At 37.9% G+C, this 57671-nt stretch carries 54 protein-coding genes and 4 tRNA genes (1 of these 58 running past the window's edge); 15 read left to right on the plus strand and 43 right to left on the minus strand.

Annotation, left to right across the window (positions count from 1 at the left end):
- The first annotated feature begins 168 nt into the window (after nt 1-168).
- From FW754_RS12790 to FW754_RS12800, 3 genes are read left to right on the plus strand one after another with little or no spacing between them, the layout of a single operon-like run.
- Nucleotides 169-678 (plus strand): YfiR family protein, encoded by a 510-nt coding sequence (locus FW754_RS12790; protein ID WP_419346457.1) that lies wholly within the window; start codon nt 169-171, stop codon nt 676-678.
- A 6-nt stretch (nt 679-684) separates the two neighbouring features.
- The gene (locus tag FW754_RS12795) at nt 685-1902 is read left to right on the plus strand and encodes a sensor domain-containing diguanylate cyclase (protein ID WP_409510923.1); all 1218 of its coding nucleotides are present in this window, start codon (nt 685-687) and stop codon (nt 1900-1902) included.
- Nucleotides 1903-1922: 20 nt separating this feature from the next.
- Nucleotides 1923-2402 (plus strand): OmpA family protein, encoded by a 480-nt coding sequence (locus FW754_RS12800; RefSeq protein ID WP_446324853.1) that lies wholly within the window; start codon nt 1923-1925, stop codon nt 2400-2402.
- A gap of 209 nt (nt 2403-2611) precedes the next feature.
- On the opposite strand, the gene FW754_RS12805 is transcribed toward FW754_RS12800, so the two are convergent.
- The 8 genes from FW754_RS12805 to secA all read right to left on the minus strand — a co-directional run bounded on the left by FW754_RS12805 (nt 2612) and on the right by secA (nt 9071).
- A tRNA-Pro gene (locus FW754_RS12805) sits at nt 2612-2688 on the minus strand.
- Between the two features lie 22 nt (nt 2689-2710).
- Nucleotides 2711-2786: transfer RNA gene (locus FW754_RS12810), tRNA-His, on the minus strand.
- A 41-nt stretch (nt 2787-2827) separates the two neighbouring features.
- Nucleotides 2828-2904, minus strand: a tRNA-Arg gene (locus FW754_RS12815).
- A 44-nt stretch (nt 2905-2948) separates the two neighbouring features.
- Nucleotides 2949-3025: transfer RNA gene (locus FW754_RS12820), tRNA-Pro, on the minus strand.
- A gap of 155 nt (nt 3026-3180) precedes the next feature.
- Nucleotides 3181-4248, minus strand: coding sequence for a quinolinate synthase NadA (nadA, locus tag FW754_RS12825; protein ID WP_446324854.1), 1068 nt, complete (start codon nt 4246-4248; stop codon nt 3181-3183).
- 136 nt (nt 4249-4384) lie between these two features.
- Nucleotides 4385-5605 carry a bifunctional glutamate N-acetyltransferase/amino-acid acetyltransferase ArgJ gene (gene argJ, locus FW754_RS12830; protein ID WP_446324855.1) on the minus strand — a complete coding sequence of 407 codons (1221 nt, stop codon included), beginning with the start codon at nt 5603-5605 and terminating at the stop codon, nt 4385-4387.
- Between the two features lie 192 nt (nt 5606-5797).
- The gene (locus tag FW754_RS12835) at nt 5798-6169 is read right to left on the minus strand and encodes a hypothetical protein (RefSeq protein ID WP_409510919.1); all 372 of its coding nucleotides are present in this window, start codon (nt 6167-6169) and stop codon (nt 5798-5800) included.
- 163 nt (nt 6170-6332) lie between these two features.
- Nucleotides 6333-9071, minus strand: a complete 2739-nt coding sequence (gene secA / locus FW754_RS12840; RefSeq protein WP_409510918.1) for a preprotein translocase subunit SecA — start codon at nt 9069-9071, stop codon at nt 6333-6335.
- Between the two features lie 337 nt (nt 9072-9408).
- Between secA and FW754_RS12845 the strand changes: the two genes are divergently transcribed.
- The 3 genes from FW754_RS12845 to FW754_RS12855 all read left to right on the plus strand — a co-directional run bounded on the left by FW754_RS12845 (nt 9409) and on the right by FW754_RS12855 (nt 11772).
- The gene (locus FW754_RS12845) at nt 9409-10053 is read left to right on the plus strand and encodes a peroxiredoxin (protein WP_446324856.1); all 645 of its coding nucleotides are present in this window, start codon (nt 9409-9411) and stop codon (nt 10051-10053) included.
- Nucleotides 10054-10277: 224 nt separating this feature from the next.
- A complete protein-coding gene (locus FW754_RS12850; protein WP_446324857.1) occupies nt 10278-11093 on the plus strand; it encodes an MBL fold metallo-hydrolase in 816 nt (271 codons plus the stop codon).
- Nucleotides 11094-11247: 154 nt separating this feature from the next.
- Nucleotides 11248-11772, plus strand: coding sequence for a dual specificity protein phosphatase family protein (locus FW754_RS12855; RefSeq protein ID WP_446324900.1), 525 nt, complete (start codon nt 11248-11250; stop codon nt 11770-11772).
- A 23-nt stretch (nt 11773-11795) separates the two neighbouring features.
- On the opposite strand, the gene FW754_RS12860 is transcribed toward FW754_RS12855, so the two are convergent.
- The 4 genes from FW754_RS12860 to trpA are packed head-to-tail and all read right to left on the minus strand — an operon-like array spanning nt 11796 to nt 15788.
- Entirely contained in the window at nt 11796-12803 is a 1008-nt protein-coding gene (locus FW754_RS12860) for an SPOR domain-containing protein (protein ID WP_446324858.1), read from the minus strand.
- A complete protein-coding gene (folC, locus tag FW754_RS12865; protein ID WP_446324859.1) occupies nt 12794-14095 on the minus strand; it encodes a bifunctional tetrahydrofolate synthase/dihydrofolate synthase in 1302 nt (433 codons plus the stop codon). The genes FW754_RS12860 and folC overlap by 10 nt, the downstream gene beginning before the upstream one ends.
- Nucleotides 14092-14988 (minus strand): acetyl-CoA carboxylase, carboxyltransferase subunit beta, encoded by an 897-nt coding sequence (gene accD / locus FW754_RS12870; RefSeq protein WP_409510913.1) that lies wholly within the window; start codon nt 14986-14988, stop codon nt 14092-14094. Before accD ends, folC begins: the two co-directional genes overlap by 4 nt.
- Nucleotides 14985-15788 carry a tryptophan synthase subunit alpha gene (trpA, locus tag FW754_RS12875; protein WP_409510912.1) on the minus strand — a complete coding sequence of 268 codons (804 nt, stop codon included), beginning with the start codon at nt 15786-15788 and terminating at the stop codon, nt 14985-14987. Before trpA ends, accD begins: the two co-directional genes overlap by 4 nt.
- A gap of 372 nt (nt 15789-16160) precedes the next feature.
- Here trpA and FW754_RS12880 point away from each other — a divergent pair, with 372 nt between their 5' ends.
- Complete coding sequence (locus FW754_RS12880; protein WP_446324860.1) at nt 16161-17498, plus strand: Na+/H+ antiporter NhaC family protein; 1338 nt, start codon at nt 16161-16163, stop codon at nt 17496-17498.
- Nucleotides 17499-17584: 86 nt separating this feature from the next.
- On the opposite strand, the gene FW754_RS12885 is transcribed toward FW754_RS12880, so the two are convergent.
- Nucleotides 17585-18628, minus strand: coding sequence for an AraC family transcriptional regulator ligand-binding domain-containing protein (locus FW754_RS12885; protein ID WP_446324861.1), 1044 nt, complete (start codon nt 18626-18628; stop codon nt 17585-17587).
- Between the two features lie 145 nt (nt 18629-18773).
- Between FW754_RS12885 and FW754_RS12890 the strand changes: the two genes are divergently transcribed.
- Complete coding sequence (locus FW754_RS12890) at nt 18774-19655, plus strand: metal-dependent hydrolase (RefSeq protein ID WP_446324862.1); 882 nt, start codon at nt 18774-18776, stop codon at nt 19653-19655.
- Between the two features lie 55 nt (nt 19656-19710).
- Nucleotides 19711-20586, plus strand: a complete 876-nt coding sequence (locus FW754_RS12895; protein WP_419346440.1) for a metal-dependent hydrolase — start codon at nt 19711-19713, stop codon at nt 20584-20586.
- 139 nt (nt 20587-20725) lie between these two features.
- Here FW754_RS12895 and FW754_RS12900 read toward each other — a convergent pair whose 3' ends face one another.
- Both FW754_RS12900 and FW754_RS12905 read right to left on the minus strand, forming a co-directional pair.
- On the minus strand, nt 20726-21721 hold the full coding sequence (locus FW754_RS12900) for a DUF2804 domain-containing protein (RefSeq protein WP_409510907.1): 996 nt from the start codon (nt 21719-21721) through the stop codon (nt 20726-20728).
- A gap of 283 nt (nt 21722-22004) precedes the next feature.
- Complete coding sequence (locus FW754_RS12905) at nt 22005-23123, minus strand: CaiB/BaiF CoA transferase family protein (RefSeq protein ID WP_419346436.1); 1119 nt, start codon at nt 23121-23123, stop codon at nt 22005-22007.
- Nucleotides 23124-23333: 210 nt separating this feature from the next.
- Here FW754_RS12905 and FW754_RS12910 point away from each other — a divergent pair, with 210 nt between their 5' ends.
- A complete protein-coding gene (locus FW754_RS12910) occupies nt 23334-24344 on the plus strand; it encodes an AraC family transcriptional regulator (protein WP_409510905.1) in 1011 nt (336 codons plus the stop codon).
- Between the two features lie 165 nt (nt 24345-24509).
- Here the strand turns inward: FW754_RS12910 and ftn are convergent, their stop codons facing one another.
- Nucleotides 24510-24974, minus strand: coding sequence for a heteropolymeric bacterioferritin subunit Ftn (ftn, locus tag FW754_RS12915; RefSeq protein ID WP_409510904.1), 465 nt, complete (start codon nt 24972-24974; stop codon nt 24510-24512).
- A 407-nt stretch (nt 24975-25381) separates the two neighbouring features.
- Between ftn and FW754_RS12920 the strand changes: the two genes are divergently transcribed.
- Complete coding sequence (locus tag FW754_RS12920; protein WP_409510903.1) at nt 25382-26455, plus strand: SDR family oxidoreductase; 1074 nt, start codon at nt 25382-25384, stop codon at nt 26453-26455.
- A gap of 92 nt (nt 26456-26547) precedes the next feature.
- On the opposite strand, the gene ligA is transcribed toward FW754_RS12920, so the two are convergent.
- The 5 genes from ligA to FW754_RS12945 all read right to left on the minus strand — a co-directional run bounded on the left by ligA (nt 26548) and on the right by FW754_RS12945 (nt 34908).
- On the minus strand, nt 26548-28575 hold the full coding sequence (gene ligA, locus FW754_RS12925; protein ID WP_419346433.1) for an NAD-dependent DNA ligase LigA: 2028 nt from the start codon (nt 28573-28575) through the stop codon (nt 26548-26550).
- 103 nt (nt 28576-28678) lie between these two features.
- Complete coding sequence (locus FW754_RS12930; protein ID WP_446324863.1) at nt 28679-29749, minus strand: cell division protein ZipA C-terminal FtsZ-binding domain-containing protein; 1071 nt, start codon at nt 29747-29749, stop codon at nt 28679-28681.
- A gap of 1 nt (nt 29750) precedes the next feature.
- The gene (smc, locus tag FW754_RS12935) at nt 29751-33203 is read right to left on the minus strand and encodes a chromosome segregation protein SMC (RefSeq protein WP_446324864.1); all 3453 of its coding nucleotides are present in this window, start codon (nt 33201-33203) and stop codon (nt 29751-29753) included.
- Nucleotides 33204-33230: 27 nt separating this feature from the next.
- Nucleotides 33231-33926 (minus strand): GntR family transcriptional regulator, encoded by a 696-nt coding sequence (locus tag FW754_RS12940; RefSeq protein WP_409510899.1) that lies wholly within the window; start codon nt 33924-33926, stop codon nt 33231-33233.
- A gap of 172 nt (nt 33927-34098) precedes the next feature.
- Complete coding sequence (locus tag FW754_RS12945) at nt 34099-34908, minus strand: sulfite exporter TauE/SafE family protein (protein ID WP_446324865.1); 810 nt, start codon at nt 34906-34908, stop codon at nt 34099-34101.
- A 29-nt stretch (nt 34909-34937) separates the two neighbouring features.
- On the opposite strand from FW754_RS12945, the gene FW754_RS12950 reads away from it, so the two are divergent.
- The gene (locus tag FW754_RS12950) at nt 34938-35693 is read left to right on the plus strand and encodes a biotin--[acetyl-CoA-carboxylase] ligase (protein WP_446324866.1); all 756 of its coding nucleotides are present in this window, start codon (nt 34938-34940) and stop codon (nt 35691-35693) included.
- Between the two features lie 37 nt (nt 35694-35730).
- A complete protein-coding gene (locus tag FW754_RS12955) occupies nt 35731-36477 on the plus strand; it encodes a type III pantothenate kinase (RefSeq protein ID WP_409510896.1) in 747 nt (248 codons plus the stop codon).
- Between the two features lie 127 nt (nt 36478-36604).
- Here the strand turns inward: FW754_RS12955 and FW754_RS12960 are convergent, their stop codons facing one another.
- Both FW754_RS12960 and ffh read right to left on the minus strand, forming a co-directional pair.
- Nucleotides 36605-37192, minus strand: coding sequence for an RBBP9/YdeN family alpha/beta hydrolase (locus FW754_RS12960; RefSeq protein WP_409510895.1), 588 nt, complete (start codon nt 37190-37192; stop codon nt 36605-36607).
- Between the two features lie 129 nt (nt 37193-37321).
- A complete protein-coding gene (gene ffh / locus FW754_RS12965; RefSeq protein WP_409510894.1) occupies nt 37322-38731 on the minus strand; it encodes a signal recognition particle protein in 1410 nt (469 codons plus the stop codon).
- A gap of 142 nt (nt 38732-38873) precedes the next feature.
- On the opposite strand from ffh, the gene FW754_RS12970 reads away from it, so the two are divergent.
- Both FW754_RS12970 and FW754_RS12975 read left to right on the plus strand, forming a co-directional pair.
- A complete protein-coding gene (locus tag FW754_RS12970) occupies nt 38874-39683 on the plus strand; it encodes a cytochrome C assembly family protein (protein WP_409510893.1) in 810 nt (269 codons plus the stop codon).
- A gap of 533 nt (nt 39684-40216) precedes the next feature.
- Nucleotides 40217-41149, plus strand: a complete 933-nt coding sequence (locus tag FW754_RS12975; protein ID WP_446324867.1) for a tRNA dihydrouridine synthase — start codon at nt 40217-40219, stop codon at nt 41147-41149.
- 71 nt (nt 41150-41220) lie between these two features.
- On the opposite strand, the gene FW754_RS12980 is transcribed toward FW754_RS12975, so the two are convergent.
- The 20 genes from FW754_RS12980 to acnD all read right to left on the minus strand — a co-directional run.
- The gene (locus FW754_RS12980) at nt 41221-42300 is read right to left on the minus strand and encodes a DUF1176 domain-containing protein (protein WP_446324868.1); all 1080 of its coding nucleotides are present in this window, start codon (nt 42298-42300) and stop codon (nt 41221-41223) included.
- A gap of 58 nt (nt 42301-42358) precedes the next feature.
- Entirely contained in the window at nt 42359-42763 is a 405-nt protein-coding gene (locus FW754_RS12985) for an NUDIX hydrolase (RefSeq protein ID WP_419346423.1), read from the minus strand.
- Between the two features lie 12 nt (nt 42764-42775).
- Nucleotides 42776-43951, minus strand: a complete 1176-nt coding sequence (locus FW754_RS12990; RefSeq protein ID WP_446324869.1) for a low temperature requirement protein A — start codon at nt 43949-43951, stop codon at nt 42776-42778.
- A 228-nt stretch (nt 43952-44179) separates the two neighbouring features.
- A complete protein-coding gene (locus FW754_RS12995; protein ID WP_409510887.1) occupies nt 44180-44653 on the minus strand; it encodes a YybH family protein in 474 nt (157 codons plus the stop codon).
- Nucleotides 44654-44916: 263 nt separating this feature from the next.
- Complete coding sequence (locus FW754_RS13000; protein ID WP_409510886.1) at nt 44917-45258, minus strand: YegP family protein; 342 nt, start codon at nt 45256-45258, stop codon at nt 44917-44919.
- Between the two features lie 213 nt (nt 45259-45471).
- Nucleotides 45472-46143: a hypothetical protein gene (locus tag FW754_RS13005; RefSeq protein ID WP_446324870.1), complete on the minus strand. Its 672-nt coding sequence runs from the start codon at nt 46141-46143 to the stop codon at nt 45472-45474.
- 119 nt (nt 46144-46262) lie between these two features.
- A complete protein-coding gene (locus FW754_RS13010; RefSeq protein WP_409510884.1) occupies nt 46263-46607 on the minus strand; it encodes a zinc ribbon domain-containing protein YjdM in 345 nt (114 codons plus the stop codon).
- Nucleotides 46608-46708: 101 nt separating this feature from the next.
- Nucleotides 46709-47068 carry a DUF488 domain-containing protein gene (locus FW754_RS13015; protein WP_419346414.1) on the minus strand — a complete coding sequence of 120 codons (360 nt, stop codon included), beginning with the start codon at nt 47066-47068 and terminating at the stop codon, nt 46709-46711.
- A 154-nt stretch (nt 47069-47222) separates the two neighbouring features.
- Nucleotides 47223-47597, minus strand: coding sequence for a ribonuclease E inhibitor RraB (locus FW754_RS13020; protein ID WP_409510882.1), 375 nt, complete (start codon nt 47595-47597; stop codon nt 47223-47225).
- A gap of 132 nt (nt 47598-47729) precedes the next feature.
- Nucleotides 47730-48395, minus strand: coding sequence for a pseudouridine synthase (locus FW754_RS13025; RefSeq protein ID WP_409510881.1), 666 nt, complete (start codon nt 48393-48395; stop codon nt 47730-47732).
- 109 nt (nt 48396-48504) lie between these two features.
- Nucleotides 48505-49347: a GGDEF domain-containing protein gene (locus FW754_RS13030; RefSeq protein WP_446324871.1), complete on the minus strand. Its 843-nt coding sequence runs from the start codon at nt 49345-49347 to the stop codon at nt 48505-48507.
- Between the two features lie 806 nt (nt 49348-50153).
- A complete protein-coding gene (locus FW754_RS13035; RefSeq protein WP_409510879.1) occupies nt 50154-50618 on the minus strand; it encodes a hypothetical protein in 465 nt (154 codons plus the stop codon).
- A 937-nt stretch (nt 50619-51555) separates the two neighbouring features.
- Nucleotides 51556-52017, minus strand: coding sequence for a hypothetical protein (locus FW754_RS13040; RefSeq protein WP_446324872.1), 462 nt, complete (start codon nt 52015-52017; stop codon nt 51556-51558).
- Nucleotides 52018-52373: 356 nt separating this feature from the next.
- Entirely contained in the window at nt 52374-52583 is a 210-nt protein-coding gene (locus tag FW754_RS13045) for a hypothetical protein (protein WP_446324873.1), read from the minus strand.
- A 116-nt stretch (nt 52584-52699) separates the two neighbouring features.
- Nucleotides 52700-53278, minus strand: coding sequence for a DUF4126 domain-containing protein (locus FW754_RS13050; RefSeq protein WP_446324901.1), 579 nt, complete (start codon nt 53276-53278; stop codon nt 52700-52702).
- 109 nt (nt 53279-53387) lie between these two features.
- On the minus strand, nt 53388-53741 hold the full coding sequence (locus FW754_RS13055) for a zinc ribbon-containing protein (RefSeq protein WP_446324902.1): 354 nt from the start codon (nt 53739-53741) through the stop codon (nt 53388-53390).
- A gap of 446 nt (nt 53742-54187) precedes the next feature.
- Nucleotides 54188-54607, minus strand: a complete 420-nt coding sequence (gene vapC / locus FW754_RS13060; RefSeq protein WP_446324874.1) for a type II toxin-antitoxin system tRNA(fMet)-specific endonuclease VapC — start codon at nt 54605-54607, stop codon at nt 54188-54190.
- The gene (locus FW754_RS13065) at nt 54607-54837 is read right to left on the minus strand and encodes an antitoxin (protein ID WP_446324875.1); all 231 of its coding nucleotides are present in this window, start codon (nt 54835-54837) and stop codon (nt 54607-54609) included. The genes vapC and FW754_RS13065 overlap by 1 nt, the downstream gene beginning before the upstream one ends.
- Nucleotides 54838-54922: 85 nt before the next feature.
- A complete protein-coding gene (locus FW754_RS13070; protein WP_446324876.1) occupies nt 54923-55834 on the minus strand; it encodes an AbiTii domain-containing protein in 912 nt (303 codons plus the stop codon).
- A gap of 81 nt (nt 55835-55915) precedes the next feature.
- Nucleotides 55916-57671, minus strand: partial view of a Fe/S-dependent 2-methylisocitrate dehydratase AcnD gene (acnD, locus tag FW754_RS13075; protein WP_446324877.1) — the 3' portion only. Its footprint extends 863 nt past the window's final position; only the last 1756 of its 2619 coding nucleotides appear in the window; its start codon lies beyond the right edge, outside the window — the gene reads right to left on this strand; it ends in the stop codon at nt 55916-55918.

Here is a 57671-nt window from a genome sequence, read left to right on the forward strand (position 1 = left end):
ATGCAACCCTTTTTTTGATTTTATTTATAAATATTATTTATTCGTTCATTAATCAATCCATTTCAATTGTTTTTTGTATTTTTCTTCATGATTTTTCCCTATTTATATATTTTGGAGATTTCATTAAATTAGTTCATAATCGCTTTATTAATGACGACTCTTAATTAAATGAAGAAAATGATTGTCAAACTTCAACGACTTCTATCTATAGGAATTTTGCTTTTTATAGCCTCATTCCCATCAATCACGTCTGCACAAAATATTTCAGAAACAACTCTATCTATACTCAGCTATGTCCGCTGGAAAACCGATTCACCTATAATTTGCATTATAGATAATGACGAAATTAACAAAGAATTAACAACACTAGCTCAACAGAATAATTATAAATTTCACATCAACACAATTTCATCAGCTCAACTCAAACGTGTGCATTGCGATGCGGTATTTTTTAGCAATACAACTGCAGCAACCGAACAACAGCTCATCAATAGCGCCATAAATAAAAATTTACTTTCTTTTAGTTCAAGTAATCCCGAGTGTGAAATTGGCAGCGCATTTTGCCTATACACATCAAAAGGGGGAAGGACATTGTTTAAGTTAAACTTAGACAGTTTATCTCGCAGTAAAATACATGTGGATCCACGTGTTTTACTTTTAGCTCGAAATGCGGAGTAAATTATCGTGATCAGTAAATTTTACCGCTCAACTTCTTTACAAACATTATTCCGTAAATCTCAGTTTACTATTTTTGCAATTACGTTTTTAATTTGTACATTTACGCTCGCAAGTATCTCTGTCTTTACTGTCGAATCTTATGCCAAACAAAATTTAATTTTAGTCAGTAAAACTGCTGTAGATCGAATTCAACCCAGCCTAGTTTTTAAAGATCAGGCGTCGATGAATCAGATTATTAACGACTATACCCTTCAGCATTCAATTCGCTTAATCCAAGTTTTTGATGAAAAAGGTAATCAAATCGCTGAAAGCAAAAAAAATATTGAGCATTATTCATATTTACAAAGCTTGTTTGATCAATTCTTTTTACGCGATGCGATTACAATGAATGTTCAACATCATGACAAAAATGTCGGTAAAGTCGTCTTATACGGTAGCTCCAATGTCATTATGATGTTTATTTTTAAGGTGTTTTTTGGTTTATGTATTGGTATGTTATTTATGATTCTTGCCCTATGGTGGTCGGTAAATTCAACATATCGTCATATTATGGAATCTATTACCCCTATTATTAATATTGCTCGTCTTTTAAGTAGCCAAAAGGCCTATAATTTACGCTTTCCAAGTAATGATATTAAAGAGTTCAATCATGTAAATACCGTATTTAATCAACTTTTAGATGAAATTCAAACATGGCACACGCATCTTCAAAATGAAAATAGCGAATTATCTTATCAAGTGCTGCACGATCATCTAACCGAATTACCTAATCGTAACTTTTTTTACCAAATACTTTGCAACATTTATAATGATGATCAAAAACGCCATTCATCCGCTTTAGTGTTTATTGATAATAATAATTTTAAAGCGATCAATGACCAATATGGACATCTGGTTGGCGATGAGGTATTAAAAGAAATGGCGCAACGTCTACGCAGCAACATCCGTCAAGAAGATTTTGTAGCTCGATTGGGTGGTGATGAATTTGCGATCATTCTACATTCAATGTATAAAACAGAACACCTTATCTCAGTAGCAGAGAATTTACTCAAATGCTGCGAAGAACCATTACATTATAAAGGGCAGGATATTCATTTTAGTTTTAGCTTAGGTATATCCTTTTCAAATCAAGCAAATACACCTGAAGATTTGATTTCACAAGCCGATCAAGCCATGTATAAAGCAAAATCAGTCAAACACAATTGGTTCATTTATCATTCTTAACTTTAGGATTTCCATACGTTATGCTCAGTAAAATATTTAAACTCTCATGTCTTGCCATACTCTCCATTTCACTTACAGCATGTTTAAGTTTTGGACCTTTAAGCCATAAACAAATTAAAGTATTAAAAAAAGAAGGTTTTACGCAAACCAATGAAGGCTGGAGCTTAGGCTTACCTGAACGCCTACTCTTTGATTTTAATGATTCAACCATTAAAGCCAATCACGTTACCGAAATTGAACGACTCGCACTGCAATTGCACAAATATAAACTCGATAAAGTAAAAATTGCAGGTCATACCGATAATGTAGGTAATCCTGAATACAACTTAAAACTCTCAGAACAACGTGCACAAAGCGTGGCTGATATTTTTCAAAAAAGTGGTTTTAGTCAACAAAATATGACTATTTTAGGACGTGGCTCAAGCCAACCTGTAGAAGACAACAATACAGAAGAGCATCGCGCAGCCAACAGACGTGTTGCAGTAATTATTATTCCGTAAAATGTACACAAATGATTAAAATTAAAAGACTCCTAATCAGGGTCTTTTTTTATGCAAGATCTTTGGAAAATAAATTTTATAAAAAAAGAAAGTAACCCGTGTGCTAGCAAGATGAATGATTAAAGACTACATTCAAAATAAAACACAAATTTCAGGCATAAAAAAACCGCACTTAAGCGGATAATTTACATTTAAGCTTTTGCTTAAAATGGTCGGAGCAGTAGGATTCGAACCTACGACCCCCTGGTCCCAAACCAGGTGCGCTACCAAGCTGCGCCATGCTCCGAATTTCTTACTTATTCAGTAAGTGGGGTGGATGAAGGGGCTCGAACCCTCGACAACCGGAATCACAATCCGGGGCTCTACCAACTGAGCTACAACCACCATAACAACATTTTAAGATTCAATAATATCAAACGACCAAATGGTGCGCCTGACAGGGCTCGAACCTGTGACCATCCGCTTAGAAGGCGGATGCTCTATCCAACTGAGCTACAGGCGCATTACCTACGATCAAAGATCATTGGAGATCTCGCCTTGAAGAATTGGTCGGAGCAGTAGGATTCGAACCTACGACCCCCTGGTCCCAAACCAGGTGCGCTACCAAGCTGCGCCATGCTCCGATTCATCTCAGCTTTCGTACCGTTCGAAGTATCGTTCGGTACGGTGTGCATTCTAGGCGTGGCGCTCGAATACGTCAACACCTATCTTCAAAAAAAGTTAAAAAAACACTTCATATGTATATTTATCAAGCATTTCAGCGTTTTTTTATACAATTTTAACGTTTTAATGATGCGCTAAAGTCCAACATACGATCCAAGGGTAGCTTTGCACGCTCTGCCAATGCAGGATCAACGAATATTTCTTGATCAGCCTTGCGTAAAACATCCAAGATTCCATCTAATTCATTCATTGCCATCCATGGACAATGTGCACAAGAACGACATGTTGCCCCTTCTCCCGCTGTCGGTGCTTCAATAAGTGTTTTATGTGGTACAGCTTGTTGCATTTTGTAGAAAATACCTCGGTCTGTTGCCACAATCATCGTTTGATGCGGTAGAGTCTGTGCTGCTTTAATCAACTGTGAGGTACTCCCCACAGCGTCAGCGACATCTACAACTGATTCAGGTGACTCTGGATGTACCAAAACAGCTGCATCAGGGTACAAGGCTTTCATGTTGTCAATGCCACGTGCACGGAACTCTTCATGAACAATACATGAACCATCCCAAAGTAACATTTCTGCGCCTGTTTTCTTTTGAATATAGCGCCCTAAATGCTGATCTGGTGCCCAAATAATTTTTTCACCCAAGCTGTCTAAATGCTCAATAATTTCGACCGCACAACTTGAAGTTACCACCCAATCTGCGCGTGCTTTAACAGCCGCTGATGTATTGGCATAGACCACTACCGTATAATCAGGATGAGCATCGCAGAATGCCTTAAACTCATCGATAGGACAGCCCAAGTCCAATGAGCATGTTGCCTCTAAAGTTGGCATTAATACTTTCTTTTCAGGCGATAAAATTTTTGAAGTTTCCCCCATAAACTTTACACCTGCCACTACAAGCGTCTGTGCAGCATGATCACGTCCAAAACGAGCCATTTCGAGTGAGTCTGATACACACCCTCCTGTTGCCTCTGCAAGCTCCTGTACATCAGGGTCACAATAGTAGTGTGCAACCAGTACCGCATTTTGTTTTTCAAGCTCTGCTTTAATCTCAGCAAACTTCTGCTGTTTTAGCTCAGGACTTAAACTGTTGTCCCTTGGCTCCCCTAAACGATCCAAATGTGCTGTGACAATTGATTTTGCTTCATTGGCAATTAAATTGGTCGCATCATTCATACGAGGTCTTCTCTTTCCGTTATCACAAGCGTCATGCCTGCGTTGTACAATTGGTGAAGTTATTGTAGATAATTCCACCACCAAAATTCATTCCATTATAAAAAAGCCTCATGAGTGAGGCTTTTTACATTTTGCATTAAGAGCGGTAATCTGCATTGATTTTGACATAATCATAGGATAGATCACAGGTATATACCGTATCTTTTGCCTGCCCTCGCCCAAGATCAACATGAATGGTGATTTCAGACTGTGACATGACGCGTGCACCCGCTTCTTCGGTATAATCTGTTGCTGCACCACCATCACGGCAAATTTGAACATCATCAAGCCAAACTTGAATTTTTTCAACATCAAGATCTTTCACACCAGCATAACCAATGGCTGCAAGAATACGCCCCCAATTTGGATCAGAGGCAAAAAATGCTGTTTTAACCAATGGTGAATGCGCAATGCTATAGGCAATATCGCAACATTCTTGCGTATCTGCACCACCTTCAACAGCAACAGTCATAAATTTGGTTGCACCTTCACCATCACGTACAATCAATTGCGCCAAACGCTTCATAACTCGAATAAGTACATCAAGCAATATGACATAACGTGGATCGGCTTCGGAGGTCATCTCAATACCACCTGCCTGACCTGTTGCTGCAAAAATACATGAGTCGTTTGTTGATGTATCACCATCAATTGTAATACGGTTAAATGATACATTTACGGCTGTGTTAAGCAATTGCTGAACCAATTCACGGCTGACTGGTGCATCGGTTGCAACAAAGCCCAACATGGTCGCCATATTTGGACGAATCATGCCTGCACCTTTGGATATTCCTGTCATGGTATACGTTACACCATCAAGTTCAAACTGCTCTGATGCACCTTTAGGCGTAGTATCTGTAGTCATAATGCCTGTTGCAGCATCGACCCAAGCATTGTCTTTCACGCTATCTAAGGCAGGTTGCAACCCACCCAAAAGACGTTCCATTGGTAATTGCTCGCCAATTACACCTGTAGAAAATGGTAAAATTTCAAAAGGCTCAACCTGTGCAATTTCTGCTAACTTAAAACATGTTGCTTTGGCATTTTCCATACCAAGCTGACCTGTTCCTGCATTGGCATTGCCTGTATTGATTATGAGATAGCGTGGGTTGCCCATTTCTAAATGTTTTTTAGACACATGCACAGGTGCTGCACAAAATGCATTCTGAGTAAAAACACCTGCAACATTAGTGCCTTGTGAAAATTCAAAAATAACGAGGTCACGTCGGTTTGGATAGCGTACATACGCCTCAGCAGAACCAATTTTTACACCTTGCACCACATGCATTTGTGGCATCGACACGTCACCAACAGCCATTTGAGAATGTCCAGAATCAGAATAAAAATACAGCTTATTAGAAAAGTATTAAAAAATCGAGCAATAAGCCCTGATCATTCATATTTACTATGACTTTCATCTTTTTATCTACAAAAACAAAAAGTCTAATGCTAAAAAACCAGCCGTCAGGCTGGTTTCTATATTTTCGATGATTCAAAAATCACAACAGATTTACTGTTGAGGCTGTGCCTGAGCAACAACAGGGCTACCATCAAGCAAAGCCAATTTGACTTTTTCTTGACTCGACACAGACAAAGCAGGATTCGATGCCACCACACGATTTACGGTTGCTGGTGTTACAGGTGCAATCGCAGCGGTTTTTAAGATGATCGGACGACCATTGGTATTTCCTAAAGTATAACGGATACCTGTGCGTGGACTAATGACTGTCGTTGAGTCATTTTTCACTTCAGCTTGCGCTGTCATCACACCTGCCGCAGCTTGAACTTTTTCTACTGTCGTCGTTTGTGGAACAGTATCTGCAAAAGCAAAAGCAGGCAACGTCAACGTTGTTGCAAAAATCGTTTTTAATAATATTTTCATTGTGTTCCCAAATATTTTTCAATCAGAAGTAAATAACATTAACCAATCAAATCTGCAATGCTTATTCACATGTTGTAAAAATTAAAATTCATAGCTTAGCGTTCAGATGAAAAAACAGAGCCTAAGCTCTGTTTTAATGTCTCTGCGCAAATCTAGCCTAAAGTTAAATTTTACCGTGGCACTGTTTATATTTTAAACCTGACCCACATGGACATGGCGCATTTCGACTTTCAGGTACTTCAAATGTCTGTGCTGAAAAATCTGTCGCGTTAATTGTTGGATTACCATCAATAACAGCATTTACTTCATCACCAAAGTCCATTTCTGCACCAAAGTTCAAGCGCATTGCTTCCGCTTGCGCTTGTTGTTGTGCCAACTGTTGAGCTTCCATTTCTGCAAGCTCTTCAGGTGTAGGAACGTGAATACGTGAAATATCCATCACCACATCAGACTTAATCACACCAAGCATATTTACAAAAAGATTAAATGCTTCTTTTTTGTATTCTTGCTCAGGATTTTTCTGAGCATAGCCACGCAAATGAATCCCTTGACGCAAATAGTCCATTGCAGCCAAATGGTCTTTCCAATGACGATCAAGCGCACCTAACATAAAGTGACGTTCAAGTGTCGCAGCAGACTCAGCACCCATTTGCTCACGGCGCGAACGGTAACGGGCAATAATTTCATCCGTAATACGACGAACTAATGCTTCCTCATCAAGACGACGATCTTCTTCAAGCCATTGAGCAACAGGTAAATCTATACTTAAATCTTCGCGTAGTGCTGCTTCAAGCCCTTGAATATCCCACTGATCGTGAATTGACTCAGGTGGAATAAAGTTCTCAATTAAACCTTTTGCGACTTCTTGATGCATCTCTTCAATATAATCTTGAAGTGAGCTTTCTTCTAAAATTTCATCTCGTTGTGAGTAAATAATTTTACGTTGTTCATTATTTACATCATCGTATTTCAATAGGTTTTTACGGATATCGAAGTTACGTGCTTCTACTTTACGTTGTGCATTTTCAATTGAACGTGACACCATTTTGTGTTCAATAGCTTCATCTTCTTGCAAGCCCATTGCACGCATCATACCAACAACACGGTCACCTGCGAAAATACGCATTAAGTCATCTTCAAGTGACAAGAAGAAACGTGAAACACCAGGGTCACCTTGACGACCCGAACGACCACGTAATTGGTTATCAATACGGCGTGATTCATGGCGTTCTGAACCAATGATATGTAAACCACCAGAACTGAGTACCATTTCATTGTTCTTTTCCCATTCTGCACGTAGACGAGCTTCATCTTCAGCAGTTGGGTTTTCAATTTTTGCGAGTAATGCTTTCCAGTTACCACCGAGCAGAATGTCTGTACCACGACCTGCCATGTTGGTTGCAATAGTCACTGCTTTTGGCGCACCAGCTTGAGCAATAATATCGGCTTCACGCTCATGCTGTTTAGCGTTGAGAACTTCGTGTGCAATACCCGCTTCAAGTAATTTATCTGATAAAATTTCAGAGGCTTCAATGGTCGCTGTACCAATCAAAATTGGTGCAACACCTTCTTCGTGAATTTTTTGGATTTCTTTGATTATCGCGCTGTATTTACCATTACGATTCAAATAAATTAAGTCATTTTGATCAACACGCACCATTGGACGATGTGTCGGAATCAATACGACATCTAGACCATAAATTTCCTTCATTTCAGCAGCTTCTGTATCTGCTGTACCTGTCATACCTGACAGTTTTTTATAAAGACGGAAATAGTTCTGAAATGTCGTAGTTGCCATGGTTTGGTTTTCAGGCTGAATTTCAAGCCCTTCTTTAGCCTCAACCGCTTGGTGTAAACCTTCTGACCAACGACGACCTGGCATGGTACGGCCAGTATTTTCATCGACAATAACCACTTCGCCATCATCAACAATATAATGTACGTTACGTTGATACAAATAATGTCCACGAATTGCCGCAGTCACATGATGTACTAAGTTTAAATTGCCCGATGAATATAGACTTTCGCCTTCTGCCAACAAGCCCATTTGAATAAGTTCTTGTTCAACAGCTTCAAAGCCTGCCTCAGTTATTTCTACTGAACGTTGTTTTTCATCAATCCAAAAATGTCCACCATCGGCAACTTTTTCTTCTTTCTGTGGATGTAATTTTGGTGGAATGCTGTTGAATGCTTCATATAACTGTGATGAATCTTCACTTTGACCTGAAATAATCAGCGGAGTACGTGCTTCATCAATCAAGATCGAATCGACCTCATCGATAATCGCATAGATTAAACCACGCTGTTTTTTCTCAGCCATTGAGAAAACCATGTTGTCACGTAGGTAGTCAAAACCAAATTCGTTATTGGTACCGTACGTAATGTCTGAACGATACGCTTCTGATTTTTCAAAAGGTGCCTGCATGGAATAAATTACACCAACAGTCAAACCTAAAAACTCATAAAGAGGACGGTTTAACTCAGCATCACGCTGTGCCAAGTAATCATTCACGGTAATTACGTGAACGCCTTGACCGCTGATTGCATTGAGATATACAGCCAAAGTACCCATGAGGGTTTTACCTTCACCTGTACGCATTTCGGCAATTTTACCTTCATGCAAGGTAATACCACCAATCAACTGTACGTCATAATGGCGCATACCCATGACACGCTTACCTGCCTCACGACAGACTGCAAATGCTTCAGGTAATAATTTATCGAGGCTATCGCCCTTATTGTATCTTTGTTTGAATTCTTCAGTTTTCGCAGATAAGTCTGCATCACTTAAGGCTGATACCGTCGGCTCGAGCGCATTAATTTTCTCGACAATTTTACGCATCCGTTTAAGTTCGCGCTCGTTTTTAGTACCGAAGATTCCTCCGATCAGACTTGCCAACATATAAACTCTCTAAAACTTGCTGAATAAATAATTTTTTCTCAGACGATATTATGGTGCTTGAAATTTGAAGTACAAGGGTTTTGCACAAAACCGAGTAAAAAAAATCTTTATATCAACATTCACATCATAAATCTAAGGCAAATTAATGTAGCAAATTTAATCTACACATAACATAGCTGAAGTTAATGAAAAGCTTAAAAAATTAATGACTGATCATTTCAATATATCAATAAAACGTATAACCAAAGAAAAAAACACTATTTTTAAATATAAAAAAACTACGCCATATTCAATGCATAAACCATCAATATCAATTTTAAATTTTAAGGTAGCTCACATGACACTACGACTTGGCGATACAGCACCAGACTTTGAACGACAATCGAGTCAAGGCAACATTCATTTTTATGAATATTTAGGTGATAGTTGGGGCGTTCTTTTTTCACACCCTGCTGACTATACGCCTGTATGTACAACAGAACTTGGTTATACCGCGAAACTGCATGATGAATTTCAAAAACGTGGCGTTAAGGCAATTGCTTTGTCAGTTGATGATGTTGAATCACATAAAGGTTGGATTGAAGACATCAATAGAACTCAAAATACAACGGTGAATTTTCCTATTCTTGCTGACAAAGATCGTAAAGTCTCGACTTTGTATGACTTTATTCATCCCAATGCGAGTGAAACTTTAACAGTCCGTTCTTTAGTAATTATTGATCCAAACAAAAAAGTTCGTCTCATCATTACTTATCCTGCATCAACAGGACGTAATTTTCATGAAATTTTACGCGTCATTGACTCGCTACAACTTACTGACCATTACAAAGTTGCCACACCTGCCAATTGGCAAGAAGGTGAGGATGTCGTCATTGTACCTTCTTTAAAAGATGAAGATGAAATCAAGCAACGTTTTCCCCAAGGTTACACAGCAGTCACACCTTACTTAAGACTGACTCCGCAACCTAATAAAACAAGCTAAATCGAAGAATTAATAAAAAATAATCTCAAGTAAAAACAATAAAAGTAAAAGATTACCTTCTCCAATGCCCATCTTCGGATGGGTTCTTTTTGATGACTTAGCCATCAATCGTGAATGTCATCGGGTGTTACTCAAAACCTTCACAAAAACAATCACAAAAAGCTTAGGTGACTTGTTTATTTCAGGTTATAAAACCATCAAGACATTTTAAGAATAAATCACTTATGATCTACAGCGTACACCATTTGCACTGCGGTACTATGTGTCCAACCTGTGCCCCTCTCTTTGGGCAAAAGGGTTTAAAAGCTAAAATCATTTGTCATTGCTTACTCATTGAAACTGATCAAGGCTTAGTATTGGTTGATACAGGCTATGGTATTCAAGACTACTTAAACCCGAAACAACGCTTAGGCAATACTGTTACACGAATGGGCGCCATTCAATTTGATTTCAATCTCACTGCAATTGCACAAATTCAACAACTCGGTTTTCAACCGACTGATGTCAGACATATTTTTGTCAGTCATTTAGACTTTGATCATGCAGGCGGTATATCTGATTTCCCCCATGCAATCGTGCATATTCTGTCGACTGAATATAATGCAGCACATTCATTTCATTGGAAAAATAAACTGCGTTATCGGCAAGAACAATTTAAACAACATCGGCATTGGAATTTTATTGAGCGGATGGCCACAAATGCTTGGTTCAATTTCAGCAATGTACAAGGATTAAGTCTCTTTAAAGATGAAATTTTACTTATTCCTCTTTTAGGACATACAGCAGGACATTGTGGTATTGCCATTAAACAGCAGAACAATTGGTTATTATTCTGTGGTGATGCCTATTACACACACTTGGAACTTGATCCAAAACATAGACTACCTGCTTTAGAAATTACGGAGCGATTATTCGCTTATGATAATTTACAACGCATACAAACGCTAAAATCCATTCAATCACTTGCGAGTACGCATCCTGAAATTGAAATTATCTGCGCTCATGATCCCGTTGAGCTTTATCGCTATATACAATCTTAATTTTTAAATGAAGTCATTTTTCATCATGTAATAAATAAAGGCAATAAGGCTTTATATGTCAAATCTAACTCACCCTAATCGTCAGACAGCAAGAATCTTTAAGTTCCCAATACTCAGTGCAACTGTACTCAGTATCTCACTGCTCAGTGGTTGTATGACCACAGATGCATTACCTGCAGACAAACGCCCAACCCAATGGGGAAATTTACTCAACACAAAAAGTAATTTTTATAAAATCAGTGAGATGGTTTATCGTAGTGAACAACCAAATGCAGAACTCATTCCATTACTCAAAGAAAATAAAATTGATATCGTGATTAATTTACGTAATCGAAATAAAGATAAAACGGTATTGGCAAACCAACCTTTTCAACAAGTACATATTCCTATCAATACATGGGCAATTGACCGTAATGACTTACTCGCTGTCATGCAGACCATACAAAAAGCTGAACAAAATAATCAGAAAGTTTTAGTGCATTGCTATCATGGCTCAGACCGTACAGGTGCAAGTATTGCGATGTATCGAATTATTTTTCAAAATTGGTCAACAGACGATGCTTTAAATGAAATGAAACATGGTGGTTATGGTTTTCATCCCATTTGGGGCAATATTGAAGCATTATTTACCCCCGAAAATATAAAATGGATCCGTGAGCAACTCGCGAATCCATCTTAAATTGAACACGTTATATAAATATATTAACGTTTATCTAAAGGCGTCCATTCATTAATCCATGCAGATTTCATCCCTAAGCTTTCATCTGCATTGATCTTCTTCCGTGTTACATCTGCTGCATCACGGTCTTTAGACGGTCCTACCATAATACGAATACCTTTGGACGTTTTGCTTTGCGTAACTTTATAACCTTTTGCACGTAACTTTGAAGCTACGGCATCTGCATTGTCTTCATTGGCAGCAAGAGCAACTTGAACCATCCACTGCTTATGACCACGGTCACCATCTTCCAATAGCTTACGGGCTTTCTCAGCTTCCGCTTTCTTTTTTGCTGCTTCTTGCTCTTTACGCTTTATTTCGTCAGCCGCTTTTTTATCTGTTTCCGCTTTCTTACGATCAGCTTCTACTTTTTTCATTGCTTCAGCCTTTTTATCGGCATCTGCTTTTTTCTTAGCATCTTCCTGAGCCTTACGTTTCTTTTCCTCTGCAGCTTTATTTTCTGCTTCAGTCGCTTGACGCTTCTGCTCATTCAACTTTTTTTCAGTATCGGCCTTTTTCTGTGCCTCTAATTTTTTTTGATCAACTATTTTTTGTTGTGCTTTGGTTTTATCATCTTGAGTCATTTCAGGTGGTAAATCTGTACCCTCACGAACAGCCGTAGCATTACGACGTGCATTCATTGCTGCATATTCTTCCGCTGCTTTACGCGCCGCATCTGCTTCTGCTTGCTGTTGCATACGTAAAAATTCTGCTGCTTTAGCTTCTTGCTCTGCAACTGCACGCTCACGTGAACGTTTCTGCTCTTCAAGCAAACGCTTTTCAGTTGCGACATCTACAGTTAAAGGTTGCAACTGAACAGCTTCACCCACAGGTGCAACTTGATTTGTTTTCTGAGTCTGTCCTGTTGGTACTGTCTGTGTTTGTTTCTGGTGAATCTCTTCTTGACCTTTTAAAAGCAATGCTGCCAATAAAACGCCACCACCCAATAAAACAACACCACCCATCCAGCGTTGTTTGTTATTCATTGACATTCTTCCAGATACTCCCAGACCGCTTCCAAAGTATGAAACGAACCGCACACCAGTATCAGCTGATTATTTTTTGTCTCTTCAATGGCTGACTGAAATGCTGCTTGTACATTATTAAATTGTTGAACTGCTTCACCGACCAACGCTGTTTCTAATTGTTGCAATGGCGCGGCTCGAGGCACAGTCATTGGCGCAATTTTCCACATTTTGACGGTGTTTTTCAATGACTCTACAACAGATTGAATATCTTTATCTGCCAACATTGAAAAAACTGCAATCACTTCTGTGTACTGTTTATTGTATTCTAAGAATTTTCGCAATTGCTTTAACAAAAAATCTACACCATGCGGATTATGTCCGGCATCAAAAATCACTGTTTTATTTTGAATTTGACGAACTTCAAACCGCCCTTGTAGCTTCGCATTTACAATGCCTTGTGCAATCGCTTGTTGAGAAATATTTAATCCACTGACCAAAATTGCTGCGACTGCGGTCGAAATGTTTTCAAGTGCGAGTGTGCCTAGAGGCAATTTGAGTGTTGTACCTGAGCTTGCAAAATTCCAAGTTTGACCGTCTTCCGAATCTTTATAAAAATAATCACGGTGAATGGCATACAGTGTTGCTTGGCTCTCATCCGCTTTGTTTTGAATAGCTTGCGGAATATCTTGCTGACCACCAAAAATCACTGGAATATTTGAACGAATAATTCCTGCTTTTTCAAATGCAATTTTTTCAATGGTGTCACCGAGCCAATCGGTATGATCAAGCCCAATATTGGTAATCACAGCAACATCTGGATCAATTACATTGACCACATCTAAGCGACCGCCTAGACCGACTTCAAGCACCCAAACATCACATTGCTGCTGTTTAAAAATAACAAAAGCAGCCAAAGTGGTTGCTTCAAAAAAAGACAAGGTTAAATTACAGAAACGGCGTGCTTGATCAACTTGAACGAAGGCATCAATCAGCGTTTGATCGCTAACTTCTTTACCTAGTAATTTGACACGCTCATTGAACCGATAAATATGTGGTGATTGATACAGCCCAACATTCAGACCTTGTGCATTTAAAATAGCCGCCAAGGTAGTCGTAGTTGAGCCTTTACCATTGGTGCCCGCAACCGTAATGACTTTAGCATTCGGGCGCATAACACCGAGTTGTTCAGCCACGGGAATGACGCGCTCTAAACCTAAATCGATTCCCGTAACGTGAACATGACCCCAATAATTGAGCCATGTTTGTAAATCATCAATATTTGATGGTGTATTGCTTAATGGTGCAGTGTCATTCAAGGCAAATTCATCAGTTTCGCTACAATACGAGATACAGTATCACGTAATGCGTGACGATGGACAATTTGATCGATTACACCATGATCAAGCAAGAATTCTGCACGTTGGAATGGTTCTTCCAATTTTTCACGTACTGTTTGCTCAATCACGCGCTTACCAGCAAAACCAATCATAGCTTTAGGTTCTGCAAAATGTACATCACCCAACATTGCCAATGATGCCGTTACGCCACCATAAACAGGATTGGTGAGTACTACGATATACGGTAAACGTGCATCTTTCATTTTTTGAATCACGGCCGATGTACGCGCCATCTGCATCAAAGACAACATGCCTTCTTGCATACGTGCACCACCTGAAGCTGCAAAACAGATGAGTGGTTGTTTTGTTGCAATGGCTTTTTCTGCTGCTTGTACAAAACGATCACCGACAACTGTACCCATTGAACCCGCCATAAAGTCGAATTCAAATGCACAAGCAACCATCGGAATATTTTTTAACTGACCTTGCATCACAATCAATGCTTCAGTTTCACCAGTTTTATCCTGCGCTTCTTTTATACGCGATGGATACGGTTTACTGTCCACAAATTGCAATGGATCTTTTACAACAAACTCTTGACCTAGCTCAGCCGTCACATTGTCAAAGAACCAATTTAAGCGGTCACGTGCTTTCATTTTTAAATGTTCATCACATGATGGACAAACATAGGCATTAAATGACATTGCTGTGCGTGTAACGAGTGCATGGCACTCAGGGCATTCAATCGTTGGTTCAGTAAACGTAGCTTTAACGGTTTGCTGTTGATTTGGCGCTAAAATGCCAGGAATCGAACGATCTGTCCATGGCGTTGATGGACTGAGAGTTTTCCCTGTTTTCACTTCTTGATTCATACTAACTCATCGAGCGCTGCTCGAAGCTCCTTGACTTTGTTCACCGCTAGCTCAACGGCTTGCTCGGGTGCCAGGTTGGCAAATGGCTTAACAAACGCACTTCCGACAATCACGGCATCAGCAACCGCACCCACTGCTTTTGCAGAGGCTGCATCGTTAATACCAAAACCCACACCAACAGGAATATCAGTAAAAGTTTTGATTTTCTCAATACGTGCTGCCACTTCAGCGGTATCCAATGTTGCTGCACCTGTAACGCCTTTTAACGAAACATAGTAAATAAAACCTGATGCCTGTTTAACCACATGTGCAATACGCTCATCTGTCGATGTTGGTGCAAGCAAGAAGATTTGATTCATATCATATTTTTGCAATACAACATCTAAATCTTTTGCTTCTTCGGGGGGTAAATCCACAAGAAGAACACCATCGACACCACAGTCATGGGCATATGCCACAAACTTTTCATAACCAATTACTTCAATAGGGTTTAAATAGCCCATTAAAACAACTGGTGTTGTGGTGTCTTTTTCACGAAAGGCTTTGACCATATTCAAAGCATCGAAGGTATTGGTGCCAGCAGCCAATGCACGCTCTGCGGCAAGTGCAATCACGGGGCCATCAGCCATTGGATCTGAAAATGGCAATCCCAATTCGAGTACATCCACACCCGCTTCCACCATCTGATGTAACAATGGAACGGTTACATGAGGTTGTGGGTCACCCGCCATCACATAAGAAACCAAAGCTTTACGCTGTTGAGATTTAAGCTGTGCAAATCGGGTGGCTAAACGTGACATGGCAGTGTACTTTCCTTGAATTGTTAAAACTTGAGGAGTTAATGTAAAAATACAAGTCGTTGCATTTTAAATGTTAATTGTAACGCTATTTTTTACACAAAGAATAGTCTGTCACAGTAGCACAATACAAAGCCGTATTTATACATAAATAAGACCACAACCCAATGACATTATTTAGCGCTATTTCAGTGCTAAGGACAATGATCAAAGCTTCCTATTTTCAGCTAAGCTAAAACTTTAAAAATAATCATCATTTTTGTTTTAAATCAAATAAATAACTAAAAAAACATGACTCATGAGCTGAATCAAGCGATTTTAAGAAATAGCAAAAGCTGTTTATACTGTATGAGTTTTCTTTTAATTTTTTTATTTATGTCCACTCTCCCACACCATCAGGTACAAGCTCGTGCAATTGCACTTTTACCATTGATGGTTTTTTTGACTGTCTTTTTAGGTAGCGGTATTTACCATACCATCATTGGTACTGAGTTTGCTTTTTATCAATTAAAAGCACCCGTGGCGATTCTTCCTGCCTTACTTTTAGCAGTACTGTTACACCGCAAGAAACTCAACCATGCGATTGATCAATTTTTAGAAGGTGCAAGTCACCCCAATTTAATTTTGATGTTTATGGTATTTATGTTCGCTGGCGCTTTTGCGAGTGTTTCAAGTGCCATTGGTAGTGTCGATGCAACAGTTCAGTTTGGCTTATCCATTATTCCACCAACCTTTGTCTTGCCAATGCTGTTTATCATTTCAGCATTTATTGCCACTGCGATGGGAACCTCAATGGGTACTATTGCTGCTTGTGCACCCATTGCTTTTGGATTTTCACAAGCAACCGATTTAACCGCAATTTATACCATTGGTGCAGTGGTGAGTGGTGCAATGTTTGGCGATAACTTGTCGATGATTTCAGACACCACAATTGCTGCAACTCGTAGTTTAAATGTTGAACTCCGAGATAAATTTAGAGTCAACATTTGGATTGCCTTACCTGCTGCAATCATCACGATATTGATCTACGTATTTTCAAGCCATTCATCACAACACATTGAATATAAAGCTTATAACATTTGGTTAATTTTGCCTTATGTTGCGGTTTTTTTCTTAGCATTTACACGGTTGCATGTACTTGCGGTACTGAGTCTTGGCGTTTTAATCTCAGGTATCATAGGACTAATCTCTACACCTGAATTTAGCATGCTCAAATTCAATACGGCGATTTATGATGGCTTTGTGAGCATGTTTGAAGTCGCATTACTATCAATGCTCTTAGGTGGCTTATCTGCCATTATGCAAAAAGAAGGTGGCTTAGAATGGTTAATTCAGCGCATTTATGTCCTAACTGGTTTATTTAAAGTCGGTACACAGCGTGCAGGTGAAATTGGTATTAGTTTTTTAGTCATTTTTTCCAATTTATTTGTGGCAAATAATACCGTTGCAATTATTTTATCGGGTGATATGGCAAGAGAGGTCGCACATGCTTATGGTGTTGATCCTAAGCGTGCCGCTGCATTTATGGACATTTTTTCTTGTGTCGTTCAAGGTATTATTCCTTATGGTGCTCAGCTACTTTTAGCCTGTTCAATTGCAAAAATATCTCCTGTTGAATTGATTGGTTCAATTTATTACTGTTGGATTTTAGCCATTTTTGCGGTACTCGCAATTGTATTTCGTTTTCCAAAATTAAAATCAGCTTCGCTGTAAACAGCATTAATCTAAAAATTCAGGTGATCTTCGGGTCACCTTTTTATTTCAACCTAGCAATTTTAATGAATTATTTTTCAATAGTATTAGCCACTATTAATGGCATTTTTCAACTGTTGTTTTTTCTGCAATAAAGTCTGTCCACTATAGGCCTTATAAGCTCTCGCTAATGCAGATTGATCTGAATAACCCAACTTCATCGCAATATCGGTCAAATGTCGCTGATCTTGCAACAATTGCTCACAACGATTCATACGTTCATATTCAATAATTTTTTTAAATGATGTACCCAAGTCGGACAGTTGTCGTTGTAGTGTTCGACTTGAAATATGCAACTCTTGACTGATTTGTTCAATTTTCGGTGCTTGCTCTTCTAAGCGTAAATACTCTTCCACAATCAAATGCAACTGTTCGGCAATAGTTTCATAACGTGGCTTTGAGGCAATTGCCTCTTCGGCTTGGCGCACTAACATTTGCATAAGTGGTGGATCAGCTTGTTGAATTTTCAGGTTTAATCCATCTAAATCTAAAACAAAACAGTATTCACTTTGATGAAACAATACTTCACAAGCATAAAATTTTTGATAATGATACATTGCCATTTGTGGCGGATGAGCAAAATGTACACTGCGTAAAGGAAACTGATCTTCAGGCACTATTTTTCTTGCTAAATACATCATCAATGCTGTGGTCAACTCATTGAGTAATATGTATTTTTCATGATGAAATGGCCAAACCATATGCACATTATGTCCATAATGATGCATTTTCATCGGAATGATGTGATCACCATCTATCACTAAGCGACTGAAACGTAATATATTTTGTAATGCCTCGGCAACCGTAGTACTACGTGAAGCCATATAGCCCAAAACTCCAAAATGTTCAGGTCGTACATGCTCTGCCATATCAAAGACGATATTTGGACGATTCAATATAATTCGTGTTTTCTCAATCAATTGATGAAAAAATAAATACGGTGATTGAGCATCTATGGGTAGGTTCAAAATCCGTTGTAAATTTTCATGATCATCGTGTAAAAAATCTGCGTTCAGCGCATCTATACCCTGCTCTAACAAATACAATTGCCAAAGATGGAAATACCCATTGGGAATATGTAAGTCCTGCATACACCAACACTCATACAATAATGTTATTTTGACATGTTCAATTTTCATTCTGTCGTAAAATGTATAAAAAATAGCAGACACTGTCAAAACAAAATTGTAAAAGCCCGACATACTGAAATCATTCTAGCTATGCCAGTAAAATAAAATGAATGCATTAGTGAAATATCAAGCTGAACCTGTAGTTCGCACCCAGCTCGACTTTAAACTCGATGAAATTCCTCGCTTTTGGTTTGGCGGAGATCCATTTCGCACTCGTATGTTTGACGCACTCAGCTTAACCTTCCCAGATGGTGAACGTTATTTCATTGAATCTGTACGCCTGTTCCGCAACAAGATTCAAGATCCAGATTTACAACAACGTGTTGCCGATTTTATTCGCCAAGAAGCGCAACACGGTATGGCACATGAAAAAATGAATCAGGTTATGCGTAATCAAGGTATGCCCATTGATCAATTCATCAGCTTTTTAACCCGTTTATTTAAGTCCGAAATTAAGAACCGTTCTCCACAATACAATATTGCTATGACCGCTGCAGCAGAGCATCTTACAGCACTCATGGCAGATACTTTTTATAGTCATCAAGAAACACTTGCAGATGCTCATCCCTATGTCCGTGCTCTACTTGCATGGCATTCTATTGAAGAAATGGAACATCGTGATGTGGCTTTTGATGTTATGCAACAAGTTGGTGAAGTCCCTGAACATATTCGTAAATTTAGCCTCGCACTGACCACAATTGCGATGCTTGGATTTACTTCTTACCGTGCCAATGTCATGTTACGCGCCGATGGGTTTACACCCATGGAGCGCTTAAAAATGGCGTATACAGGCTTACCGTGGTTTGTCGGGAAAAAAGGCATGCTGACACGTATGCGCTCTGCCTATATGGATTGGTATAAGCCAACGTTCCACCCAAGTCAGCACCCAATCATTGCACAGTATCAAGTTTGGATTGACACTTTAGCAAAAACCAACGATCCGATTGCAGCAGGTGAAGCATTTTGGCAAGCAGGTTTAAGTAATTAATTGGTCATTTGCATCAAGTTGATCAAACTGAAAAATATAAAAATAGGAAAGAATCATGAATGCTTATCTTCAACATCAAGTTGATCCTGTCGTGCGTAAGAACCTCGACTTCAAACTCGATCAAATTCCTCGCTTTTGGTTTGGGGGAGACCCATTCCGCACGCGTATGTTTGATGCTTTAAGTCTGACTTTCCCTGTCGGTGAGCGTTATTTTATTCAAAGTGTTCGTGCCTTACGTGACCGCATAACAGATGATGAATTACAACAAAAAGTCACCGATTTTATTCAACAAGAAGCGCAACACGGTCTTGCCCATGACCGTATGAATAATGAAATGAAAAAGCAAGGGATGCCTGTCGATGACTTTGTAAAATTTATGGATGATCGATTTTCTTATCTAATTAAAAATCGCTCAAAGCAATACAACATTGCTATGACCGCTGCCGCAGAACATTTGACAGCACTGATGGCGGAAACATTTTATAGTAAGAAAGAAACGCTTATAGATGTCCATCCTTATGTTCGTGCGCTTTTTGCTTGGCATGCGATTGAAGAAATGGAGCATCGTGATGTGGCTTTTGATGTCATGCAAGAGGTTGGAGAAGTTTCTGAACGTTTACGTAAATTTGCACTGACTTTTATCACCATCCAAATGTTTGGTTTCACATTTTACCGTGCCAATGTCATGCTCAAGCATGATGGCTTTAATCGCTTAGAACGTGCCAAATTTGCAATCCAAGGTTTGCCATGGTTCTTTGGTCAAAAAGGTACGCTCAGCGCAATGAGCTCATCTTATAAAGATTGGTTTAAAGCAGACTTTCATCCGAGTCAACATCCTGTCATTCGCCAATACCAAACGTGGATTGATGCTTTGGCTGAAACCGATGATCCTATTGCCGCTGGTGAGGCTTTTTGGCAAGCGGCTTTATAATGGCAGAAATGACTTGAGCTCATTCTAAAATGACGGATGTAAAAAAAGGCGAATGTAAATAACATTCGCCTTTTTTTACATGTTTTATTTAATATTCTTCAAAAATGATTGGTAGATTTACATAGATCATCTTATTGACTCACCATTTTGCATAGTGTTGTTCGAGTAAACCATATTCACGATTTAAATGAATTATTTCACCTTGTTCAGTTTGAATTGTCCCACTCACTCGCGACTGCCATTGACTAAATTGACTACCAACCAAACGTAGATTTAAACTCTCAAAACGGCGCCATCCTGTTTCAATGGTTAAGTTTAGTTTTTGATCGAGCGAAGTGATTGTCCAATGTTGATTATCTTGTTTTACAAATAATACATCTGCAACAGCATACAAAGCACCATTGACCCATAAGCAGTTTTCATTACCAAAACTTTCGTTTACCCCTGACGCCAAATTCAGTCCGACACGCTGACCATTGGCATCCCAAAAATTACATGATAACCAAAACCATGCTGTTTCAGGTCGTAAAAAACCACAAGTATCATCTAATGAAGCAAAGCTCTTTTCATTAAATTCAATATTTTGTTTCTTCTTATTAATAAAAAAACCTTCCACAGCCAATGTGGTTTTTTTCTGTGTATACGTCCAACCATTAATACCATTTGGACTACATAAACTTAGCGGTGATATCCCTGCACAGAAAATTCGAGCTTTCAGTTGTACTTCACCATGCTTTTTTACAGTGATATAACGCACACCATTGGCATGTTGCATTTCAAGTTCGAATGGCGATTTTAAAAAGTGACTTTGACTAAAAAGTGGTTGCTCATCAACCGTTGTACCTCGACCTAAAATCGTATTGGCATTCCACTCAAGTACTTCTTGGGTTTCATGATTATAGACATAAATAAACCCATGCCCTGCCCAACCAATATCTGCAATAGCCACGCCAATGGTATATTCTGCATGTTGAATACCACAAAATTTAAATTTTTTATATTTTAACTGTTTACGCCATCCTTTAAGCGTTTTTCCATACGGCGTTTTGTATTCATAGCGATTCACATCAATTGATGTTGGAATCTGCTCAAAACGTCCATAACGAGGTTGACCATTGCTTTGTATTAAATCCATTCCAACCTTTCCATCCGTGGTCACTGTTTAAATATAGACTTTAGTCGATGATTTAATTATGACCTATTTTCCACAAAAAGTGCAATATTTGTACATAAAATTCAAAGCCAAACCACATTAAAAACAAAGGTATATAAACAATTTAATTCATAAAATAGACCAAAATATCAATATATTTATCAATTCAATAACGCTCAAGTTGTATTTTTATCTAAATAAATAAGTCGACGAATGCCGACTTTCCATTTATTTATCACTTTTCACACTAGGTAATAAAAGAGTATTACCATTCACCTGCACCTAATGGCTGACCAATAAAGTCGTAACGACTTTTTGAACGTGAAAATTTAATTGGCAATGCCAACTGTGGTTCAGTCGCATCACTCTCTCTAGTTAAGGGCACATTCACGACCCATTCTCGCTCTCTCGCCAAAGCTGAATCCAATGCTTCTTCAAGTTTTAAGACAGGTTCTACACAAACATCAAGTTGGGCAAATAACGATTTCCAAACATCAAACGACTCCGATTTTATTTTTTCTCGTAGTGCTTTCTTCACAATTTTACGATCTTCAGTATCAAACGAAGCTCCTTTTTCGAGCAAAATTGGCAATTCTAGTGCAGTCGCTAAACCACTCATAAACTGCGGTTCTAAACTTCCAATTGAGATATATCGACCATCAATAGTTTCATAATAATCGTAGAATGTACCACCATTTAAATGTTCACCTTCCACTTGCTGATGTTGTCCTCCTGCAAGACTTGCTGAAGCTGCCATGTTATTCATGCTCACAACACAATCTGTCATAGAAATGTCTACATACTGTCCTAGACCACTGGTTTGACGTTCAATAACTGCCGCCATAATGCCAATGACTGCATGTAATGAACCACCTGCAACATCGGCAATTTGGATGCCCATTGGTGGCGGACCACTGTCTTGACGACCACTGTGCCCTGCGATCCCTGACAGTGAAATGTAGTTAATGTCATGCCCTGCTTTATCTTTATAGTGACCACTTTGCCCGTAACCTGTAATCGAGCAGTAAATCAATTTAGGGTTAATTTCCGCCAAAGTATGATAATCCAAGCCTAGACGTTGCATGACACCCGGACGAAATTGTTCAACGACAATGTCATATTCCGAAATTTTCTGTTTAATCAATTCAATACTTTTAGGATCTTTTAAGTCGAGTGCAATCGATTGCTTATTACGATTTAAATAACTGTGTGAAGTTGCCTGCCCATTGGCGTAGGGCGGCAGTAAACGAACCAAGTCAGGACGAGTCGGTGACTCGATATGGATCACTTCTGCACCCAAGTCTGCAAGATACATGGTCGCAAATGGACCCGGCAATAATGTAGAAAAGTCGAGTACTTTCAATCCTTTCAAAGCAGCTGTCATATTATTTTTACCAATTTAAGGTTGATTTTTATGTCATATTAGAAATATAAAACTAACATAACAATGTCATGTTCAGCCATTTACCTTGATCATTTCGGCAATTTATTATGTAAAAAGTAGATTTACGCTGTTGTAAATTGCTATTTATATTTTTTTTAGCGTCATTTAGGTCAGGTATACGTGAACATCAAAGAGACTGAAGGATTTAACATGAGTCGTGATACGATCAGTATCCATTTTGTCAATGCGGCACTGACCGGGGTTAAACGCCTTGGCATGGATGTCGAAACTTTACTTTCGCACGTCGGAATTGAAGCTGAACTCCTTCGTCAGCCTAAAGCACGTATTTCTCCTGAACAATATACCCGTTTCATTAAAATGCTGTGGATGGTGACTCAGGATGAGCACGTTGGGTTTGATATTCAACCCCGTCGACTTGGCTCTTTCGCCATTATGTGTCAGCTGATTATCCATGCTAAAACTTTGGGCGAAGCCTTAGAGCTTTCATCACAATTTTACAAATTATTTGGCGATGAATGGTCAGTATCTGTCGAGCGTGACAAACACGAGGCTCGCCTAGTTCCACTCATTCCAAAAACATTAGATCCAGATCATTTTATTACTGAAAGTATGCTCATGATTTGGCACGGTTTAGCCTCTTGGCTCATTGAACGCCGTATTCCACTTGAGCGTGTACATTTTGGCTATCCACGTCCAAATCATGCCGATGAGTACGATGCACTCTTCTTTGCACCCGTCATGCAGTTCGATATGCCACGCACTGAAATCACCTTTGCTGCTGACTACCTTGATTTGCCGATTCGTCAAAATGAAGCAAGTTTGGAAGAATTCTTAAAAGCAGCACCTGCACAATTATTGGTGAAATTCAAAAATACCAATTCATTGACCTCACGTATTCGTGAAGTATTGAAAAGTCAAATTGGTGAAGAAATGCCAACATTGAATGATGTAGCCTCGATGCTGTATTTATCACCACAAACCTTGCGTCGTCGTTTAGCCGCTGAAGGTAAGAGTTATCAAGGTGTGAAAGATGCTTTACGCCGTGATGCAGCCATTCACTTATTGCTCAATCCTGATCTAACTCTTGAAGATGTTGCACAACAGGTTGGCTTTAGTGAAACTAGTACCTTCCACCGCGCATTTAAAAAATGGACTGGTGTAACGCCAGGTCTATATCGCCAATTACATGGTTATCATTAATTTTTGAACACTGACTGAATAGATTTTAGTATTTTCAGTTTTCCCGCCTAGTATTACTGCTAGGCTTTTTTTATTTTATAACTTAGACTGATATTCACATTTGAGTTAAAAATTTAGACATAAAAAAACTCAGATTTATCTGAGCTTTTTTAAATTCAACACAACTTACATTTGTGACTGAATATAATTTTGCAAACCAATTAACTCGATCAAACGCATTTGCTTTTCAAGCCAATAAGTATGATCTTCTTCTGTATCAGACATTTGCTGACGAAGCATATCACGAGTAATGTAATCTGCCTTTTCTTCACACAATTTGACACCCTGCGCCAATTTTTCACGGACATGATATTCAAGTGCAAGATCTGCTTTTAAACAGCTCACAACATCTGTACCAACTTCAATACCATCACGATCCATATTTGGCGTTCCTTCAAGAAACAACACACGGCGAATCAATGCATCTGCGTGCGCACCTTCTTCCTGACTTTCGTGGTCAATACGTTCAAAGATTTTAGATAAACCCCAATCTTCATACATACGAGAATGAATTAAATATTGATCACGAGCAGCCAGTTCACCACCGATCAACATATTTAGATAATCTACAACTTCTGGATTGCCACGCATTTCAAATACTCCATACCCTTTTTCAGCATTATGTACAATTTTGATCGATATTGCAAAACAATAAATTTGTAAGTTTATGATTTTTATAAAATTAAAATGAGAAACATACGCATTTGCAGTATGAATTAGCTATTTTCCATATATAAAATAAACCTTTGCGAAATCTTCGAACCGTTAACTCTATTTATTTTTAAAAAATTCATATTGATTCATTTTTGTAACTATTCACAATGCTTCTTATTCAGCATTAAAATAGCTGACTACAACGACATAATTTATTCACTTTAAACGCATACGTTCTCACATGCGTTAATGTTAGAATTTACATGATCATAAAGTACGATGATCTTTATATATTTGATCTTAATCACTTTGAGCTTCACCACTTAGAATAAAAGGAACATATCATGTCAGAGGGAAACACCACTGCACCCATTTTGGTTACAGGTGCGACAGGTTATATTGCAAGTTGGGTGATTCAAAAATTACTCGAACAAGGTTTCACGGTACATGGAACGGTTCGTAGCTTGGCAAAAAAAACGAGCTATCAACATTTAGAAAAAATTGCAGCTCAAACCTCTGGCACGCTCAAATTTTTTGAGGCAAATTTACTTACTGAAGGCTCTTTTGATACCGCAATGCAAGGCTGTGAAATTGTCTTACATATGGCTTCGCCTTTTGTCGTGACCAATTATAAAGATGCAATCAAAGACATTATTGAACCTGCCATTATAGGCACTGAAAATGTGCTGAATAGTGTCAATCAAACGGCGTCGGTGAAGCGTGTGATCGTGACGTCTAGTATTGCTTCAACTTATGGTGATGCGGTTGATATTTTACAAACTTCACAAAATATTTTTGATGAATCACATTGGAATACGACTAGTTCAACAACACATCAGCCTTATCCTTATTCAAAAGTCATGGCTGAACGTAAAGCCTGGGACATGGCAAAAGCTCAAGATCGTTGGGATTTAATCTGTATTAACCCTGCGCTTGTACTTGGCCCTTCACTTACAGCTGGTACACAGTCAGGAAGCGTTGAAGTTTTACAACAGTTTGCCAATGGCATGACGCTTGCGGGCGTACCTGCCATGTGGAATGGTATTGTTGATGTTCGTGATGTTGCTGATGCCCATATTGCTGCTGCATTGAGTACCACAGCTTCGGGGCGCTACATCATTAGTGGGGGGTCACTCAGCCTCATGGAAATGGGTGGAATTCTACGCAAAAATTTTGGCAATGCTTATCCATTTCCACGTAATCAATTGCCAAAAATTGCGTTTAAAGCCTTTGGCCCCATAATTGGTTTTAGCCGTGCATTTGTCGATAAAAATATGGGTTATCCTATATTCTTTAATGCCAATAAAAGTCGAAAAGAATTAGGTATGACCTATCGCGACATTGAAGTGAGTTTGGTTGAACATTTCCAACAAATGATCAATGATGGTTTGGTGAAGAGGTTTATTTTTCTCAAATAACTTCCAAATAATCCTTGAATGAAACCCAATAAAAAACCACTGTTAAACAGTGGTTTTTTATGATCAATAGTCTACATATTCAAGTAAATCAATTATGCAGAAAATTGTTGTAAGAATTCTAAAAATTGCTGTTCATTTAAAACAGGAATATTCAATTTTTCAGCCTTCTCTAATTTTGAGCCTGCTTTTTCACCTGCAACAACACATTTAGTTTTACTCGACACACTACCACTAACACGTGCACCCAAGGCTTGGAGCAATTGAGTTGCTTCATCACGTCCCATGGTACTGAGTGTGCCTGTGACTACCCAACTCTCACCATTTAGTGGCTGACGGCTCGGTGCGACAGGTGCATCCCAATGAATTCCTGCTGCAAGTAAGCGATCTACCACTTCAAGGTTATGTGGTGCTTGAAAAAAGTCCACAATCCATTCAGCCGTAATATCACCAACATCAGGTGTTTTCTTTAAGGCTTCTAAATCCGCTTGACGAAGAGCCTCCAAAGTTTGAAAAGTATTAGCTAACATACGTGCTGTAGTTTCACCAACACCACGAATTCCAAGCGCATAAATAAAAGAAGCTAGTGTCGTTTTTTTACTGTTTTCAATCGAATCAATCAAGTTTTGAACCGACTTCTCGCCCATTTTCTCAATGGTCAATAATTTTTCACGATGCTCATGTAAATGATAAATATCTGCCACATCATTGAGTAAATCTAAATGTAATAATGATTCCGCCCATCGATCTCCCAAACCTTCAATATCCATCGCTTTACGTGAAACAAAATGGCGAATCGCCTCAATACGCTGTGCTGAACAATACAATCCACCCGAACAACGTGCTAAAGCTTCACCTTCAGGCATTACGACAGGCGAAGCACAAACAGGACAGTTTTCAGGTAAATGCACTTCAACCGTATCATTCGGACGAAACTCTAGCCAAACTTTTTCCACTTTCGGAATCACATCACCACTGCGGTAAACACTGACTGTATCGCCGACACGGACATCTAAACGGTGAATTTCACCAATGTTATGTAAAGTTACGTTAGAAACAGTAACACCACCCACAGCAACAGGATTTAAACGTGCAACAGGCGTTAATGTTCCTGTACGCCCCACTTGCCAATCAATATTGTCGACTGTGGTTAAAGCGGCTACAGCAGGGAATTTATAAGCCGTTGCCCAACGTGGCTCGCGACTTAAAAAACCCAATTGTTGCTGTTGTTTCAAGTCGTTGACTTTAACGACCATACCATCAATTTCAACCAATAAATGTGGACGTTCTTGGTTGATTTGCTCATACTTTTCTTGAACTTCTTCAATAGATTGACAAACAAAATGACGCTCACCCACCGCAAAACCGAACTGCGTTAACCACTCCAAACTTTCAGACATGGTATTTTGCCCATGAGGTGGTTCACATTGTGCAATACCATAGGCATAGAAGGCTAAAGGACGTGAGGCTGCAACATTAGGATCAAGCTGACGTAGGCTACCTGCTGCTGCATTACGTGGATTTGCAAAGGTCTTTTCACCTTTCGCTTCATTTTCAGCATTCAGTTTTTCAAAACCTGCTTTTGGCATTAGTACTTCGCCACGCACTTCAAGCAATGTCGGAATTTCTATTGTTTCAGAACTTAAAACTTTCGGTAAATTACGAATTGTTTTCACATTTTGTGTAATTACTTCCCCTGTTTCACCATCACCACGGGTCACGCCACGAATCAATATACCGTTTTCGTACCACAGTGAAATCGCTAAACCATCAAATTTAAGTTCCACATCATATTCAATTTTTTGATTCGGCAAACGCTCTTCTATACGACGCGCAAAAGCAAACAACTCATCTTGATTAAAGACATTACCCAAAGACAGCATGGGCACAGTATGGGTAATATTTTCAAACTTTGATAATGGCTTTCCGCCTACACGACTAACAGGCGAATCGGGTTGTATCAGATCTGGATATTGTTGTTCTAGACTTTTAAGTTGATGAAAGAGCTGATCATACTCACTGTCTTCTATGCTCGGTTGATCCATCACATAATACTCATGATTATGTTGTGCAAGGACTTGAATCAATTGACGCATTTGAGCGACGATCGCATTTTTTTCCATAAATTCTTTCACCAAAACTCTTTTACCATAATAAATGGGCGGATAATTCCGCCCATTTCATTTTAAATCAGTCTCAAAATAATATCAGCATTTGATCTGATGATCAGACCGCTTGTCCTGAACGAAAATCAATGGCTTGATGACGCCAGTGTTCTTTTAACTGTGGGGTAAATTCCAGATTATTTTCATCATATACCGTCCCATCAATCTCACGAGCAATTAAACCTGCAATGCTCACCATGGTATCAAAACCTTTTTGCACATCAGGATGTGGCAAAGCAAGGAAGAATGCCAAACCTTGCACCTGTTCCATAGACAAGGCCTCTAAATCAAAGCCGGCTGGTGTTGAGTCAATAATACGTAATACTGAAAACATCAATGAACTTTCATTTTCAGGGTCTTCATAGCGGTGAAAACACTTCATTTCACCAAAGCGTAAACCATATTTCATCATTACTTTCAGGGTTTTATCACCCGACAAGGCACGACGTGGATCAGGATAAACATTTAAGCCAATAATTCTCTCAGCATTTGCCAAAATACTTTGATCGTCTTGGCGTTGTTGCTCACTCAAATGCACATCAAGAATACTGCTTTCATCTTCAAATTCTTGAATTTTTACAGTTTCAACCTGTGTATTCGGTGTGAATGCTTCAATGGCTTCAACTTGCGGTTTCGTCATATATGTTGATGTCGCCGTATCAGTTTTTGTTATATCTTCTTGATTGGACGTTTCAGTTTTTTCCACAACAGAAGCCGTCTGTAAATCAAGTGTTGGCTCAACCTTTTCAATTTTCAGCTTAGTTGTATCATCCGCTTGATCAATATGTGCTGTGATATTTTCTTCAGTCACTTCTGCAGTCACTGTTTCAGTTGGCTTTACTTCAGTTTGCTTTGCCTCAGTCGGTTTTGGTTGAGCTTTTTCAGTTGAAGATGCGTTAACATCAACATCTTCAAGTATCGTTAAATTTGGCTCGACACGTTCTGTTTCTGCCGAGCTACGCAACTGATCACGTACATGGCGTGGAATGACTGGCTGATTGCTGTCTTCATTAATATGCAATGCTGAATCAAGCGATGGCGCTGCATCATCTGACTTACGCAATATCATAATCAAACCCACAAGGCAGATAATAACCGCAAGGACAATGCCAATAATTGTTGTGATTTCCATACTAGGACTCCGCGGCTAAACCGTACTCTCTTGCCTCTTCCAAATTCACTGTGACGAGTTTTGATGTGCCCGGTTCAGGCATCGTCACACCCAATAAATCAGTTGCCATGGTCATAGCAACTTTATTATGTGTAATGTAAATGAATTGCACCTGCTCCGACAATTCTTTTACAAGATTACAAAAACGCCCAACGTTCGCATCATCAAGTGGCGCATCAACTTCATCAAGCACACAAAATGGTGCAGGATTTAAACGGAAAATTGCAAAAACCAATGCCAATGCCGTCAATGCCTTTTCACCGCCCGACAGCAATGCCAATGAACTATTTTTCTTGCCCGGTGGACGAGCCATTAAACGTACACCCGATTGCCAATCATCTTCAAGACTTAATGTTGCTTCACCACCATTAAAGACTTTTGGAAACAGATTTTGTAATTCTGCATTGACCTGATCAAACGTGGTCATAAATAATTTACGAGTTTCCTGATCAATACTCTTCATGGCATCTCTCAGTTGCTCCACTGTATTTTCTAAATCTTGAATTTGATGCATCAATTCATCAAAACGCTTTGACACTTCCCCATACTCTTCCGAAGCCGCCAAATTGACCGCACCCAATTTTTCAAACTGACGCTGAGCTTTTTCAAAGTTTTGTTGATGCGTAGGTAAATCAATGATCAATCCTGATTTCATCTCAGCATTCATCTCTTTGAGCTGATCAGAATAATGCTGTAAATCAGACTTCGCTGACTGCCATGCTAAGCGCTTTGCTTCGAGTTGAGTACGTAGTTGCTCATCATTTTGTTGATGTAACAGACGCAATTCGGTTAACTGTTGCTGTTTTGACTGAACATTATTCAATTCAACTTGCCAATCTGCCCAAGTTTTTTGCAACTTTTCCGCTTGCTCAGCTTGCTCAGCATACTGACGCTCTAGGCTTGGCAACTCGAGTTGAATCGGATCAACAAATTGATGAGCCTGTTCCATTTGCTGCACAATCTGCTGATAGCTCACTTTAGAAAAATTCAAATCTTTATCAAGCAATTCAATCTGTTGCTTATTTTGCTCAGCCATACGCCTTGATGCTTCCACATCTTGCTGTTTATGCTGTAATTGTTGCTGTTGTTCTTCAACCTGTTCATTAAGCTCGTCAAGCTTATATTGCAAAGTTTTATATTCAGGTAAATGCTGTTCTAGCTTCATGCTCAATGAATGTAGATCAATTTCAAGATCATCTTTCTGCATGGCATCTTCTTCAAGTTGCTCATCAAGTTGTTGTAACTGACTATTGAGCTGAACTTTTTGCAATTCAAATGCCTGCGTTGCACTTTGTTGTTTAGCGATTTGCACATTTACTTGCTGTTGAATATTTTGCTGTGTTTTTAAAGCTGTTTGATCTGCTTGGATCTGCTTCTGTAATTCAGCCAACTGATGTTGTATTGAAGGTAATACTACTTCAGCATCACTCAATTGAGGTAATAAAGTTATAAGCGCAAGCTCAATTTCTTCTAAACGAATACGATGACTCAATGCGCCTTGTGCGGCTTGACTGGATTCATCGAAGAATAAGCCAATGACCCAATCTTGACCGACATGATAACCATCGAGTGTCAGAAGACTCTGCCCAACGGTTAATTGTTTTTGAAAACTCAACGCCTGCGTTAAGTTTTCAGCAATCGCTACCTGATTCCACAATGAATATTGAGGTGATTCAATCCAATCTGCTAAACAAGATAATCCATTGATTTGGATTTTATCCTTTGAAATTGAGCTTTTTAACTGACGAGCAAGACTGTCTTGAAAATCAGAATTTGTATCAACAATGTCTGCAGACAGCCATTTTGCAAGGAACTTTTCAACCAAACTCGCTTGTGCTTTACCCTGCTCATTGAGTTTTAAAACGTGCATGAGTTGTAGAGCATTTTCTGATGTTTTAACTGAACTTTTCGCCATCAGCTGATTGAGATTTTTCTGCTCAGACTGTAACACTTGAATTTCAGACTTTAGTGCTGAAATTTGTACTTTTTGTAGATTGACGTGTTCTTGCGTTTGCTCAATACGAGTTTTTGTTAGAGCAAGGTTTTGCTCTAACTGTACAATTTCACACTGAGCTTTGGATTGATCTTGTTCAAGTTGACTCAAATCCTCCGTCATAAACTGCTTTTTTACCTGTTCAGCTTGAGCTTTTAAGGTGTCTTTTTGCTGCTCTATACGTTGAACATTTTTACTCAGTTGCTCCATTTGCGCTTGCATCTGAGCTTTTTGCTGTTGCTGTTTTTCAACCTGAATTTTAATCAGTTCATATTGTTGTTGCGTTTGTAGTTGTTGCGCTTTTAAATCAGCAAAGACTTGCACACGCTGTTGACTGTCAGCTTCGGCACTTTGTAAGTTTTTAGCATATTCATCTAACTGTGCCTGTAAGGTATCGAGCTGTAATTCAATGAGCTGAATACGTTCTTTGGTTTGAATTTTTTGTGTTTCGAGCTTTGCTAAAGATTCAGTATTTTGATTCAACAATGCTTGTTTTTGCTCAAGCATCATTTTTAATTCAGCGAGTTTCTTTTCCGCATGTTGCCATTCATTTTGCAAAGGTGTCGATTGTTGAATCAGACGTTGAAATAATTCACTTGTCGATGTCAAATCATGCTCAAGTGTAGTCATGTCCGAGCGCACGAGTTTGAAATGTTCACCAAGTTCATTCATTTGAACGGTATATTCTTCTTGTAAACGGCTACTTTGTTCACATTGGAAAGATAAAATTTCTATTTTTAAAGTTCGAACTTCATTTTCAAGTGTTTTGTATTGAACCGCATTTTCAGATTGACGCTTGAGTGTTTTTAACTGTCCTTTCAATTCAGAGGCAATATCTTCTAAACGCTCAAGATTCTGTGTCGTATGCTCTAAATGTTGTAAAGTTTCACGGCGACGCGCCTGATAACGTGATACGCCTGCAGCTTCCTCAATATATACCCGCATTTCTTCAGGCTTAGCATCAACCAAGCGGTTAATCATACCCTGCTCAATAATGGCATAGGAACGAGGACCTAAGCCTGTCCCTAAGAAAATATCGGTAATATCACGGCGACGGCACTTCGTCCCATTAAGAAAGTATTCAGATTTTCCATCACGGTTGACCTGACGGCGTACAGCCAATTCACTATAGGCATTATACGCCCCTCCGAGCTTGCCATAGGTATTTTCAAAGCGTAGTTCTACACTTGCCATACCAACAGGTTTACGTTTTGCCGTTCCTGTAAAAATGACATCTTGCATAGTTCCGCCACGTAACTGACGTGCGCTTGATTCACCCATGACCCAACGAATGGCATCAATCACATTGGATTTACCACAGCCATTAGGTCCCACTACCGCAGTACGGTTCTCTTTGAATTGTAATGTCGTGCTGTCGGCAAAAGATTTAAAGCCAGACAATTTTAAGCTGCTTAAACGCATAATGTCCTAATTACTTACTCACGTTACTTAGCGACGTGATCTCCGCGCCCAAGCAAGTTCGATTTGTTTCATTCGTGTCAGCGATTCCAACACTAAGTTGCGTAAGTGTCGGCAAAAATCATCCATAAATAAAGTAGCTTGTTGTGATTTTCGGATTAAAATCGCATCAATCACCAAGCGGAACAATTCTAACGCTTCTTGTAGCTCTCGTCTTGAAGTATTTAAGGTTAAAAAATAGCTACGACGTAAAGAAGGCAACAGTTCCTTATAAAATTTCATCAAATAAGAGTTGCCAACCATATCATTTTGTTCAGACAAAAAATGAAAAATACCATCATAAAACTTTTCAGTATTGCCCTGTTTTACATGCTCAATTAAATCATTTAATAAATGCTGTAGCGCTTCAGCTTCATGGCTTCGCCACGTCTCACTCATTTTATGAACAATCTGACCCAATAGAAGTGCACAAGTATCAAATAACGCTCTCACTTGCTGTGCTGACATTTCTGACACAATTGCGCCACGACGTGGGAAAATTTCAATCAGATGCGTGCGTTCAAGCAACAATAAAGCCTCACGCACCGAACCTCGACTGACATCAAGTTCTTTTGCAATGCGTAACTCTTGTATGCGCTCACCCTCCACCAATTCACCACTGATGATTTGCTCGCTTATATGCCTTGCGATTTGTTCCGATAGGCTATCTACATCATCCAAATGCATATAAATCCTGTTTTATTAGTTTTATTTAGATTAAGTCTGAATCATTATCTTCCTTATATAACTGATTCAGACTTTGCATTTCCATGTCATTGTTAGACAATTTTTAAGATTTTAAGCCAATCCTGTTGTGAACAATAGTGTCATTGATCTAAAACTTTAGCTATCAGCCAATTTAAAAAAATATTTTAATGCCCTGAAATACAAAGTAAGTTCCGACTAAAACCAGCAAACCTGCAAAGCATTTTTTCAACATTGCAGGTGATAATTGATGTGCCACTTTTGCACCGAGTTTTGCTGTAATAAAACTCATAACACTAATACCAATAAAGGCATAAATATGCACATAACCAATCGCATTTTTAATTTCAACTTGACCATGTGATCCAAAAATCATAAAACCAATTGCCCCTGCAATAGCAATCGGCAAACCACATGCTGCCGAAGTCGCTACCGCTTTTTGCATCACTACGCCATATTTATTTAAATATGGCACTGTCAAACTTCCCCCACCAATACCAAAAATTGCCGATGCTACTCCAATACCACCACCTGCAAGCATTTGCATTGGTACAGGCGGTAAGTGTTTAGACACATCTACTTGAACATTAGCGCCCTTAAACATTTTAAATGCCACCCATAAAGCAAATACACCAATGATCAATTGCAAATTACCACCCGACAAAACATCGGCAATACCTGCACCTAAAAATGAGCCTAGAACTAAACCTGGTGCAAGGTTTTTAACCACATGCCACATAACCGCACCTTTTTTATGATGCGCTGAAACTGAACTTAGTGATGTCACAATAATTGTTGCCAATGATGTTCCCAATGCCATATGCATCACAACCGTTGGGTCATAACCCATTTGAGTAAAAACCACATATAAAATTGGGACAATAATCAAACCACCACCAACACCAAATAGTCCTGCGGCAAATCCTGCAATTGCACCAATGACCAAATATATGATTAACTCCATCACTACTTTCCTTTCTTCTCAGATTCAATATGGATTTAGAGACTCGTCATCTTCGACAGCTTTTAACAGATGCTCAGCAACTACCTGAAATTCTTTTACTTAAACACAATACAACATCGACCAATGATGATGTCCGTGAGCTTGCACAAGGCGCAAATCGCATCCTTGTGTGTAGTGAACAACAAAGTCAGGGACGGGGGCAACATCAACGAGAATGGGTCTCTCCCATCGGGAATATTTATTTAAGCACATTGCTGAAAACCAAAACACCCCTTGATGGACGCCTTGCACTTGAAATTGCATTAAATATTCTACAAATTTCAAGTTTAAAAACCCTGCCAAATCTCCAAGTTAAATGGCCCAATGACCTGTATAGCCCACAAGGAAAATGGGGAGGGATACTCGTTGAACCATTATCAGCACATGAAGCCATTGTTGGTGTCGGGATCAACTTATTGCCTGTACCACCTGAACAACTATCACAACAAGCAACTTCTGTCGTGCAATTGGGTGTGCAATTTCCCAACCGTATTCAAATGATCAGTGACGTATATTTAGCCATTTTGCAAGCGGGACAATGGTTTGATCATGGCTGCTACAACCTTGCAGCTCGCTTCAATAATGTCGCAGCATTTATGGGACAAACGGTTGAATTTGAACAAACAAAAGATACTATTCAAGGTGTTTTTAAAGGCATTGATCGAGATGGAGCAATTCAAATTGAAAATGAACAAGGATTACAAAGCTATTATCAAGGACGTTTACGTCTAAAATCGGTTAAATAGATCAACATTAAAAATTAGTAGGACGATCAACACTTCCATGAAAAACTTATGGCTTGATATTGGCAATACACGTCTAAAATATTGGATTACCACGACCGATCTCGAAACATTAGAGCAACATGTTATTGAGCATGGCGCAGAATTACATCTGCAATCTCCTGCTGATCTCTTGTTAGGTTTGATTCAACATTTTAAAAATAGTGAGATTGATTGTGTTGGCATTTCGTCAGTCCAAGATCAAAAGAATAATGAACGTATTTTACAGATTTTAAACCTACTCGATATTCCCATGACCTTTGCAAAAGTACATGCCGAATATGCGGGTTTAAAATGCGGCTATGATCATGTTGAACAACTCGGTATTGACCGTTGGCTTCAAGTATTGGCTGTCGCTAATGTTGAACAAGACTTATGTGTTATTAGTTGTGGGACTGCACTAACGATTGATTTAACACAAGGTTTACAACATTTGGGTGGATATATTTTGCCAAATTTGTATTTACAACGAGACTCACTTATTCAAAATACTAAAGGCATTAAAATTCCTGACGTTGCCTTTGATGAACTCACTCCAGGACGCAATACCATTGATGCAGTTCATCACGGTATTTTTCTTGGCTTACTCAGTACTATTCGCCAAGTTATGCAACAGTCACCACGTAAACTTATACTTACAGGTGGTGATGCACCTTTATTTGCACGTTTTCTTGAAGAGTTTGAACCACAAGTTGAAGAAGACTTACTACTCAAAGGTTTACGTTTCTATATTGAACATGCAACATGATTTTAAAGTTATCAAGTAGCATTTAACGTGTAACCTTATCAAATAAATAAAAATTGAGGATGCTTTAACATCCTCAATTTCGATTTCAATAAAATCTCAATTTTTAAAAAAATGCGATTTTCTATTTCTATATAGTCACTACTTGAGTAACCGACTGTTCGACCAATAGTTTTTCTAACTTTTCCCAGAGCTGTGGGAACTCGCTAAGACCATCACTTTGCATAAAGTGACCTGCTTTTTTCACTTCAATCATTTGTGCATTTAATAATTGACCAAAACGAATACTCAATGGTGCAGGAACGAATGGATCATTACAGGAAAATAATGAATAACGTTGCTGAATTCTAAATCTGAGTAATGCATCATTGAGTTTGGCTTGTTGAACAAACTGATTCAATTCAGGCAAAGCTGTCAGCTTTTCATTAAAACCTGCGACCATAAATATCGCTTTAATTAAACGACCATTAAGTGCTTCAGAGAGATAATCTAGTACGCTAATACACCCTAAACTATGCGCAACAATAATGGTTTGCTCATTTAAAGGATGGACTTGTGCCTCCAAATTTTGACGCCATGTGGCAAAATCAGGCTGATCACTGCCTTGCAAATGAACAATCTCACATTGACTTCCCATTTGCTCAATTTTTGTTGCTAACCATGGAAACCAATGTTGCTCAGGTGAAGATTGATACCCATGTATAATAAAAACTTTCATAAGCATTCTTCTAATAATTATTTACTTAAGTTTATTATAATTTAATAATTCTTTTAATTTGTATTATTTTTATAAACAAAAAGGTGATAAATATCACCTTTTATGTTTTTGATTTTAAAAGTTTAACCTTTATTTCTTCGGTTCATTGTTACCAAATAAGGGTCCCATACCACCGCCACCACCAAATTGCTTTTGCATACCGCCAAGTGATTTCAACATTTTCGCCATGCCCGATGGATTGGCAAATTTTTTCATCATTTTTGCCATTTGCGCATGTTGTTTAATGAGCTTATTCACCTCAACAACTTCCATACCACAACCCGCAGCGATACGTTTTTTACGACTTGGATTCATCAAATCAGGATTACGGCGCTCTTTAATGGTCATCGACTGGATAATCGCTTCCATTTTTTTCACTTGCTTTTCAGGGTTTGCTTGTGCAATTGCATCTTGAATTCCTGAATTGCTCATGCCAGGCAACTTATCTAAGAAGCCCATCATGCCACCCATGTTATTCATTTGTTCAAACTGCATCAGCATATCTTCAAAATTGAAGCTTCCGCCTTTTTGCAATTTTTTCGCCATTTTTTCAGCTTTTTCTTTGTCGATTTTACGTTCAACTTCTTCGACTAAAGAAAGGACATCACCCATACCCAAGATTCGTTGTGCAACACGCTCAGGATGGAATGGCTCTAAGGCATCGAGTTTTTCACCCATACCTAAGAATTTGATTGGTTTACCTGTAATTGCACGAACTGAAAGTGCAGCACCACCACGGGCATCACCATCAGTTTTAGTCAAGATCACGCCTGTTAAAGGCAGTGCATCATTGAATGCTTTTGCAGTATTTGCAGCATCCTGACCTGTCATCGCATCGACAACAAATAGTGTTTCGGTTGGACCAATCGCTGCGTGTAATGCTTTGATCTCATCCATCATATCTGCATCAATATGCAAACGACCTGCAGTATCGACAATCAAGACATCATTAAAGTTAATTTTTGCCTGACCAATCGCACGTTGCGCAATTTTGATTGGATCTTCCGAAGCATCTGATTCAATAAAATCAGCACCCACTTCAGCAGCAACGGTTTGTAGTTGTTTAATTGCCGCTGGGCGGTAAACATCTGCAGAAACCATTGCAACTTTTTTCTTTTGGCGATCTTTTAAGAAACGCGCAAGTTTAGCAGCTGTAGTGGTTTTACCTGCACCTTGTAGACCTGCAAGCAAAATGACTACAGGTGGCTTAGCAGCCAAATCTAGGGTTTCATTTGCCGCACCCATCATTTTGGTGAGTTCGTCATAGACAATTTTGACAAAAGCTTGTCCTGGAGACAGCTGTGTCATCACTTCTTGACCCAATGCTTCTTCCTTAACTTTCGCGATAAACTCACGGGTTACAGGCAAAGCCACATCGGCTTCAAGTAGTGCCATACGCACTTCACGTAACGTGTCTTTAATATTGTCTTCAGTCAGTTGTCCTGAGCCGGTAACATTTCTTAGACTCTGCGTGAGTCGTTCTGTTAAGGTATCAAACATTGCGAAATCCGCTTAAAATAGTTGTTGCAAAAAATCTTCTGAAAAATAGAACTTTTATGCATAAGATGCTATAGGATACTGTAGTTCACATGGAATTTATATCTTATAACATGATTATTCATCATCCTGAAAAAGGTTTGACATGATTAGCCTACCCTTGGTTTATACGATTTTAGCATTAATTGCCTATACCTCTGTATTTTGGTATTTGGTGATGCATTTAATGTCAAAACGTGCTTATAACCCTTGGTTTATCGGGATCGTGTCAAGTTTGGGACTGATTCTACATGCAAGTGTACTTTATATTGACATGGTTACGCCACAAGGCATTAACTATGATGTTTTCAATCTAATGTCTTTTACAGCAGGGCTCATGCTACTGCTCAGTCTACTTTATAGCACCTATCGTCCCGTCTTATCGCTCAACTTGTTAGGAATTCCTGTTGCAGGCTTTGGACTGATTTTAGGTTTTTGTTTTAGTAAACCTCATCAGTTCATTGAACAGCATTCCTTAGGCTTAGACATTCATATTATTTTGTCGTTATCTGCCTATGCCGTTCTACTCATGGCAACTATTCATGCGGTGGTATTGTGGTTACAAAATCGTGAATTAAAGAAAAAACAAAAAAAACGTATTTGGGTGAGTTTTTTACCTTCATTTCAAGCCATGGAATCTTTATTATTTGATATGTTGATGACAGGCTTTACTCTGCTTACTCTCGCTCTTGGTTTTGGCTTTTTCACCATTGATAATTTCTTTGCTCAACATCTTGCCCATAAAACAGCATTTAGTATTGTGTCTTGGTTTGTATATGGCGCATTGCTGATTGGTCGCTATAAGTTTGGTTGGCGTGGTCAAAAAGCGATTCGTTTTACCATTATTGGATTTTTCTTATTGGCCGTGGGTTTTATTGGTTCTAAATTTGTTTTGGAAATGATTTTAAACCGCTGATGCAAACAAAAATTTAAAAAGTGAAAAACCATCCCAAAGCCTAGTTTTAATCAATTAGGCTTTTTTAATTTATTTGAATGAATTGAAATGATTCAATAAAACCAATCAATCTCGTATAAGATATTTTATATTTATTTTAGAACTTTAGAAAAATAAAACCTATGTTATTACCCTTAAAATTAATAAGGATTATCGCTTTATGAACAGGGCAAAGTAACCACATTAATACGCTGTTCTAATACAGACGTTGCACTAGCAAGAACATGTTATATGCAATGGGTTATGGAACCTGAAATAAAGGTACTTTTAAATGCTCATTTTAAAAGAGTACATTTAAAAGATTGGCAATTGATTCAAAAGCAGTCAGAAAAAATTATTAAAAGCTTTATTGTACAATCTAAATAATGCATTCAATTAATACATAAACTATTTATATTCAATAACTTTATTTTATTCAAAAGTACATCACCTAGACATCCTCACAAAAAAAACGTATAACGCTCCTGTTCAAATTGATAGATCAGGTAACGACATTGAAACTCATCCTTGCACCTATGGAAGGCTTAACCGACCCAATCATGCGTGATGTACTCACGTCTGTAGGTAGCTTTGACTGGTGTGTGACTGAGTTTATTCGTATTACCAACTCGGTATTACCGGATCATGTTTATCATCACTACTGCCCTGAACTCCTCAATAGCGGAAAAACGGCATCAGGCACACCTGTACATGTGCAATTTTTAGGAAATGATCCTGAAATGCTCGCTGCTAACGCAATTCGAGCAGTTGAGTTGGGCGCACCTGTCATTGATATGAATTTTGGCTGCCCTGCAAAAACAGTGAATCGTCATCGTGGGGGTTCGGTACTCCTTGATGAACCCGAAGTAGTTTATGAGTTGGTCAAAGCGGTTCGTGATGCGATTCCTGCACACATTCCTGTTTCTGCAAAAATGCGCCTCGGCTATATGGACAGAAATTTCACCATGGAAAATGCTCATGCGATTGAAGATGCTGGTGCTTCATGGGTAACTGTACATGCACGCACCAAAGCAGATGGTTATACACCACCTGCATTTTGGGATGTGTTACAACCGATCAAAGAAACACTCAAAATTAATGTCATTGCTAATGGTGAAATTTGGACAAATACTGATGCCAAACAATGTCAACTTGAATCGGGCTGTGAAGATTTAATGATTGGACGTGGTGCAGTCACTACACCCGATTTAACCCAATGTATTCGTCAAAATACTGATGAAGCCTTACTGACTTGGGACGAGTTACTCAAATTACAAATCCGTTTCCTTAGTGGGCCTTATAAAAAAGAAATCAATATGGTTGGGCGTTATAAACAGTGGATTGGTATGATGTCGAAGCATTATCCTGAAGCAAAACTGCTATGGAATGAAGTGAAACGTGCCAAAAAAATTGATGAACTCATTGAAAAGCTGAAAAATCCAGATTAAATCATTTTAAATCAATGACTCGCTCTATTTAAGCCATTTAAATCATCTTTTGGCTTCAAAAAAGCAAAAAATTATCGAGCTGATTCTTTTATATTGGAAATTTTGGTGGGCATCGTCCATGCACCACCAGGGAATCCTTTACATTGTAAATTTGCAGCTTCATAGCTTTGAATAAATTTTTGTCCATTCCAGACCCATTCCTCCGATGACCAACAATCGCCCAAGCCACGCCCTTTATGCGAAGCATTCAACATAACTGAATCACCATCGCTAATCGAGTTACTCACCATTTGATACACTTTTGTTAGTTTGTGATCCATTACCCAAGCACCTGAACCAAAATTATAAGCCCCACTCCAACACGGGCTTCTGACTAGACTTTTATCTTTCGTCAAAGGGGTCACAATAACCTGACGAACATCAGCATCCTGTTCATTAAAAAGAATATAACAATCTTCCTCGGTGGTCGTAGGTTTTAAAATATTCTGTATACGTTCCACCTCTAGATGAGGTGATTTATATTCAATCATTTTACCTTTTATAGCGGGTTGCACTGTGACAACAGGGATTGCTTCAGGCTGTAATACATTTTCATTTGCTCGATTTCCCTTTTTAATCAGGGCTGATGATGTCCCTACTCGCTTTTGAAACTCATCCATTTTCAGCAAAACAGCACTCATACCACTGTCTGAAAGAATCAAACTATTTTTTCCTGCATCCAAAATAATTTCGCTGTTTTGCGTTGCACTTTTCAATAAAGCTTGAACTTGTTGAGGTGTTAAAGTTGTTGAGTTCTCTTCCTGATTTGAAACTTTGCCATAAGATTGACCATTAATTTTTAAAATATATTGCTTAGGAATGATCGCTTTTTCATCACCAACCATCATAGTAAATTCAGCTTTTACAGGTGTATTTGTACCTGCTTTTCGAGTCAATAAAACGCTGACCATATTTTCAAAGCTATTTTCATCTGTGTGATATCCCGCTGCTCGGCATGTTCCGGTATTGTCACAAGCAAGCTCCCAATCACCATGGCTAAATGAAATCCCTTTAATTTCAGCAAATATACTTGTGCTAGCGAAGCTCGAGCAGATCAATAAAATTGTTTTTAAATGACTTTTAATATCATCTTTCATCTTAGTATTTTTCATTTTCTGTCCTTTTTAATGCGCTATTTTTTGATGATCCATACTCTTATCATCCATAATCTTAAAATGCTCGGCTAACAACTTGACCTTGAAATTTTAAACAATCTTCAACACGTATGCGTTGTATTTCGGACAACTCATCAACATTAAACCAACGATATTCGGAATGTTCTACACTGAGTTTAATTTCTGTATTTTCCTTGAAGTGGCATTTGAAAATAAAAGCATGTGAAGTCACCGCACTGTGAAAATAAACACCCGATAAATAATCAAGTTCAATCTCACAACCTAATTCTTCATAGCATTCACGAAACAATGCATCATGAATGGTTTCCCCCATGTCCAAACCACCACCAGGCAAGCCCCATGCATGCTCAGCATAAGTAGCTTTCAGCAATAAAATCTGACCCACTGTATTACAAATGACCGCATGAGAACTCAGTCGGTAAAAATCATGAAATCCCATACAATCTGCCTATTAGAATCGTTTAATTAAATAAGTTTTTGTTAAGAATAGACGTAAAGCATACACGACACCAATGGCGAAAACGCTATAACCAATGTCAGGAGAAAATATAGGAATACACAGCACAATTATTGTTGTTAATGGATAGAACCATTTTTTCATGCCATTAAGCGTATGTGCTTCATGCAGTGCCCACAAACTTCCCGTATAAATGACCAATGGAATTGCCACGAGCCACCCCGCCATTTGATCTGAAATATGTGCTTGATGAGTCGCAACATCAACAGCTGCTGCAAGACTTGCCCCAATCATGGCAATACTAATAAAAATAAAGAAATGTCCATACCCCCAAGAAAACACACGTTTTCGGGTAGTTAAAGTATCGCCCACTTCATTATCAAAATATGCCCACCACATGGTAAACATTATAATCAAGCCACCAACCATTAAGAAAATTAACTCAATACTCAGTAGCTGACTTTGTAGTGCATCGGCAATTGCGCTATAACAGCCCACAATCGATTCACCTAATACAATGATGGTCAAAAGTGAATAGCGCTCTGCAATATGATGCGGATGCCATGGTGTTCTACTCGCAGCTTCCGCCCAAAGTGGCACACTCAACTCAGCACACACTAATCCAGCAAAAATAAATAAAGTTAAATCAATTGGGGCAAAATGAAACAATAGCCATGCAAGTTGTACAATAACAATACCAATCACATAGCGTATTGCAGTTTTTCTACGTTCTAAATCACTTGCTGCCACTCGAAGCCATTGAACAACCAAACCAAGCCGCATAATCACATAACCCGCGACAATTACATCGAAGTCATCTTTTTGAAATGCCATGGGAATGCCCGCAGCAATCACCAATGAACCAATAATCTGTACAAAGGTCATAACTCGGTAAAAAGCATCATCATTGTCATAGGCAGAGGCAAACCAACTAAAGTTCATCCATGCCCACCACAAAGCAAAAAACACCATCAAATAATGCACAAGTCCTGTACTTAAATGGTTTTCAATCATACTGTGATGCAGTTGCACACCTGCTGTTGCAATAGCGACCACAAAAATCAAATCAAATAAGAGTTCAAGCGATGTCGCCACACGATGCGACTCGTGCGGATTTCGAGGTAAAAGAGGTTTCAACCACGTAGGGCGAGTAGGAACAGAGTCGGACATAAGTAATATTTCTTCGATTTATTTTCAATGAATTTTTTCAAATCGTTTCACAGAACACAAGTCATATTTTATATGTTATTGGCACTTATTTTAAATTTTGTGAGTCATATAACTAAAATATTTCTTCTCTAAAAATAAAAAAATCCTGTCTTCAAACAGGATTTATCAAAAGAAATAGGTCAGTTTAATAACATTATTTCCTGATCAAATTTTCTATCTTAAAATAATTTAAACCACTAATCTGAGTTTGGGCTTATTTTTAAGTACAATCGCTTGACCTGTTAGCAGATCAACAGGCATCGAAATATGTTGATGTACAACAAGCCAAGCATCATCTTTTTTCTGTAAACATAGCGTTGTACGACACCAAGGCATATCTAATTTGCCTTTCAAAATTGGATTTTCAACTTTAGAATGGCAATGCATCACCACCAAATCATCTGCTGCATACAAACGAACTTCTCGGCGAGAGATTTTCATTTCTTCATTAAAATAAGGACTAAATTTTTCCCATTCTTTTTTGTATTGTCTTACACCATCAAGCTGAGAGCTGACATCAAACATACTGATATCGGTAGCGCACTGTTGCATTAAATCATCAACGTGTTGACCCAATAATGCCTGATCCCAAGCCTGAATGACTTGTAGAACTTCTTCTGCAACAATATGATTACCAACAATTTCAATATGACCTACATTCATAGAGGAATTCCTCAACATTATTTTTATTTAACGTGATGAATTTAACATTTTTAATAATATTTTGTTAATTGATTTTATATTTTTTTGTTATTTTTTGAAATTTTTAAATTGCGTTTAAAAAAATGAACATTCCATACTGAAATTCTAAACAATCCAATAACAATCTACTAAATTATAACAAAATGAAAAGAGCATGTATTTACATGCTCTTTTGTAATAAATCCGATAAAACTTGGCTTAATCTTTAATTTAAGTCTTGAGTATCAAGCCTCTATCGTCAGATCTTTAATTTTATCAGATGAACCATTTTTCTTGACTGACTCAATGCCATTATCACGTGCAGCTTCACTCGAATAGAACTGACTTGTACCAATAATCTGATGGTTTGCTGCTTTTAAATTAAAGTATGGTTTACCATTTTTAGCTTCAAGTCGCTCATAACGCCCATCTTCAGGACTATTTTTTTGAACAGACTCGATCCCATTTTGTGCAGAAGCTTTGGCTTTATAAAGTTCGCTCGTCAAAATCACTTCGCCATTACCTGCTTTTAATACAAAACGATATTGATCATCTTTTGCCTGACTAATTTCATACCATCCTGACATATTGATTTTCCTCTAGTTATTTTTACATTTATTGTTTCGAAATCGTGCTTTATCTGCATAAAAATATGCGCGTGCACTAAAATATAAATGACTTTACTGTATTTTCACAACTGCTTTTAACAACTCAATTACAACTTTAAATGAAGGACTTTGCTAATATCTGAAAAAATAAACATCTTATTGATATTTATTATATAAATAATTCAAAAATCTTCACTCTGCTATAAACATCATGGCAACAGCAAAAATCACTGTTGAATAAAACAATAAAGGTAAAATCAAAAACCAAAAAATGCCCCAACGATTGACTTGAAATACAGTTTTAGCTGCAATAAAACTCACCAAGCAAGAGTAAATTAAAGTAACCAGAACAATAATTACACTCCAGATTTCATCTGCATAATATGCCTCGTTATAGTTTTGATACAGTAAAGTTTGAATAATGGTAACAGCAATAATCGGAACAACTGCACTCATCCACTGTAAGACATTCACCTGTTTTGCCAAGGTAAGATCGGGGGATGATACCCCACTTCTTTTTAAGCGAAATTCATACCACCATCCATATAAATGCCATGCAATAAAACCACCGAACAAACCAACCGTTAATACAAATCCCCAATAATTGATCCAATTATTTACAGTAAAATCAAGGATATTAGAGCTAGAATTTAATTCAGCTTTAATCATTTGAGTATCAATACGGTCCATAACCACAAAGATACCAAGTAAATAGGCAAGCAAATAAACTTTGCTCCGATCTAGATGGGGTAAATCTTGAAAATAACGCTTTGGTTGGAAAAAGAGTTGTAAAAGCCGTTTCGAATGAATTGCCGACTGCTGCTTTACACTTGGGTGTGCTGATTTTGATAAATATTCAGACATTTTTATTCTTCTGTGATTCAATTTTATTTTCAATTATTTGTAAGCATTTTAGGGCAACAAATCCAGTTGAAATTTGTTACCTTATTTCTGACATCTTAATGAATTATCATCTTTAGCAATTAAGCTTTTTTAACATATTCTGATTTCAGTTTAATGCTTCCAATCCCATCAACTTTACAATCAAGATCATGACCATCTGTTGCATCAGGAACTAAACGAATATTTTTGACTTTCGTTCCTTGGCGAACAACTGATGATGAACCTTTCAATTTCAAATCTTTAACCACAGTGACTGCATCACCATCTGCAAGGACATTACCAAATGCATCTTTAATGATGCTGATCTCATCACCTGCAAGTACCTCACCTTCTTTCCATTCATAAGTACATTCGGGGCAAATCAGTACACCTGCATCTTCATAGGTATATTCAGACTGACATTTTGGACAATTAGGCAAAGACATAAGCCACCTCAAAAATTAAAAAGGCAAAAACTAATTATAACATTTTTATAATTTTCAAAAATTTAAATCACATATTTATTGTAAGGCAATAAAAATACCGCTCAGTTTTCTCTTTGCTTGAATAAATTCACTATCACTGTTAAATGATTTTGCATGGTATTTTTAGATGCTGTCAGAAAAGTTACTGTTTTCTCTCTCGTCATAAAATTCCACAATTCATCAAGATCCTGACTTTGCTCTGCCAACTCCTCCAAATAACGCTGCTGAAATACATCCCAACGCTGTTCTGGCGCTTCATGATACCATTTTCGTAATTCATTGGATGGGCTTAATCCTTTTGGCCATAAATCGATCTGAGCTACTTCTTTTTTAATTCCTCTAGGCCAAAGTCGATCTAACAAAATTCTTTTGCCATCAGTTACTAATATTTCATCATAAATTCTTTTTTGTTTAATGTTCATGTATTGTTCCTCGACTTTACCTGTCGAATTAAGCTTATCCATTTACATGTAAAATTTATATTACAGCGGGCTTTAAACCAATAAAAGCCCATAAAAAAAGAGATGTTCAACATCTCTTTTTAATTTTCATTTAAAACGATTGGCTTAAATATGTTTAAGCTTCATCTTCTTCGTCTTCATCATCGTAAACATACGCCATGCACCCCCAGCCATCGTATTCACCACCATGCTGTTCTGCAATTTTAGTAAACCATTCTTCTAAATCGACAATATCTGAATGCTCAGGTTCCATATAGACGTAAATCGTGATAATCCACTCTGAACTTTCGCCTTCGGTATCTTCAAATAAACTGATTTTTTGTTCTTCTTTTAGCAAATACAATGCACACTGATCCGCTTGTTCCTCACTTTTAAATGCAATTGAATATTCAATTTCATGTGGTTCAGTCAGGTCATCACCATCTGTATGCATTTGCCACAGTACGTTGCCATTGTCATCATCTGGGTAGAGTTCGTAATTGCGGGTCATGAGATTATCCTTTTACAGAAAGACGGTGATTATTGATTCTAGATTAGCGCAAAATTATTGCATTTTGCAGATTAAATCTCACTTCAGGCGATAAATTAGCGTTCACTTTCAATTTTGCAACAAAGGATATTATTAAAACGGAACACTTCCCTGAATTTTTAAGTCAATGCCACTCAACGGTTGCTTAAATTCAAGTAAACACGCATGTAAAGCCATACGCCCTAAAGGACTTTTTATTGGCTCAGGATGATAAATTTCATCACCTGTAATTGGATGCCCAATATGCATCATGTGAACACGAAGTTGATGTGAACGTCCTGTAATTGGAGTCAACAACACTCTGCTAATATCCTGATTTTCATAATATTCAACACGTTCATATAACGTCTGTGCGGACTTCCCGAGTTCATAATGCACCATTTGACGTGGACGATTTTCCCAATCAGTAATGAGTGGAACATCGACTTGACCCTGTTTTTCGAGTTTACCCTGAACCAAAGCAACATAATTTTTCTTGACGGTTCTTGCCTGAAACATTTTGCTCACCGCAACTTCCGCATCACGGTGTTTCGCAAACATTAAAATACCTGAAGTCGCCATATCTAAACGATGGGTAATTTTAGCTAAAGGAAATTGCTCAACTACTCGTAAGTAAGCACTGTCATGATGCTCAGGCAAACGCCCTGGTACAGACAACAGCCCCGCAGGTTTATCAATAATCACCAAATCATCATCTTCATACAAAATAACAAGGGCTTGCTGTGGCGGAGCATAAACAAAATGGGTGTTCAAAGGCATAAGGGCGGGTTCAAAATATTTCAAAGCAGATTTTAAATAGTCCTGATCATATTCGCTACTCTTTGTAGTGCCATTATTTTGTATTTGGGTGTTAAAACATTCTGGTTTTTTATACTTCAACTGATTTTACGGTTGTTGTCGCCTTACCTAGATCTTTAGACTGATACATTAAGCCATCAGCATGATGTTTTGCGTCATCAGGTTTATGAGGTAACTCATAAAACAGGCTGATCCCCATACTAAAATCGACACCAAAATCTCGCTTCATTTCCGTTCTAGAAAATAATTGACGAAGATGCCCTTCATAAGTATCAACCGCTTGCTGATTAGTATCATTCAATAATACTACAAACTCATCTCCGCCCATACGCGCTACAATATCTGCAGAAGACACTGATTTTTGTAATACGCGAGCAAAGCGAATAAGCACCTCATCACCCTGACTATGCCCAAGTCGATCATTGACTTGCTTAAAACCATCAAGATCAATGACACAAATGGCTGACTGCTGTTCTTTACTACGTTGACGATAGGCAATTTCATACTGAATCTCAAATGAACGGAAGTTATTTAAGCCCGTTAATGAATCTTTCATTGCCATACACGTCATTTCGGCAAGCACTGTTTTTACTCGAATCAGTAAAATTGCCACAATCGCAAATGAAATTACCCGTACGCCTGCATTCCAATAGGGAATGATTGGACTACTATAAATATGCCCTGTATGAAAATCGCTATATAACCAAATTAAACCTGACAAGATCACTGCGCTCAATGCAATGCGTGTTGGCTCATACCAAGCGGCAATAGAAACGGGGATTAAATAAAATACCGTAATAGAATATTCAAACCCTGTTGCAAGGTCGAGCCATCCTATCAACAGTAAGCTAATAAGAATAAAAATACGACGAAAATAGACATGAGTCGTTAGTAAATAATCTAAAGTTTTCATGTAATACCGTTCGGCTTAGACCGCTTCTAGGATAACCTGAATCACTGAATTTTCACAATTTTTAAGATTAACTGTCATGATTAGATAAATTCAATGATGGGTTGAATATACGCTTTTAAATACTAAAGCTCATGAAAAAATAGTCTTAAGGCAAACCGTAAAATATGTCAATAAATATGAAACATAGTACAAAACAACTAAGGAAAAATTGATACTGGATATAAAGATTATTGTAATGGTTGGTTTGGGTCATTTTATATTGTGAATGTTAAAATAAGCCATACAATCTACAGATAAGACAGATAAAAAATTCTTGGGGCATTTGGGAAAATTTAATTTACTTCAACAACGATCGCTTTGTAAGCGACTAGCTTTAGCCTATAAACTTGTGATCTATAGCGTCCTAAGCCGAATCGAGACCTTTTGGGTATGTACTGCACTCAGGTTATACGTAACTCACAGCATGCTACTCTTTTCGATCCCATCACACCCTTGAAATCTATAGTAGCCAAAAGGCGTCGGAATTATTTCCCTAAGACCAGTTGATTTCAAACTGATTTAGGATTATTTTCCGCAATTAGACATCTTTAAAGTATTTTTTCCTGAATTAATTTAAATAAAGAAGTTTTACTACATATAAACTATATTTATTCAGAAATTTATCATACAAATATTGTACTAAATGGACATTTTGTACTTTTAAATTTTATAAAAAAAAGAACACCGAAGTGTTCTTGCGCTTGAAGCAAATTTCGATCGAACAAGGCAAGCTCCCCAAGACTTCAATCCCTGTTCGATCAACCTATTTAAGCGGCGACCATACGACCTTGCGCTGCTTTATCTTGAAGTAACTGCATATAATATTCTCTCATCTGATCACGCTCACCACAGACAAATGCAGTTAAGTAGTGAGTCAATTGTTCAAAGCCAATACTTTTATAACCAAGTACAGATTTAGATTGACGAGTAATTAGACCAAATAAATCTTTAAATGGAACCATCATTGGAATATTGCTCTCTAAACGAAACTCAAGCGCATCACCGACTGAAAATGCATTAAGTGTAATGTTTAAATATTCTCCAGTTTCTTGGTTTTTCACAAAAAATGTAGAATTTGAACCGTCCATTTGCAACTGTAAAATACGTAAACCACGCCAATTGAGTGAGTCAAATTTTGCCAATACTTCCTGGGTTGTATTGTCAGGAGATACTTCAGAATCTAATACATTTTTTCGACCCGGAAAATGTATTTCTACTTCAAAGTTTTTCATTATTATTTATTCCTATACCCTAGCAATGAGATACTAGCAGGAGTATTTTCCCTTTTGCCTACGGGATTTTCGATGATTATCTATTCTTAATCGTTGAATATACAGACTTTCCAAGAGTGTTATCACATTTAGTCTAAGAAATCATGATCTGCCTATGCTTAATCCATTTTTACGGAACAAAAATATTTTTTGCGATACTTTTCATTCTTCAAATCAAAAACATAGACTCATATACATGTTTTCATTAAAACAGTTAAAACCAACTCAAATACTTTGAATTTATTTTAATTAACTTAAAGTGTTTTTATTTACAAATTCATGAAGAATGTATTGCTATATATACATGACAAAATTGAATGATATTTTACATGCTGAGCCGCAAAACTAAGACGGGAGCTATCTATAAAATGTGCTTCAAGTTTGAAGTGAAATGATACTTGGAATTTTTGATGAAGATGATGATGACGCAGAATTACTGATGAAGCAAAATTTTTAAGGGGTGAGGGAAAATCTGATGTTTTACTTCAACTATCACTCTTGGTAAGAAATGACCTTCTAGCCTATAAACTTTTGATCTATAGCGTCCTAAGCCGAATTGAGACCTTGTGGGTTTGTACTGCACTCGCGTTTTGCGCCGCTCACAGCATGCTACTCTTTTCGATCCCATCACACCCTTGAAAGCTATAATAGTTAAAGCTATACGGAATTAATTTCCGAAGATTTACTCATTTCCAATATTTTTAGGAATATTTTTCATTGTTTACTATAAAATAAAAATAATTTCCCAAAAAAAATATTTTTACTGCTTTTTTTATCATTTTAAAGTTAAAAAGCACTGCTTTTTTTCCAAATCACTACTCAAATGATTTATTCAAATTGAATAAACCCAGTACAGGATACTCCTCATTTAAGCTGAGTATCTTGTACTGTTTTCAAATTAAGCGATGCGATATTCTTGCAGTGACTTTTTATGAAGTAATTGTTTGTAATGCTCAATCATTGAATCAACATGCCCATCTAAAAAAACTGAAAGTTGTTCAACAACTTGGCTTTGATTTAAATTTTTATAAATTACCGTATAATTTTTGGTTCGTTTGAGCAACCCTAATAACTCCTTACTCACCACGCTAAACTCAATATTACTGTCAATATGAAACTGTGGTTCAGTCTGGGTACTATGTGCGTTTAACGTTATACTTATATATTGTTCAGTCTCAACGTTCATTACGCTAAAAGTACTTTCACTTTCCATCTGTTGTAATTGTTTCAATAATTGACGACGCCAATTGATATTAAAAAACTTACGTAATATTAAATTTATATCTTGTGATTCAAAGCTTTCCGTTTGCTCCGCCCCATTTCCTTCAGATAAAGTAATTTCAACTTCAAAATTTTTCATGCTTTCACTAATCCATGTGTTTTAAGTATTGTTGTTTATTAATAACACTTATCTTATTGTTTAAAAACAGCCTAATACGTGATTTTATTAAAATTTAATCAATTTTTAGTGTTTAAATTCACAAATATACACGTATTTTTTATACGCCTTTAGTATTAGGTGAAATATCAATCATACTTTTTTATAAATCTTTTTATATTGAAGCACATAGAAATTTAAAAAAAATTATGCACCTCAATATATATCTTTCATTTCATCATTTTTGATATAAACATATTTAGAAATATAAAAAACTCAGCCTAAAAGCTGAGTTTAACAACATTTAAAATTAAATTGATGACGCTAAAAAATCAACATCATTGCTCTGTACAACAAGCTGTACAGGCCTGAATTTTTTCTTTCGACCAATTCATTTTGGCTCTTTTCAAAGCAAGCTCAATATTTGCGAAATACCCAATCAGAATTTGTTGGCTCAAATTAGGCAAGTGTTCACAACCCTGTGTTGCATTATGTATTTGATAGACCCCATTGGCTGAGGGATTTTCATTGATAATAAATTTGATCATAGCACTCTCCCCAATACTTTAAAGTTCAATTTAAAATAATCCCATACAAAAAGTATGTCTTTATAAAACTAAACTGATCTTGGATAAAAATCAAACTAAATGAGCAATTATTTTCTTTATACTGCTGAATGATTTAAATTTTCTTGTTTTTTACGACGAATCCAACGGATTCCAATAATCATCAGAATAATCCCAACAATAACTACGAATACAGGAACAAAAAATGATAAGACAGAGATCAGCAATGCACTGATCCATTCAGTTGTAGAAACCAATGGATTAGCAATACCCCCTGTCGTTGCTGTAGATAAGCCACGGACTGCAACGGTACTAAGTTGTACTGCTGATGCTGTTCCACCCCCAACAATAATTGCTGCTGCCCAACTTGCAAAGGGTGACATTTCTCCTGTACTCACTGCCATCGTGGTCAGTGTACCTGCAATCATCGCCGCAGGTGTAGAAATGCTGTCTAAAGCGTTATCTACCCACGGAATGTAATAAGCCCCAATTTCACAAACGGTCGCCACTGTAAGCCCGATACAAACTGACGGCATTGCCAACCACTCAAAACCTTTCATGGGTTCAAATAATCCAGTCAGTGATGCAACGCTCATCACCAGTAATGGAACAAAGACACGAAAGCCACAGGCTGCACTTAATCCAATGCCTATGCATAGGCTGAGTATTGTTTCAATCATTGTGCATCTACCTTTATTTTTATAAATTATTAAATAAGGTAGCAAAAAGCCCTATTGAGTAATAGGGCTTTTTTTAAACAGTGAGTAACTGTTTTATTTGTGCTGCTTAGGCATTCTTATTGTTGAATTGATTGCCAAGGCATTTGGTACACGGGGGTAAACGGTCTGTACCAATTTCTAAGTAAGCGCGATGTCCGCATTGGACACAAAAATAGAAGCCTGTTCCGGGTTGTTCGCCAGCAGTAACCATTTTTGTTCTCCATAGGTTTTTAGAAATGGTGAATAAAGTATAATCAATTTTTGAGGTTTGTCTATTGGTTATTTTAAATAAAAATGGTGTCATTTTTACAATAAATATAAAAACTGTAATTTTTGGGAATTTATCTAGATTTTGTGATGTGGTTTTAGAGTTTGCTATGTTTTCTTCGTTAATGTTTAAGAAATGAATCGAAATTTCTATTTAAGCGTTTCTTTTATTTTCTCATATCAAGTGGCATTCCATATTCACCAAACTTAACGCCTCGTTCGAGTAGCTTTGTATGTGCTGCGTGATGGACGACACCTCGCTTACTCACTCTAGCTTCGAGTAATCGGCGTAATGTTTCTTAGCTGACATTGGGATGACCCACCACTTCTATGCGTACTCCCCAAAATTTGTCGTTTGCAAAGCGGTCAAGTATTTCAGCATCTGCATCAGGGTTCATAGCTACCATGACTCGAATCGCTTGATTCGGATCTGTTAGGAATGGTTCAAGTTTGCTGTATTGGCTGCACCACTTGCTACAATATAGCGATGTTTTTCTTCGGCTTTTTGTTCAGGGGATTTTTTTGGCATGAGTTTCTCAGCTTATATTTTATTGAAAGTTCTTATCTGCAAACAAATATAGACCAACTTTCATTAAATCTCTAAATCGCTTTTGTTACCCAATTTTCTATTTTTAATTGATCGACTCGTAAAAATTCTTTTTCAGTATTGGTCACCATGACCCAATCATTTGCTCTCGCATGTGCTGCAAGCCATAAATCATTGTTACCTATAATCTGACCTTTTAAAGTTAAGTCTTTTCGTATTTGTGCATAATGTTCAGCAACTGTTTCATCCAGTTCAACAACAGGAATGATTGCGCTTAATTCATCTATGACTTTTAAAGCTTTTTCTTTGTTTTGACTTTTTTCAGCACCAAAACGTAACTCTCCTAAAGTAATCACTGACATTAAAATGTTACGATTTGGCAAATGCTTTTCAAAATGCTGGCGGACAATTTCAGGTTGATGCTTAGTGATATAGATACAAATATTAGTATCCAATAAGTATTGTGTCGGCATTAGAATTCTTCTCGTTCTTGCGGTGGTTCATCCACCCTTTCTTCTACATAGAAGTCCTCAGGCATCTGTGCCAATACTTTGAATAAATAGTCTGCTGTCACAGGTTTTTCACGCAGTATCACTTCCTCACCACGACGAAAGATTTCGACTTCTTTTCCTTCAAAGCGAAATTCTTTCGGTAAACGAATAGCTTGGCTACGACCTGTCATAAAAACTTTTGCTGTAGTCATCACCTACCCCAATAGTCTTGATATATATCTTATGATAGGTATTTTTAGAATATAAATCAATCAAACCCTCCTTTATGATTAAAACTTAAGTCACCAAAAATGAACTTAAATATGGTAAAAAAGGCATAACCAAACCACTTACTACTGTTGTATGGTCTGATAAAAAACCCATAAGCTCCAAATACTTTTCCTTATAATTTTTAGTACCAACATTTCTACCGAGCTCCTCTATTCTATCTTCTAGTTCTTGTAAATCCTCGTTATCTTCTTCATTTACATCCTGAATCTTCGCAATTAATTCCATGAACTCTTTTGGAATTTCAGTATTGTTAGATTGCTGAATAGTACTGTGGCTATTCCCTGAAGCTAAATTACCAACATTTCCTGAAATATTAATATTAAAAATTTGACTCACTTTTTCTTGAGAAATTGGGTTTGAATTCAACTCTGCTTCGCCAGCTTCAGGATTAATAACTTCTATTTCTAATACAAAATTTAATATTTTGGTTTTTACGATATCAACAATTCCCTCCAATTTCGTAGAGGGTATAACTTTCCAGGCTTGTACACATACCATATGCTCATAAACTTTATTGCTAAACATAGCCACAAAATTTGCATCCCAAGGTTGCTGTAATAATTTACCCTTTTTAGAAGAACCCATCACAAGTGATTCAATTTCAGCAATTGGCGCAGTTAATGAAACTGTTGTTAAATTTTTTCGAAATTCTTTAGGAAAGCAATTTGATGGAATATCAGCATTTCTTAGCCCTGATCCAAATGCACCTGAAAAGTGTCCTTTTGAAGTAACATTATTGAAAATTCGATAAGACGGAATATCATCCAACAATTCATATCCATTAAGCTCTGAATCAACCCAAGTTTTAAAATCGTCATTACCCAATCGATAAGCTAAAACTTTGCATCGTCTTAATAAATCAGAAACTTTAACATTAGAGTTTACTGCATCGTTTTGAATTTCCCTTAAAAGAGACATTTCCATTTTCCAAAAAATAAAACCATATTTGAAATATGGCTTTATAAAATTATTTCAAGTATTAAAATGACTTATTTTTACTTAAGCCACATTCCCTTCCAAAAAGTCCTGTGCAAAGCGCTGCAACACACCACCCGCTTCATACACATGCACCTCTTCTTCAGTATCCAGACGGCAAGTTACAGCGACTTCAACAATTTCACTCTTACCATCTTCTGTCGCACGCTCAATCACCAAAGTTAAGTCAGAACGAGGTGCAATATTTCCAATCACGCTATACAACTCAGTACCATCAAGCTTTAACGTCTTACGGTCAACGCCTGCTTTAAACTCAAGTGGTAACACACCCATACCGACAAGGTTGGTACGGTGAATACGCTCAAAACCTTCCGCAACAATCACTTCAACACCTGCAAGACGAACACCTTTAGCAGCCCAGTCACGGCTTGAACCCTGACCATAGTCTTTACCTGCAATGATGATCAATGGTTGTTTACGATTCATATAAGTTTCAATCGCTTCCCACATACGCATCACTTCGCCTTCAGGTTCAACTCGCGCTTTCGAACCCTGCTTGATCGTACCATCAGCACGAACCACCATTTCATTGAACAGTTTAGGGTTAGCAAATGTTGCACGTTGTGTAGTCAAATGGTCGCCACGGTGCGTTGCGTAAGAGTTAAAATCCTCCTCAGGTACGCCCATTTTCTTCAAATATTCACCTGAAGCACTGTCTAACACAATCGCATTTGATGGAGACAAATGATCCGTGGTGATATTGTCACCCAAAATTGCAAGTGGACGCATATTTGCCAAAGTACGTGGAGCTGCCAAAGCACCTTCCCAATACGGCGGACGGCGAATATAGGTACTTTGCGGACGCCAGTTATACAACGGGCTTTCAGATTTAGCATTCACGCCCAAATCAAACATTGGAATGTAAATTTTCTTAAATTGTTCAGGCTTAACCGCAACTTTTACAAGTGCATCAATTTCTTCATCTGATGGCCAAATGTCTTTTAAATAAATTGGATTACCATCTTTATCATTGCCCAAAGAATCTGTTTCGATGTCAAAACGAATTGTTCCTGCTATCGCATAAGCAACAACAAGCGGAGGTGAAGCTAAGAATGCTTGTTTTGCATAAGGATGGATACGACCATCGAAGTTACGGTTCCCTGAAAGTACTGCAGTTGCGTACACATCACGATCGATAATTTCTTTTTGAATTACAGGGTCTAATGCGCCTGACATACCATTACAAGTGGTACAAGCATATCCCACGATACCAAAACCGAGTTTTTCTAAGTCGGTGAGTACACCTGCTTCTTCAAGGTACAAAGCAGCTGCTTTAGAACCTGGTGCAAAAGATGATTTAACCCAAGGTTTACGCACTAAACCAAGTTCATTGGCTTTGCGTGCAAGCAAGCCTGCTGCCACTGTATTACGAGGGTTTGAAGTATTGGTACACGAGGTAATTGCTGCGATGATTACCGCACCATCAGGAATTAAGCCTGCTGCTTCTTCTGCTTGAGCCGCTTCTAAATTACCTGCAATACCTTTGGCTTTTAAGTCAGCCGTAGACACACGCGCATGTGGGTTTGACGGCCCTGCAATGTTACGAGTTACTTGCGATAAATCAAAACGTAATACACGTGGATATTCCGCTTGTGTCATATCAGATGCCCAAAGACCAATTTCTTTAGCATAGCTTTCAACAAGTTTAACTTGATCCGCTTCACGACCTGTAAGCGTTAAATAATCAATGGTGTTTTGGTCGATGTAGAACATAGCCGCTGTTGCGCCATATTCAGGGGTCATGTTGGAAATCGTTGCA

This window comes from Acinetobacter sp. 1207_04, from assembly GCF_052850415.1.

What these genes read in the sequence shown, in the direction of transcription:
- FW754_RS13065 (WP_446324875.1), bottom strand. Translation starts at nt 54,837, where the DNA reads ATGACTACAGCAAAAGTTTTTATGACAGGTCGTAGCCAAGCTATTCGT.
- FW754_RS12900 (WP_409510907.1), bottom strand. Translation starts at nt 21,721, where the DNA reads ATGGATTTAATACAAAGCAATGGTCAACCTCGTTATGGACGTTTTGAG.
- ligA (WP_419346433.1), bottom strand. Translation starts at nt 28,575, where the DNA reads ATGGAAAAAAATGCGATCGTCGCTCAAATGCGTCAATTGATTCAAGTC.
- FW754_RS12970 (WP_409510893.1), top strand. Translation starts at nt 38,874, where the DNA reads ATGATTAGCCTACCCTTGGTTTATACGATTTTAGCATTAATTGCCTAT.
- FW754_RS13040 (WP_446324872.1), bottom strand. Translation starts at nt 52,017, where the DNA reads ATGAAAAATTTTGAAGTTGAAATTACTTTATCTGAAGGAAATGGGGCG.
- accD (WP_409510913.1), bottom strand. Translation starts at nt 14,988, where the DNA reads ATGAATCAAGAAGTGAAAACAGGGAAAACTCTCAGTCCATCAACGCCA.
- FW754_RS13000 (WP_409510886.1), bottom strand. Translation starts at nt 45,258, where the DNA reads ATGTCAGGATGGTATGAAATTAGTCAGGCAAAAGATGATCAATATCGT.
- FW754_RS12940 (WP_409510899.1), bottom strand. Translation starts at nt 33,926, where the DNA reads ATGCATTTGGATGATGTAGATAGCCTATCGGAACAAATCGCAAGGCAT.
- ffh (WP_409510894.1), bottom strand. Translation starts at nt 38,731, where the DNA reads ATGTTTGATACCTTAACAGAACGACTCACGCAGAGTCTAAGAAATGTT.
- FW754_RS13070 (WP_446324876.1), bottom strand. Translation starts at nt 55,834, where the DNA reads ATGTCTCTTTTAAGGGAAATTCAAAACGATGCAGTAAACTCTAATGTT.
- FW754_RS12985 (WP_419346423.1), bottom strand. Translation starts at nt 42,763, where the DNA reads ATGGGATTTCATGATTTTTACCGACTGAGTTCTCATGCGGTCATTTGT.
- FW754_RS13015 (WP_419346414.1), bottom strand. Translation starts at nt 47,068, where the DNA reads ATGAACATTAAACAAAAAAGAATTTATGATGAAATATTAGTAACTGAT.
- FW754_RS12905 (WP_419346436.1), bottom strand. Translation starts at nt 23,123, where the DNA reads ATGACAGCTGCTTTGAAAGGATTGAAAGTACTCGACTTTTCTACATTA.
- FW754_RS12885 (WP_446324861.1), bottom strand. Translation starts at nt 18,628, where the DNA reads ATGCAGGACTTACATATTCCCAATGGGTATTTCCATCTTTGGCAATTG.
- FW754_RS13025 (WP_409510881.1), bottom strand. Translation starts at nt 48,395, where the DNA reads ATGCCTTTGAACACCCATTTTGTTTATGCTCCGCCACAGCAAGCCCTT.
- ftn (WP_409510904.1), bottom strand. Translation starts at nt 24,974, where the DNA reads ATGCGTGGCAATCCAGAAGTTGTAGATTATCTAAATATGTTGATCGGT.
- vapC (WP_446324874.1), bottom strand. Translation starts at nt 54,607, where the DNA reads ATGCCGACACAATACTTATTGGATACTAATATTTGTATCTATATCACT.
- argJ (WP_446324855.1), bottom strand. Translation starts at nt 5,605, where the DNA reads ATGGCTGTTGGTGACGTGTCGATGCCACAAATGCATGTGGTGCAAGGT.
- FW754_RS12920 (WP_409510903.1), top strand. Translation starts at nt 25,382, where the DNA reads ATGTCAGAGGGAAACACCACTGCACCCATTTTGGTTACAGGTGCGACA.
- FW754_RS12945 (WP_446324865.1), bottom strand. Translation starts at nt 34,908, where the DNA reads ATGGAGTTAATCATATATTTGGTCATTGGTGCAATTGCAGGATTTGCC.
- FW754_RS12880 (WP_446324860.1), top strand. Translation starts at nt 16,161, where the DNA reads ATGTCCACTCTCCCACACCATCAGGTACAAGCTCGTGCAATTGCACTT.
- secA (WP_409510918.1), bottom strand. Translation starts at nt 9,071, where the DNA reads ATGTTGGCAAGTCTGATCGGAGGAATCTTCGGTACTAAAAACGAGCGC.
- FW754_RS12895 (WP_419346440.1), top strand. Translation starts at nt 19,711, where the DNA reads ATGAATGCTTATCTTCAACATCAAGTTGATCCTGTCGTGCGTAAGAAC.
- nadA (WP_446324854.1), bottom strand. Translation starts at nt 4,248, where the DNA reads ATGAATGATGCGACCAATTTAATTGCCAATGAAGCAAAATCAATTGTC.
- FW754_RS12910 (WP_409510905.1), top strand. Translation starts at nt 23,334, where the DNA reads ATGAGTCGTGATACGATCAGTATCCATTTTGTCAATGCGGCACTGACC.
- FW754_RS12835 (WP_409510919.1), bottom strand. Translation starts at nt 6,169, where the DNA reads ATGAAAATATTATTAAAAACGATTTTTGCAACAACGTTGACGTTGCCT.
- FW754_RS12990 (WP_446324869.1), bottom strand. Translation starts at nt 43,951, where the DNA reads ATGTCCGACTCTGTTCCTACTCGCCCTACGTGGTTGAAACCTCTTTTA.
- FW754_RS13045 (WP_446324873.1), bottom strand. Translation starts at nt 52,583, where the DNA reads ATGATCAAATTTATTATCAATGAAAATCCCTCAGCCAATGGGGTCTAT.
- FW754_RS13020 (WP_409510882.1), bottom strand. Translation starts at nt 47,597, where the DNA reads ATGACCCGCAATTACGAACTCTACCCAGATGATGACAATGGCAACGTA.
- FW754_RS12800 (WP_446324853.1), top strand. Translation starts at nt 1,923, where the DNA reads ATGCTCAGTAAAATATTTAAACTCTCATGTCTTGCCATACTCTCCATT.
- FW754_RS12860 (WP_446324858.1), bottom strand. Translation starts at nt 12,803, where the DNA reads ATGTCAATGAATAACAAACAACGCTGGATGGGTGGTGTTGTTTTATTG.
- FW754_RS12930 (WP_446324863.1), bottom strand. Translation starts at nt 29,749, where the DNA reads ATGGAAATCACAACAATTATTGGCATTGTCCTTGCGGTTATTATCTGC.
- FW754_RS12845 (WP_446324856.1), top strand. Translation starts at nt 9,409, where the DNA reads ATGACACTACGACTTGGCGATACAGCACCAGACTTTGAACGACAATCG.
- FW754_RS13035 (WP_409510879.1), bottom strand. Translation starts at nt 50,618, where the DNA reads ATGAAAAACTTTGAAGTAGAAATACATTTTCCGGGTCGAAAAAATGTA.
- FW754_RS13010 (WP_409510884.1), bottom strand. Translation starts at nt 46,607, where the DNA reads ATGTCTTTGCCTAATTGTCCAAAATGTCAGTCTGAATATACCTATGAA.
- smc (WP_446324864.1), bottom strand. Translation starts at nt 33,203, where the DNA reads ATGCGTTTAAGCAGCTTAAAATTGTCTGGCTTTAAATCTTTTGCCGAC.
- FW754_RS12995 (WP_409510887.1), bottom strand. Translation starts at nt 44,653, where the DNA reads ATGAATGTAGGTCATATTGAAATTGTTGGTAATCATATTGTTGCAGAA.
- FW754_RS12955 (WP_409510896.1), top strand. Translation starts at nt 35,731, where the DNA reads ATGAAAAACTTATGGCTTGATATTGGCAATACACGTCTAAAATATTGG.
- FW754_RS13030 (WP_446324871.1), bottom strand. Translation starts at nt 49,347, where the DNA reads ATGAAAACTTTAGATTATTTACTAACGACTCATGTCTATTTTCGTCGT.
- FW754_RS12890 (WP_446324862.1), top strand. Translation starts at nt 18,774, where the DNA reads ATGAATGCATTAGTGAAATATCAAGCTGAACCTGTAGTTCGCACCCAG.
- FW754_RS12950 (WP_446324866.1), top strand. Translation starts at nt 34,938, where the DNA reads ATGGATTTAGAGACTCGTCATCTTCGACAGCTTTTAACAGATGCTCAG.
- FW754_RS12960 (WP_409510895.1), bottom strand. Translation starts at nt 37,192, where the DNA reads ATGAAAGTTTTTATTATACATGGGTATCAATCTTCACCTGAGCAACAT.
- FW754_RS12980 (WP_446324868.1), bottom strand. Translation starts at nt 42,300, where the DNA reads ATGAAAAATACTAAGATGAAAGATGATATTAAAAGTCATTTAAAAACA.
- FW754_RS13005 (WP_446324870.1), bottom strand. Translation starts at nt 46,143, where the DNA reads ATGTCTGAATATTTATCAAAATCAGCACACCCAAGTGTAAAGCAGCAG.
- FW754_RS12790 (WP_419346457.1), top strand. Translation starts at nt 169, where the DNA reads ATGAAGAAAATGATTGTCAAACTTCAACGACTTCTATCTATAGGAATT.
- trpA (WP_409510912.1), bottom strand. Translation starts at nt 15,788, where the DNA reads ATGTCACGTTTAGCCACCCGATTTGCACAGCTTAAATCTCAACAGCGT.
- FW754_RS12850 (WP_446324857.1), top strand. Translation starts at nt 10,278, where the DNA reads ATGATCTACAGCGTACACCATTTGCACTGCGGTACTATGTGTCCAACC.
- FW754_RS12855 (WP_446324900.1), top strand. Translation starts at nt 11,248, where the DNA reads ATGACCACAGATGCATTACCTGCAGACAAACGCCCAACCCAATGGGGA.